This window comes from Streptomyces sp. NPDC091649, assembly GCF_044756785.1.
In the GTDB taxonomy this organism is placed as follows: Bacteria; Actinomycetota; Actinomycetes; order Streptomycetales; family Streptomycetaceae; genus Streptomyces.
In genome coordinates this window covers 58,622-116,292 of sequence record NZ_JBIVTR010000013.1, presented here as the reverse complement: position 1 = coordinate 116,292, position 57,671 = coordinate 58,622, and the positions used below count along the sequence as shown (strand labels likewise).

Sequence of the window (57,671 nt, the reverse complement as noted above, 5' to 3'; positions counted from 1 at the left end):
CCCCGCGCCCGTTCGCCGGGCGGCGCCTCGTCACCGGCCGCGTTCGGGGCCCACCCGGTGCAGCAGCCAGCCGAAGTCGCCGAGGCCGCCGCGGGCGGTCAGCTCCGCCGCCTCGCCCGCCGCCGCCAGGGCCCGTACGTAGCCCGCCGGATCGGTGGCGGCCAGGCTGAGCGGCGGCCGGTCGCCACTGACCCCCAGCCGGTGCAGCGCCGCCCGCTGGCCGGTCAGGTCCGTGCGCCCCTCCGCGCCGGGCCCGGTCCCCGCCACCGCCGCCGCGCAGGCGTCCAGCGCCACATGCGCGGTCAGGTCGCAGGAGCCGTCCGGCACCGGGCGCACCTCCCGCCCGCCCTGGAAGCCCGTCAGCGTCCCGAAGGGCGGCCGGGCGCCCCGTACGTGGGCGTAGTCCACCGCCACCGCGAGCCCGGCGGCCAGGGAGCCGGCCGCCCGCGCCCAGGCAGCGTCGCGGGTCCGGCCGATCTCGGCCCGCTCGCCCGGTGCGGACAGCGGCCACCAGCGCTCCAGCCACGCCGCGTCCGCCCCGCCCACCACATCGCCCAGCCGCTCCGCACCGTCCGAGGTCCGCACCTGTACGTACCGGGGGACGCCGTCCGCGTCGGCCTCCGCGACCTCGGCCGGAACGTTGTCCAGCCACTCGTTGGCGAACAGCAGCCCGGTGACTCCCGCGGGCGGCTCCGCGCACCACTCGATCCGGGGGTCCAGCCCCGCGGGCCGGGCGGCGACCTCGACGGCGTACGCGGTCACCTCCAGCTCCTTGGGCAGTGCGGCCAGCACTCCGGTCAGCAGCTCGCCCCGCCCCGCCCCGACGTCGACCAGCGCGACCGTGCCGGTGTCCAGTTCCCGCGCGGTCCGGGCCAGCAGCCGGGCCACGGCCGCCGCGAAGAGGGGCGAGGCGTGGACCGACGTACGGAAGTGGCCCGCCGGCCCCTCCGGGCTCCGCAGCGGGCTGCGATAAAAGCCCTCATCTCCGTACAGAGCGGTCTGAGCCGCCTCCCGCCACCCACGCCACTCGTCCATCACGTAGGCAAGTCTCCACCTTGGGGAGTACGGTCCCAGGACCTGGATCGGCCCTTCGGTTGACCCGGGCACCGATCCGCTGTCCCTACGCTGGGTAACGTGCAGCGCCTCTACGATTTCATCCGCAGACACCCGACGGGCGTCGACGTCTTCTGGGCCGTCTTCCTCCTCGGGCTCTCCGGCATGTCGATGGTGTCGGGCATGTACGACGCGGGGCGCGAGGAGATCGTGGCCGTTCCGGTCGCGCTGGGCCTGTCCACCGTGGTGGCGCTGCGCCGCAGGGCCCCGGAGAAGATGCTGCTGCTCGCCATCCTGGTGGGCGTCGCGCAGCTGGCGTTCGACGTCCGTCCGGGCGTCGGGAACTTCGCGATGCTGGTGATCACCTACACAGTCGCCACGGTCGGGGAGCGCTGGGCGTCCCGGCTGGCCCTGGTCTGCAGCCTGAGCGCGGCGGCCCTGTCCCAGCTGCGGTGGGAGGCCGAGCCCGGGGCGTCCTGGCCCCAGGTGGTCTTCGTGACGATCATCATGACCGTGCCGTTCGTGCTGGCCTGGGTGCTCGGGGACTCGCTGCGGACCCGGCGCGCCTACTTCGACCAGCTGGAGGAGCGCGCCGCCCGCCTGGAGCGGGAGCGCGAGGCGCAGTCGAAGGTCGCCGTCGCCGCCGAGCGGGCCCGGATCGCCCGCGAGCTGCACGACGTCGTCGCGCACAACGTGTCCGTGATGGTCGTCCAGGCCGACGGCGCCGCCTACGTCATGGACGCCGCTCCCGACCAGGCCCGCCAGGCCCTGGAGACCATCTCCGGCACCGGCCGACAGGCGCTCGCGGAGATGCGCCGACTGCTCGGGGTGCTGCGGACCGGTGACGCCCCGGAGGGCGGGGAGTACGTCCCCCAGCCCGACGTGGAGCAGATCGAGGACCTGGTCGAGCAGGTGCGGCAGACCGGCCTGGAGGTCGACTTCAAGGTCGAGGGCACCCCCCGCCCGCTGCCCAGCGGCGTGGAGCTGACCGCGTACCGCGTCGTGCAGGAGGCTTTGACGAACACCCGCAAGCACGGCGGACCCGACGCCGGGGCCAGCGTCCGGCTGGTCTACTTCGACGACGGTCTCGGGCTGCTGATCGAGGACGACGGCCGGGGCGCGGCGCACGAGCTGTACGAGGACGGCGGCGCGGACGGCGCCGGGCACGGGATGATCGGGATGCGGGAGAGGGTCGGCATGGTCGGAGGCACCCTCGACGCCGGGCCCCGGCCCGGCGGCGGTTTCCGGATCAGCGCCCTGCTGCCGCTCAAGCCCCCGGGCTGACCCGCCCCCGCCGTGTACGACCCCACGACCGACCCAGGAACAGGACACGAATCCCATGACCCCGGCCATCCGCGTGATGCTCGTCGACGACCAGGTTCTGCTGCGGACCGGCTTCCGCATGGTGCTGGCCGCCCAGCCCGACATGGAAGTCGTGGCCGAAGCCGGGGACGGGGCGGAGGCGATCGAGATTCTGCGGACCACCGCCGTCGACGTGGTCCTGATGGACGTCCGTATGCCCCGGCTGGACGGCGTCGAGGCGACCCGCCGCATCTGCGCGCAGCAGGACCCGCCGAAGGTGCTCATCCTGACCACCTTCGACCTCGACGAGTACGCCTTCTCCGGCCTCAAGGCGGGGGCCAGCGGCTTCATGCTCAAGGACGTGCCGCCCGCCGAGCTGCTGGCCGCGATCCGTTCGGTGCACAGCGGCGACGCGGTCGTCGCCCCGTCCACCACCCGCCGACTGCTGGACCGGTTCTCACCGATGCTGCCCAGCGGCACGAAGGAGCCGAAGAACAAGCACGTCAGCAAGCTCACCGAGCGCGAGCGGGAAGTCATGCTCCTGGTCGCCCAGGGCCTGTCGAACGGGGAGATCGCGGCCCGCCTGGTGCTCTCCGAGGCCACGGTCAAGACGCACGTCGGCCGCATCCTCACCAAGCTGAACCTCCGCGACCGGGTCCAGGTCGTCGTCCTCGCCTACGAGACCGGCCTGGTCCGGGCCGGCGGCAGCCCGGGCTGAGGATCGGTTCAGCGCAGGACGCCTTCGAGGAAGTCGCTGCCGAGCCGGGCCACGACCGTCAGGTCCAGTTGGTGCAGGACATAACGGCCGCGGCGGCGCGTCGTGACCAGGCCGGCCTTCTTGAGCACGGACAGGTGGCGGGAGACCTCGGGCGAGGTGATGCCGTGGGAGTCGGCCAGCTCGCCGGTGGTGTACGGGGAACGGGCCAGGTTGCGGCAGAGCCGCATCCGCATCGGGTGGGCCAGCGCCTCCAGGCGCAGCTGGAGCAGCTCCACGGAGGCGGGCGCCGGCAGGTCGGGCAGGTGGACCGGGTAGTGGATCACCGGCCGCCAGCCCGGGGCGTGCAGGACCATCAGGTGCGGCCAGCCGAAGCTGGTGGGGACGAGCGTGAGGCCCCTGCCGACGCCCGGGTCGACGGCGGTGGTCCGGCCCTCGGACAGTTTGTCGACGTTGATGCGCCCAGCGGCCTCGTCCAGCGTGACGGCGGCCGACACCGCGCCGATCGCTTCGGCCAGCCCCTTGCGCCGCAGCAGATCCGTCTTGTGCCGGGCGTCGGCGACCAGCTGAACGGAGACCCGGCGCCAGGTGTCGGCGAAGAACGCCTGGTCGCAGTCCTCGAAGAGGCGCCGGACCCAGCCGCGTACCGAGGCGGGGTCGGCCAGCAGCCGCTGGGTGAAGTCCATCTGCCGCGGTCCGCGTGCCGCAGCCAGGTCCAGGGCGCGGGCGCGCATCGCCGCGTCGCCCAGCGGTGAGGGCGCCCCGGCGCCGTAGTGGCTGGCGCAGGTGAACTCCAGGGCGGAGGCGACGAACCGCTCGTCGTCCAGCTTGTCCAGCAGGTCCAGGTCCTCCGCGAGCGTCGCCCCGGTCCTGCCGTCGCCGCCCCGGATTCCGGAGAACGGCATGAACACGTCGGAGAAGGTGTTCCGCCAGAGGAACTCCGCCTCCAGCATCCGGTCCGCGAGATCGGGCTCCAGGGCACTCGCGGTCGCGGTGGCCCAGCCGTTTATCCCCGGATGGTGGCCGGGCTCGGACAGCGCATGCAGGGCGAGGCCCAGTTCGGCCAGGGGCGACGTCGCGAAAACGACGCTGTCGGCGGGCAGGCCCGCGATGTCTATGTGCACGCTCACCCCTCCATAGTGGGGGTGCGCGCGGGGGCCGTCGTCCCATTTGACGGGGGCCGTCAATCAACGCGCGCCGCCGCCGCGACCTGCGCAGGCTGGGTCGTATGGACGCCATCCAGCAGCACATGCTCGACACGTACCGCGCGGCCCGGCTGTCGGAGCCCGCGCCCCCGCCGCCGGGCCGGCACGACCGCTCCGTCCTGCGCGGCCTGTACCGGCACTGGTTCGCCCACCCGCCGGCGGGCCGCCCCGGCACAGCCCGCCCGTCCGGCGTCTGAGGCCGGCCCCCGGGCGCCCGAGGACGGGCCGCCGCCCGGCAGGGCCCTCGACGCGGGCAGCCCCGCTCCCCCGGCAGGCGGCCCGGGCCTACCGCGCCAGAGACACGCGGCCCAGGGCCTGCCGCTCCTCGGCAGGCGGCCCGGGCCTACCGCTCCTTTCGGCCCGCGGCCCGGGCCTACCGCGCCAGATGGCCGACGAACTCCGCCACCGCCTCCCGTACGTCCTCGGCCGTCCACTCCAGTCCGTCCGCCGCCACCGTCACCTCGGTGAACGAGACCCCGGGCGGCGCGGCCGCACTCGTGGACCACCGCTTGAAGAGCGTCACGCCGCTCTCCTCGGCCTGCCGCACCGACGCCTCGTCCAGCACCTCGGCGTCGTACGGCAGCCAGACCTGGAACTGGTGCGTGTGCGGCGGCTCCGGACGCACCCGGAACCACGGCACCCCCGACGCCGCGAACCCCTCCGCCAGCGCCCCGGCCACCACCTTCGCGTGCGCCACGAACGCGGGCAGCCTCGGCAGCTCCCGCTGGAGGCCCAGCAGCGCCGACAGCGCCGCCGGATACTGCTGGAAGACCTGGCCCCCGTACCGGTGGCGCCACACCCGGGCCTCCTCCACGAGTGTCGACGGGCCTGCCAGCACCGCCCCGGACAGCCCGCCCAGGGACTTGTAGAACGACACGTACACGCTGTCCGCCAGGGCGGCGATCTCCGACAGCTCCCGCCCGAAGTGCGGGCCGCATTCCCACAGCCGCGCCCCGTCGAAGTGGACCACCGCGTCCCGCTCCCGGGCCGCCTCCACCACCGCCGTCAGCTCCTCCCAGGACGGCAGCGCGAAACCGGCGTCCCGCAGCGGCAGCTCCAGCATCAGCGTGCCGAACGGCTCGGGGAACTCCCGGACCTCCGCCGCGCTCGGAAGTTCCGGCCCGGACGTCGGATGCACCGTCCGCAGCCCGCTCACCGCGCCCAGCGCACCGCCCTCGTGCAACTCCGGGTGCGACAGGGGGTGCAGCGCCACCGTCGCGTCGCCCGTCCGCCCCGCCCAGCACCGCAGTGCGACCTGCTGGGCCATCGTCCCGGTCGGGAAGAACGCCGCCGCCTCCATGCCCAGCAGATCGGCCGCCCGCCGCTCCAGATCGGCGACGACCCCGTCGCCGTACACATCGGGGCAGTCCTCGGGATCGTGTACGGAAGGGGCGTCGGCGGCCAGCGCCGCCAGCTGTTCGCCCAGCGTGCCGTCCGCGCCCGTCCGGGCCAGCACCCGTCGTGATCCCCGCCACGCGCGCAGCCTGCGCCGCCGCTGCTCCTGCTCGTCCATCGTCGCCATGGGACGATCATCACCCGGACCTCCGTCAGCACGCCCGCCGATTTCCGTCCTTCCGGGCTTCGGCTCGGAGCGCGGTCCGGGCCGCGGCGCGGAGTTCCGCCGGAGTCCGGTCCGAAAAGTTATCCACAGGCTGTGGGCGGTGGGGGAGCTCCGCCGAAACGCTGGCGTAGCATGCAGAGAAATCGTCCGGTACCCCCCGCGGACTGGAACGGAAGGCCATCGCCGCGTGAACGCATCAGTTTCGAAGGAACCCCTCGACGCGAGGGACCGCCCCGCCCGGCTCACGGTCGGCGTCGTCGGCGCGGGCCGGGTCGGCCCCGCCCTCGCCGCCTCCCTGAAGCTCGCCGGGCACCGCCCGGTCGCCGTGTCCGGCGTCTCCGCCGCCTCCCGGCGCCGCGCCGCCGAGCTGCTCCCCGACGTGCCCCTGGTGGAGCCCGCCGAGGTGCTGGCACGGGCTGAGCTGGTCCTGCTGACCGTCCCCGACGACGTGCTGCCCACACTGGTCGAGGGCCTCGTCGGGACCGGCGCCGTACGCCCGGGCCAGTTGCTCGTCCACACCTCCGGGCGGTACGGGACGAGGGTGCTCGACCCCGCCCTGCGGGCCGGAGCCCTGCCGCTGGCGCTGCATCCCGCGATGACGTTCACCGGCACCGCCGTCGACGTCCAGCGGCTCGCGGGCTGCTCCTTCGGTGTCACCGCCCCCGAGGAGCTGCGGCTGGCCGCCGAGGCCCTGGTCATCGAGATGGGCGGCGAGCCGGAGTGGATCGCCGAGGAGTCCCGCCCGCTGTACCACGCGGCCCTCGCCCTCGGCGCGAACCACCTGGTCACCCTGGTCGCCCAGTCGATGGAACTGCTGGCCAAGGCCGGGGTCACCGCCCCGGACCGGATGCTCGGCCCGCTGCTCGGCGCGGCTTTGGACAACGCCCTGCGCTCCGGCGACGCCGCCCTGACCGGCCCGGTCGCCCGGGGGGACGCGGGCACGGTCGCCGCCCACATCGGCGAACTGCGCGAGCACGCCCCGCAGGCGGTGGCCGGATATCTGGCGATGGCCCGTGCCACCGCCGACCGGGCCCTCGCCCACGGCCTGCTCAAGGCCGAGCTGGCCGAGGACCTGCTGGTCGCCCTGGCCGACCAGGAGCGCCGCCCCGGTGACCCCGGCCCGGGGAAGACGCCATGACGACCACCAGCCGTACGGGACCGGGAGTGACCCGATGACGACCATCAGCCGCACCGGGAAGGGGGGCCCCGCCGCCCCGGCCCCCGCCCTTCTGCGCACCGCCGCCGAGCTGGACGCGCTGCCCCGCCCCGCCGGGGCCGAGCGGGCCGTCGTCATGACGATGGGCGCGCTCCACGCGGGCCACGCCGCCCTCGTCCGTGCCGCCCGCGCGGCGGCCGGCCGGGACGGCCAGGTCGTGGTCACCGTCTTCGTGAACCCGCTCCAGTTCGGCGAGGCCGCCGACCTGGACCGCTATCCGCGCACCCTGGACGCCGACCTGGAGATCGCCGCGGCGGCCGGGGCGGACGCGGTCTTCGCCCCCGGCGTGGACGAGGTCTACCCCGGCGGCGAACCCCAGGTCCGCATCTCCGCGGGTCCCATGGGAGAACGCCTCGAAGGCGCGGCGCGCCCCGGACACTTCGACGGAATGCTCACCGTCGTCGCCAAACTCCTCCACCTCACCCGCCCCGACGAGGCGTTCTACGGGCAGAAGGACGCCCAGCAGCTCGCCCTGATCCGCCGCATGGTCCGCGACCTGAATTTCGGCGTCCGCGTCACCGGCGTCCCCATCGTCCGGGACGCGGACGGCCTCGCGCTCTCCAGCCGCAACCGCTTCCTGTCCGCCGAGGAGCGGCGCTCCGCGCTCGCTCTGCCCCGCGCCCTGTTCGCGGCCCGCGACCGGCTCGCCGCCCAGCAGGCCCTGCACGAGCGGGCCAGGGCCACCGCACCCGGCGGCGACCGGGCCGCCGGCCTCAACCGGCTCGGCGAGGCCCGCGCCGCCGCCGACGCCCAAGCCGTGGCGCTGGTTCGGCCGGGCGGGGCGCCCGCGGCCGTCAGGGCCGCCGCGCGATCGGTCCTGGACGAGGCCGCCGCCCGGAACAGGCCGCCGCTCGCCCTGGACTACCTGGCCCTGGTGGACCCGGCGGACTTCACCGAGATCCCGGACGACCGCGAGAGCGGGGAGGCGATCCTCGCCGTCGCGGCCCGGGTCGGAGACACCCGCCTCATCGACAACATCCCCCTCACCTTCGGAGCCCTGACGTGACCGGAATACGGCTGACCGCCCCCGCCCCCGGCTGGGCCATCGACGCGGACGTCGTGGTGGTCGGCTCCGGCGTCGCCGGACTCACCACGGCGCTGCGCTGCGCCGCCGCCGGCCTGGACACCGTCGTGGTCACCAAGGCCCGCCTCGACGACGGCTCGACCCGCTGGGCCCAGGGCGGCATCGCCGCCGCGCTCGGCGAGGGCGACACCCCCGAGCAGCACCTCGACGACACCCTCGTCGCGGGCGCGGGCCTCTGCGACGAGGAGGCCGTGCGCACCCTGGTCACCGAGGGCCCCGACGCCGTACGCCGGCTGATCAACACCGGCGCGCACTTCGACACCACGGACAGCGGCGACATCGCGCTGACCCGTGAGGGCGGTCACCACCGCCGCCGCATCGCCCACGCGGGCGGCGACGCGACCGGCGCGGAGATCTCCCGCGCCCTGGTCGGGGCGGTCCGCGGGGCCGCCCTGCACACCATCGAGAACGCCCTGGTCCTGGACCTGCTCACGGACTTCGAAGGCCGTACGGCGGGTGTCTCGCTGCACGTCATGGGCGAGGGCCAGCACGACGGCGTCGGCGCGGTCCGGGCCCCCTCGGTCGTCCTCGCCACCGGCGGCATGGGCCAGGTCTTCTCCGCCACCACCAACCCCTCCGTCTCCACCGGCGACGGGGTGGCGCTGGCGCTGCGGGCCGGGGCGGAGGTCTCCGACCTGGAGTTCGTCCAGTTCCACCCGACGGTCCTGTTCCTCGGCGCGGACTCCGAGGGCCAGCAGCCGCTGGTCTCCGAGGCCGTACGCGGCGAGGGCGCCCATCTCGTCGACGGCGACGGCGTCCGCTTCATGCTCGGGCAGCACGAGCTGGCCGAGCTGGCCCCCCGCGACATCGTCGCCAAGGCCATCACCCGCCGGATGCACGAGCACGGCGCCGAGCACATGTACCTGGACGCCCGGCACTTCGGGGCCAGCATGTGGGAGCAGCGCTTCCCCACCATTTTGGCCGCCTGCCGGGCCCACGGCATCGAGCCGGTCACCGAGCCGATCCCGGTCGCCCCGGCCGCGCACTACGCCTCCGGCGGCGTCCGCACCGACCTGCGGGGCCGCACCACGGTCCCCGGTCTGTACGCCTGCGGCGAGGTCGCGTGCACCGGTGTGCACGGGGCCAACCGCCTCGCGTCCAACTCCCTCCTGGAGGGCCTGGTCTTCGCCGAGCGCATCGCCGCCGACATCGCCGAGGTCCGCCCGCCCCGCACCGAACCGGCCGAGCGCCCCGCGGCCTCCGGCGACACCGCCGAAGGGCCCGTCGCACTGCTGGCCCCCGAGGCCCGTACGGCGATCCAGCGCACCATGACCCGGGGCGCCGGAGTCCTGCGCTCCGCCGACAGCCTGGCCGCCGCCGCCCGCGAGCTGGAGGGCCTGCACCGCGACGCCGCCGGAGCGGGCGGCGCCAAGGCGGTCGTCCCCGGGGTCGACGCCTGGGAGGCGACCAACCTGCTGCTGGTCTCCCGGGTCCTGGTCGCCGCCGCCCGGGAACGCGAGGAGACCCGCGGCTGCCACTGGCGCGAGGACCGGCCCGACCGCGACGACGCCCATGGCCGCAACCACCTGGTCGTCCGCATCGCCCCGGACCGCACCCCGGTCGTCGACCGCACGGAGTCCGCCGCATTCCCGCCCGTACGCGCCTCGCATTGAGCAGACTGCTGGAAGCAGCCGTACCGCCGGCCACCACCGGCGGCACCGGCACACCGGCCGTACGAGTCCGCACCAGCCGCAACCGCACCACCCGCCACGCCCCCGAGGAGCCGTCACCGTGAGCACGCCCGAAGAGAATCCGCGCCCCACGCCCGTGGACGTACCGCTGATCCGGGTCGGCGCGCCCGCACCGTCCGCACCCGACGAAGGCTGCGGCGACGCCTGCGGCTGCGGCGACGACGGATTCGACCCCGACGCCCTGGAGTGCGGCCTGGACCCCGCGCTCGCCCTGCTGCTGGCTCAGGCCGGGCTCGACCCCGTCCAGGTCGAGGACGTCGCCCATGTGGCGATCGAGGAGGACCTCGACGGCGGGGTGGACGTCACGACCGTGGCGACCGTCCCCGAGGACGCGGTGGTCACCGGTGACTTCACCGCCCGCGAGGCGGGCGTGGTCGCCGGGCTCCGGGTCGCGGAGGCGGTCCTGTCGATCGTCTGCACCGAGGAGTTCGAGGTCGAGCGGCACGTCGAGGACGGCGACCGGATCGTCCCCGGACAGAAGCTGCTGACCGTCACCACCCGCACCCGCGACCTGCTGACCGGCGAGCGCAGCGCGCTGAACCTGCTCTGCCGCCTCTCGGGCATCGCGACCGCCACCCGCGCCTGGGCGGACGTGCTGGAGGGGTCCGGGGCCAAGGTCCGCGACACCCGCAAGACGACGGCGGGCCTGCGCGCGCTGGAGAAGTACGCGGTGCGCTGCGGCGGCGGCGTCAACCACCGGATGTCGCTCTCCGACGCGGCCCTGGTCAAGGACAACCACGTCATCGCCGCGGGCGGCGTCGCGGAGGCGTTCCGGCGGGTCCGCGAGGAGTTCCCCGAGCTTCCCGTCGAGGTCGAGGTCGACACGATGGAGCAGGTCCGCGAGGTGCTGGACGCGGGCGTCGACCTGATCCTGCTGGACAACTTCACCCCGGCCGAGACCGCCGAGGCCGTCGCCCTGGTCGCCGGCCGGGCGGTTCTGGAGTCCTCCGGCCGTCTCACCCTCGACTCGGCCCGCGCCTACGCCGACGCGGGCGTCGACTACCTCGCGGTCGGGGCGCTCACCCACTCCTCGCCGATCCTCGACATCGGCCTGGACTTCCGCGACGCGTCCATCACCGACGGAGCCGACGCCTGATGCTGCTCACCATCGACGTCGGCAACACGCACACGGTCCTCGGCCTCTTCGACGGCGAGGAGATCGTCGAGCACTGGCGGATCTCCACCGACGCCCGCCGCACCGCCGACGAGCTGGCCGTCCTGCTCCAGGGTCTGATGGGCATGCACCCGCTGCTCGGCATGGAGCTGGGCGACGGCATCGAGGGCATCGCGATCTGCGCCACCGTCCCCTCGGTCCTGCACGAACTGCGCGAGGTCACCCGCCGCTACTACGGCGACGTCCCCGCCGTGCTGGTGGAGCCCGGGGTCAGGACGGGCGTGCCGATCCTCATGGACAACCCCAAGGAGGTCGGCGCGGACCGCATCATCAACGCGGTCGCCGCCGTCGAGCTGTACGGGGGCCCGGCGATCGTCGTCGACTTCGGCACCGCCACCACGTTCGACGCGGTCTCCCCGCGCGGCGAGTACGCGGGCGGGGTGATCGCCCCGGGCATCGAGATCTCGGTCGAGGCACTCGGCGTCAGGGGCGCCCAGCTCCGCAAGATCGAGCTGGCCCGGCCGCGCAGTGTGATCGGCAAGAACACCGTCGAGGCCATGCAGTCCGGCATCGTCTACGGCTTCGCGGGCCAGGTCGACGGGGTGGTGGCCCGGATGAAGAAGGAGCTGGCCGCCGACCCGGACGACGTCACCGTCATCGCGACGGGCGGCCTTGCTCCGATGGTGTTGGGGGAGTCCTCGGTCATCGACGAGCACGAGCCGTGGCTGACGCTCATCGGGCTGCGCCTGGTGTACGAGCGGAACGCGCCCCGGTCGTAGGGAGGGACGGGCCGGAGCCCGGTGTACCTGCGGAAACGGCCGGGGCCGGAGCCAGGGGCGATGCCGGGGTGCGCCGCGCCACCGACGACCAGTTAAGCGGATTTTGTCCATTTAGCACGTATTGTCGCGTTATGCCCACGCCCTACGGTTCACGAGGCGGCATGGCGTTCAGCGCGGACGAGCTGCGGGTGCTCCGACGTGCCCTCGCCATCGCCCTCCATCCCATGCCCCTGTCCGACGAGGACGTCCAGGACTGCCTGCGGCTCGCCGGCTCCGTGGACGAGGCGGCCGGCGAGGCGGGTCGGCTGCGAGCGTTCCTCCTCGCCGACCTCGCCCGCTACCGCAACGCCCTCCCCGGTTCCACCACCGGCTACCTGGAGCTGCTCCAGGATGCCCTGGCGGCCGGTTACGACCCCCGCCCCGACGATCTGTCCGCCCTGCGCGCCCTGCGCGGCAGGCCGGCGGCGGCGGCCCTCCTGGAGCGCTGCCAGGTGCTCGCCGAGCGTTCCGTGCGGGCCCGGCTCGCCGGCCGCTCCGCCGGGCTCACGGCCCCCGGTCCCCGCAGTCGGCTGCTCGCGCTGCCCGGCGGGCGCGCGGCCGGCCGGGAGCCGGACCGGCCCCGGACTCCGGCCGCCCCGAACCCCCCGCGCAAGCCCGGCGAGCGCCCGATGCCCAAGCCCTCCGAGGCGTTCCCGCCGCGCCGCCGCCCCGCGCCGCCCCCCTCCGAGGAGCGGGCGGCCGGCTGAGCCGCCCCCGAACGTCCGACGCGGCGGCCTCCACCGGGAGGTCGCCGCGTCGGACGGTTCGGGGCTCGCTACTCTGGACGGCATGGACTATGTATCCGCGCTCGTGCCCCCCGTGGTGATGGCCGTCTTCTTCATCGCTCTGATCGTGATCATCGTCAAGAGCCAGGGCGGTCCGAACAAGACCAAGGAGGACGGCGTGGTGGACGCGACGCTCGCCCGCGCGGAATCCGCAAAGCAGACCGCTCGTCCGGAGAATGCCTGACCGCTGGAGCGGCCCGCACGCCCCGCTTCTCCCCGACGCGTGCAACCGGAGCGCACGACCCATCAGGGCCGTGCGCTCTTTCGCTGTGTAAATACCAGGACATTCAGGGCATCTGACACTAAAGTGATCCCGTGCCCCGTCAATTGGGAGATCTCGAAGACGCCGTGATGACGCGCGTCTGGCAATGGAACCGACCGGTCACGGTGCGGGAAGTCCTTGAGGACCTTCAGCGGGAACGGTCCATCGCGTACACGACCGTGATGACGGTAATGGACAATCTCCATCAGAAGGGCTGGGTGCGCAGGGAAGTCGACGGCCGGGCCTATCGATATACGGCCGTCTCCACCAGGGCCGCCTACTCGGCCGCACTGATGAACGAAGCCTGGTCACGCAGTGACAACCCCGCCGCCGCGCTTGTCGCGTTCTTCGGCATGATGTCCGCCGAGCAGCGCGAAGCGCTGCAGGACGCTGTTCGCATGGTTTCCCCCAACCCTGCCGAAAACGCCCCCGGTGACCTCGCGGAACCGACCGCCGGGACCACCGGAGAGGACACCCCGGCCGATGCCGCGGCTCCGGAGAGCGGGCGATAGCGTCGGGGCATGTCCTCAGACCAGCCGCAAAGTGATCCCGATACCGAACTCCATACCGACCCGTCGGTAAATAGGCTCGCCATCACCGTCCGGCGAGCCAGGACGAGTGATGTCGCGGCCGTGCGCCGACTCCTCGACGGGTACGTCTCCGGTGGCATCCTGCTCGACAAAGCGACCGTCACCCTTTACGAGGACATCCAGGAGTTCTGGGTCGCGGAACGCGACGAGGACGCGACGGTCATCGGGTGCGGCGCACTTCATGTCATGTGGGAAGACCTGGCGGAAGTGCGGACCCTTGCGGTCGACCCCCGGATCAAGGGCGCCGGAGTCGGACACCACGTACTGGACAAGCTCTTGCGGACCGCGCGATGGCTCGGTGTCCGCAGGGTTTTCTGTCTCACCTTCGAAGTGGACTTCTTCGCGAAGCACGGCTTCGTCGAGATCGGGGAGACGCCTGTTGACACCGATGTCTACAGCGAGCTGCTGCGTTCCTACGACGAGGGCGTAGCGGAGTTCCTCGGTCTCGAACGAGTGAAGCCGAACACCTTGGGCAACAGCCGGATGCTTCTGCACCTGTGATCTGCAGAAGGACCTGCAACCCTATGTCCGAATCGCGCACGTTTCCCGTCTTCTCCGAGTGCTGAACCTCTCCGGGGGGTTTGTGTTTTCGGTGGAAAAGCGGTTTCCTTTCCGCGTACTCCATTTTCGATGAAAGGAAATCCCGTGGCACAGAAGGTTCAGGTCCTTCTTGTCGATGACCTCGACGGAGTCGAGGCCGACGAGACCGTCACGTTCGCGCTTGACGGCAAGACGTACGAGATCGACCTCACCACGGCCAACGCGGACAAGCTTCGCGGACTTCTCGAGCCCTACACCAAGGGCGGACGTCGCACCGGCGGCCGTGCCGCCGCCGGCCGGGGCAAGGGCCGCGCCGTGGCCGGAGGCAACAAGGACACCGCGGAAATCCGCCGGTGGGCGCGGGAGAACGGCCACAACGTGAATGACCGCGGCCGCGTTCCCGCCGAGATCCGCGAGGCTTACGAGAAGGCCAACGGCTGATCTGTCGCGCCCCTTGTCAGCACCCCGGAACGGGCGCGTGACAACCGGACCCGATGGCATTCGGTGGCCGCGGCGTCCACCAGGCGTACGAGATCGGGGGCATCCCCACCGCTGCTCCCGAAGCCCGCGAGGGCCGGCAGCGCCGGCTCGGGCGCACGCCTCGGCTCTGGGGGCCGCAGCCACACAGCGGCCCCCGGCGAGTCTCCCGGGGCGCCGGGGAGAGGCGGGGCCGCGACGCGGCCCCCCGCACCCACGGCGGTCAGCTCCAGCGCGAGAGGGCCCCACTCCAGCCAGTCGAGCAGTCCCGGCAGCTCATCGGCGCCGCCCGCGGCGATCAGCAGTCCCATCCGCGCACCGGACAGCAGCACGGGACCGGTGCGCAGGCCGCGCCGCAGCACCGCGTGCCCGGCCTCGGCGGGGAGCTCCAGCACGTCGAAGCGCACTCCCGTGAGCAGCCGCAGGGGAGCGTGTCCCACGGTGGCCCAGCCGAGCTCTCCGGCATACCGCCGGGCGAGGGCGGCGTCGGCGGAACCCGGTGCGGCATCGGGGGAGAATCGGGGCTGCGGGACGGTGGGGGTCATGTCGGATGAACCGCCGAACCACCTCCGGGGTTACGCACGGTCCGCGCGGCATCACGTTCCGTCCCGTCCACAGGGGCGCGCGAGCGCGTTCAGCAGCGCAAGGATGTTCGCCCGTAGCGGAGGGAACCGGGGCGCGCCGCATGGACTGTCAGTGATTGCGGGTAAGACTTTCCTAGTGGGAAGGGGCGACACGCTGGCCGAGGCGTCTCACGTTCGCCATCGGCGTACTGGCGATAGGGGTATCTGCCTGGCCTGCGGGAACATCGTCTCGCACCATCGGGTTGGAGCAGTTGTCAGCTGTTCGGCAGTAAGAATCCCCGCCCGGCGCGGGGTGATCCGGACGGATGTCGGCAGTTGGAATGAGCTGTCCCGTCCTGCGGGACTAGCATGCGGAAGGACTGGGAGGGGACCGACCCCTCACTGACCGACCGCTCTGAGGAGCGATTAACGATGTTCGAGAGGTTCACCGACCGCGCGCGGCGGGTTGTCGTCCTGGCTCAGGAAGAAGCCCGGATGCTCAACCACAACTACATCGGCACCGAGCACATCCTCCTGGGCCTGATCCATGAGGGTGAGGGTGTCGCCGCTAAGGCCCTGGAGAGCCTCGGGATTTCGCTCGAGGCGGTCCGCCAGCAGGTGGAGGAGATCATCGGGCAGGGGCAGCAGGCCCCTTCCGGACACATCCCCTTCACCCCGCGAGCCAAGAAGGTCCTGGAGCTGTCGCTCCGCGAGGCCCTTCAGCTGGGCCACAACTACATCGGCACCGAGCACATCCTGCTCGGCCTGATCCGCGAGGGCGAGGGCGTCGCCGCCCAGGTCCTCGTGAAGCTGGGCGCCGACCTGAACCGGGTCCGGCAGCAGGTCATCCAGCTGCTTTCCGGCTATTCGGGAGGCAAGGAGGCGGCGACCGCGGGCGGTCCCGCCGAGGGCACGCCCTCCACGTCCCTGGTGCTCGACCAGTTCGGCCGGAATCTCACCCAGGCCGCTCGTGAGTCCAAGCTCGACCCGGTCATCGGGCGCGAGAAGGAGATCGAGCGGGTCATGCAGGTGCTGTCCCGCCGGACCAAGAACAACCCGGTCCTCATCGGCGAGCCCGGCGTCGGCAAGACGGCGGTCGTCGAGGGCCTGGCCCAGGCGATCGTCAAGGGCGAGGTGCCCGAGACCCTCAAGGACAAGCACCTCTACACCCTGGACCTCGGCGCCCTGGTCGCCGGCTCCCGGTATCGGGGTGACTTCGAGGAGCGCCTGAAGAAGGTCCTCAAGGAGATCCGCACCCGCGGCGACATCATCCTGTTCATCGACGAGCTTCACACGCTGGTCGGTGCGGGTGCCGCGGAAGGCGCCATCGACGCGGCTTCGATCCTGAAGCCCATGCTGGCGCGCGGTGAGCTCCAGACCATCGGCGCCACCACGCTCGACGAGTACCGCAAGCACCTGGAGAAGGACGCCGCTCTCGAGCGCCGCTTCCAGCCCATCCAGGTGGCGGAGCCGTCGCTGCCGCACACCATCGAGATCCTCAAGGGTCTGCGCGACCGTTACGAGGCCCACCACCGGGTCTCCATCACGGACGAGGCCCTCGTCCAGGCCGCGACCCTGGCCGACCGGTACATCTCGGACCGCTTCCTGCCGGACAAGGCGATCGACCTGATCGACGAGGCCGGTTCCCGGATGCGCATCCGCCGGATGACCGCGCCGCCGGACCTCCGCGAGTTCGACGAGAAGATCGCGGGCGTCCGCCGCGACAAGGAGTCGGCCATCGACTCCCAGGACTTCGAGAAGGCGGCTTCCCTCCGTGACAAGGAGAAGCAGCTGCTGGCGGCGAAGGCCAAGCGGGAGAAGGAGTGGAAGGCCGGCGACATGGACGTCGTCGCCGAGGTCGACGGCGAGCTCATCGCCGAAGTCCTGGCCACGGCCACCGGAATCCCGGTCTTCAAGCTGACGGAGGAGGAGTCCTCCCGTCTGCTGCGCATGGAGGACGAGCTCCACAAGCGCGTCATCGGGCAGAAGGACGCCATCAAGGCCCTTTCGCAGGCGATCCGCCGTACGCGAGCGGGTCTGAAGGACCCGAAGCGCCCCGGTGGCTCGTTCATCTTCGCCGGCCCGTCCGGCGTCGGTAAGACCGAGCTCTCCAAGACGCTCGCCGAATTCCTCTTCGGCGACGAGGACGCGCTGATCTCCCTCGACATGTCGGAGTTCAGCGAGAAGCACACGGTTTCCCGCCTCTTCGGTTCGCCCCCCGGTTACGTGGGGTACGAAGAGGGCGGCCAGCTCACCGAGAAGGTGCGCCGCAAGCCGTTCTCCGTCGTCCTCTTCGACGAGGTCGAGAAGGCCCACCCCGACATCTTCAACTCCCTGCTCCAGATTCTGGAGGACGGTCGCCTGACCGACTCCCAGGGTCGGGTCGTGGACTTCAAGAACACGGTCATCATCATGACGACCAACCTCGGGACCCGGGACATCTCGAAGGGCTTCAACCTGGGCTTCGCCGCCCAGGGCGACGTCAAGACGAACTACGAGCGGATGAAGACGAAGGTCAACGAAGAGCTCAAGCAGCACTTCCGGCCGGAATTCCTCAACCGTGTCGACGACACGGTCGTCTTCCACCAGCTGACCGAGGAAGACATCATCCAGATCGTCGACCTCATGCTCGCCAAGGTGGACGAGCGGCTCAGGGACCGCGACATGGGCATCGAGCTCAGCTCCGAGGCCAAGTCGCTCCTGGCGAAGAAGGGCTACGACCCCGTGATGGGCGCCCGGCCGCTGCGCCGGACGATCCAGCGGCAGATCGAGGACATCCTCTCCGAGAAGATCCTCTTCGGCGAGCTGCGTCCCGGTCACATCGTGGTCGTGGGAACCGAGGGCGAGGGTGACGCGCAGACGTTCACCTTCCGCGGCGAGGAGAAGTCGGCTCTGCCCGACGTCCCGCCGATCGAGCAGGCGGCAGGCGGCGCCGGCCCGAACCTCACGAAGGACGCGTGACGCCCGCGTAGGGCACACCTGAGGGGCTGCCCCGGAACCGGTTCTCATCACCGGTCCGGGGCAGCCCCTTTTCGGCGGTTCAGTGGCGGGCTCCGGTGAGGCGGTCGCCCAGCGCGTCCGCTCCGAGAACCGGGCGGCGCTCCTGTCCGCGGAGGTCCACCGTCAGTCCCGGCCAGTCGTGGAGCGAGGTGAGGTCCAGCTTCCCGGTGTGGCCCGAGGCCCGCAGGGTGAGGTGGGAGACCTCTGGGAAGAGCGTACGGAGCGGGGACAGGTCCGCGCCGTCCGCCGGGGACGGCACCGTCAGACTGTCGATGGACGGAACGGGCGGCGCGTCACCGGCTCCCCCGGGCCAGGAAGTGAACTCGATCTCGTTGATCCCGGGGTGCGCGCGGAGTCCGGCGAGCGCCTCCTCGAAGTTCGCGAGTCCGGACACCTTCAGCGACACCAGCGACGACCAGTCAGCGAGCCCGTCCAGAGAGAACGGGCGCTCACCCGACAGACCGAGGTGGGTGACCCCGGGGTGAGCGGGGATGAGGCTCAGCCCGCCCGCCGGGAGGTTCCGCAGGTCCAGCAGGGCCAGGCGGCCGGGCAGGGCGGCGACCTGCTCCCAGTGCGCGGGCGGCACCGGCCCGATGTCCAGGAACAGGGTGTGCAGCGCGGTGAACCCGGTGAGCGGTCGCAGGTCCCTGATGCCGGAGCACTTCTCGACGGACAGCTCACCCAGCCGGTCGCGTACGGGAAAGAGGCAGGAGAGACCGTTGAGCCCCTGGTGGTCCCGGACGGAGAGGCTCTCCAGCTCCTGCTTCCCCTCCAGTGCCGCGCTGATCTCCGGCTCCGGCAGATCGCCGCTCAGGGCCAGGCCGCGAACGTGGGGGAGACGGCGGAGGGCCCTGAGCCGTTCGCGATCGCCGACCGGCAGGAGGGCGGCGGAGAGGTCGCAGTGCGCCAGGACCTCGGTGGCGTACGCCTCGGGAGGGAAGTTCCGCCAGCTGTGGGCGAACGCGTGGGCGGCCCGGGGGTGGGCGAGGGCCCAGGCGCGGGCGTGGGGCACGGCCTCGCTCCCGCCGATCTCGGTGACCAGATTCACCAGATGCCTGACCGACGGGTCGTCGTGCGCCAGGCTCTCCGGCGCGGGCAGTCCGGCCAGCGCCGCCGGTCCCAGTCGTGCCACCGCCTTGACCTGGTCGTGGTCCCGTAACGGGGGCAACGCAGCCGTGCTCCGGCGGACCCGCTCCCGCACCCCCTCGTCCAGCCATGCCGCGTGCTGCGCGCACAGGGCGGCCAGGACGTGGAGGTCGAGGCGTTCCCTCGCCCCGTCCCCGTGCTCCAGGCCCGCGTCCAGCAAGCCTTCCACCAGCACGGCCAGCTCCCGCCGTCCGCAGTGGCCCGCCGCCAGCAGGATCACGTCCTGCCAGGGCTCCTCGTCCGCGTGGCGCAGCAGCTCGTTGAGGTGGTCGTCCTCGACGAGTTCCTTCGCGGCCAGATAGTCCTGGAAGGTGCGGTGGACGAACTGGTAGGCGGAGTCCGCGCGCTCCTGGAGCAGGCCGCTGCGGTTGAGGAGGTGGGTGAGGATCTTCTCGGGCGGGCCCTGCGCGCTCACCCGTTCCATCCCCGCCAGCGCACGGCCGAGCTGGCGCAGTGCCTGGTCCCGGGTGAACTCCGACTGGCCCTCGCGGACCAGCCAGACGGCGATCCGCTGGAGGAGCTGGGTGGATTCCTCGATGTCGAGTCCGATGCCCTCGGGGGCCCCGATCCTCCGGCGGCGGTCGCGGTGGCCGAGGAGCATTTCCAGGGCCGAGCGGTACAGCTTCCAGCGGGTCTCCGGGAGGAAGCCGTCGCGGCGGCGGTGCAGGGCGCAGATCACCGCGCAGAGCAGCGGGGTACGGGCCAGGTCGCGGAGCGCGGCGTTCTGGCCGAACTGGCGGGACAGGTCGTGTTCGAGCTCGTCCAGCCGCTCGTGTCCGTCCTCGGAGAGCCGCGCCGCCCGGTGCCAGGAGGCCGCGAACGCCTGGACGTCCTCGTCCCGCATCGGCAGCAGTCGCAGTTCCCCGAAGCCCTCGGAGCGCAGCCAGTCCGGCTCGACGGCGAGCGGGCGTACGGTCGCGACGCACCGGAGGTCCGGATAGCGGCTCACGAGCCGGCCGAGCCAGGAGTGCGCCTGCTCGCGTTCTTCCGGCGATACCTCGTCGAGGCCGTCCACCAGCAACAACGCCCGGCCGGACTCCAGGACCCGGCCGGCCCAGCCCTCCGGGGCCGCGTCGATCACCAGCCCGGCCGCGCCCGACAGCTCCGCCGGGCCCGGGAACGTACCGCCGCGGGCCCGCAGGGTGCGCAGCGGCACGACGAAGGGCACCAGGCCGTTCAGCGGGGCCAGTGCGTCGCCCAGGGTGCCTGCCGAGGCGTGCGCGGCCAGCCACCACAGCAGCGTCGTCTTGCCCGCGCCCGCCTCGCCGCGCAGCAGGACCCGGGGGCGGTCGGCGAGGAGGGCGTCGATGCGCTGGGGGAGGGGCGGCGCGGCGGCGGCGGCGCCGGGAGCGACCCGGTCGCTTCGCGGGTCCTGGGCCTCCAGGCTGAGGTAGGCGGTGTCCAGGTCCCACTCGGCGTCGTGCCGGCTCAGCTCGTCCAGGCCGAAGATCTTCGTACGGCGGTACGCGGCGCCGAGCGCCTGGGCGTACTCCGCCTCGTACCGCAGGTCTCTCGGGAAGCTGCCGTGGACGCGTTCCTGGCGCAGGCCGGACCCGGTCCGCTGATAGACGAGGCGGAAGGGCTTCGCCGCCAGGACCGGGGTGAGCGGGACGCACTCGACCCGGCGGCCGCCGCGCTGCCGGGGGACCTGCCGGGCGATGCCCAGCAGTACGTCCCCCATGAAGACGGGACCGCCGGAGAGCCCGGACAGGAGGGCCGGCTCGTCGTCCGGCCCCGTGGCGGGCGGGCCGTCGAGGTCGCAGACCAGCAGGTCGCGGACCCGGCCCGCCATGGGCAGCACGGTCGCCGTGTACTGGTCCGCCTCCAGCCGCCGGTCGCGACCGTAGCGCTGCACGCGGGGGAAGCCGGTGATCTCGCACCCGGGCATCGCCTGGCGGGTGTCGACCACGCCGAACCGCACGGGAGGGACCGGCCGCACCGGTTCGACGGCCTGGAGGAGGGCCGCGTCCAGCTGGTGGTCGATCCAGGCGACGGTGGCCCGTACCGGATCCGGGAGGGCGGGGTGGGCGACGCGGACGGCCCCGGACTTGACCACATGGGCGCAGGTCAGGATCAGCTGGTCGGTGAGCAGGACGCCGCTGCCCTGGCGGATCGCCGTCACGACCACCGTGCGGTCGGCGGGCTGGGTGACGGTCGTGCTCATGTACGGGTGGCTCCGTCACCGAACCCCGCCGTGGAGCCGTCGTCCCGGGTCCCGATCTCCCACGCCTCGCCCGTCGCGGCGTCGCGCGGGGTCAGGGTGAAGGCCACCTTGTGCGTGCGTCCCGCGGTCCGTGCGGCGTCCGCGCCCGCCTCGACCACCCAGGCTTTCACCTTGCCGCCCGCCCTGGCCTCCCGGCGCAGTTCGAGGGTGAACTCCATCTGGATGTCGCCGACCGCGAAGGAGACCGGGTGGCCGGTGGCCCGGGTCGCCGCGTCGATGAGCTGGTTGCGGATGGACGCGACGGCGTCGGCCAGCTCGATGCCGTCCAGCGCGTGGGTGTTCTGGGCTGTCATGGGTCCCCCGGGGTGCGGTGCCGTTTCCCGCCAGCGTAGTGAAGCGGCGCGCCGAAGGTCCCGAATCGGAAGGACCAAGGCCCCACCGGCGGTGACAAGGCGCACAGCCCGAAACAGCCCTACTAACCGCGCTAGGACAAGGGGCCGTGATCCGTCGCGGGACCTTCGGCCCGGTGCCGGGAGGTCCTTTCGAAGGTGTGGGCGATACAGCCCTTTCGCGGCTCCATGTCCGGAAACACCCCCATCGAGCAGGCGCTAAACGTCATCGCGCAAAGGATCTCCGGGCCCTCGCTGCCCACCCGTACGGGGACAACCGCGACGAATTCCCCCAGTCCTCTCTACGGCTTTTCTTCGTAGATGGGGTGTTTGAGCACCGGCGGGGGTGCGGGTTACCAAGGTGGAGCAAGCCCGGACAGCACGCCGGGTCCACTCACCTTCGGAGGACTTCCTCGTATGAAGCGCGCAACGAACCAGCACACCATCCGCCCGTCCGTCTCCCGCGTCCGTGGCGCCGTCCTGGCCGCCGGCCTGGGGGCGTCCGTGGTGCTGGGTGCCGGAACGGCGTTCGCCTCCAGCGGCGCCGACGCTGCCGCCGCTCCCCTCGCCGCGAGCTCGGCCGCCGACGCGGTCGCCCAGCAGGCGACCGCGCAGGGCAAGGCCGCCGCGGAGAAGGCGTCCGCCGCGAAGAAGAAGGCCGAGGACAAGAAGAAGGCCGCGAAGAAGAACGCGGCCTCCTGGAAGGCCCCGGTCAAGAAGTACACGCTGAGCGCCAGCTACGGCACCGGCGGAGCCCGCTGGGCCGCCAAGCACTCCGGGCAGGACTTCGCCGTGCCGGTCGGCACCGACGTCGTGGCCGCCCACAAGGGCACCGTCGTGAAGGCCGGCCCGAACGGCGCCGGCGACGGCCCCGCGTACGGCAACGCCGTCGTGATCAAGCACTCCAACGGCAAGTACTCGCAGTACGCGCACCTGTCGAAGGTCAACGTGAAGATCGGCCAGACCGTGAAGACGGGCCAGAAGATCGCCCTGTCCGGCAACACCGGGAACTCCAGCGGCCCGCACCTGCACTTCGAGATCCGCACCAGCCCGAACTACGGCTCGGCGCTCAACCCGGCCGCGTTCCTCCGCTCGGTGCACGTCTCCATCTGATCCGGCCGGCCCGGGGCGGGCCCGGCCGGACAGGGCCGGGCACCCCCGACCGCGCAGAACCGCCGGCATCCGGCGGGCGCGCAGCACAACCGAAAAGAGCAGTGGACCCGTTACACCCCGGTACCCGGGGCGTGCGCCCGGGTCACCCGACCGGCGGCGACGCCGAGGACAGCCTCGCGGCTCACTCCTCGGGGTCGCCGTCGGCGTTCCACCGCGCCCCGCGCCCCGCGCCCCGCGCCCCGCGCCCCGCGCACCGCGCCCCGCGCACCGCGCCCCGCGCACCGCGCCCCGCGCCCCGCGCCCCGCGCCCCGCGCCCCGCGCCCCGCGCCCCGCACACCGTGCCCCGGGTTCGCGGGCCGAGTGCGACGGACGACGGGCGCGACGGCGGGTGGGCCCGCGGGGGTACCGGACCCCAGCGGGGCCGGACCGGCAGTCGTCGGCCGGTGCGGGGGTCAGTCCGACGGCTGCCGCTGGTCCGCCATCCGCAGCACCGGGAAGCTCCCCGTCACCGTCGGCGCGTGCTCCGGCAGCCACAGCACCGCGATCGCCCCGCCCGTGCCCTCCGCCGCCCCCGCCGGCGCCGCGTTGCGGAAGGTCAGCCGGGCCCCCAGCACCCTCGCCTGTCCCGCCGCGATCGTCAGGCCCAGCCCGTGCCCGTGCCCGGCCCGGTCCACGCTCCCGGTACGGAACCGGCTCGGCCCGTCCCGCAACAGCTCCTCCGGGAACCCGGGGCCGTGGTCACGGACCCGCACCACCCGGCCCTCGACCGTGACCTCCACCGGGGTGGAGCCGTGCTTGGCGGCGTTCCCCAGCAGATTGCCCAGGATGCGCTCCAGCCGGCGCGGATCGGTGGAGACCCACGACTCGTGCACCACCCGCACGGTCACACCGGGATCCAGCAGCCCGATCCGGCGGTTGACGAACTCGCCGAGCGGCAGCTCCTGGAGCTCCGCCCGCTCCGACGCGCTGTCCAGGCGGGCCACCTCCAGCACGTCCTCCACCAGGGTGCGCATCGCCTGGGCCCGGTCCCGTACCAGCTCGGTGGGGCGGCCCGGCGGCAGCAGCTCGGCCGCCGTGAGCAGCCCGGTCACCGGGGTACGCAGCTCATGGGCGATGTCCGCGGTGACCCGGCGCTCCGCCTCGATCCGCTCGTTCAGCGCGTCGGTGAGCGCGTCGACCGCCCCGGCCAGCTCATCGGTCTCGTCGCGGACGACACCGCCGACGGCCTCCCTGACCCGTACGTCCGTGTGCCCCTGGGCGACCCGGCCCGCCGCGGCCGCCGCCTTGCGCAGCCGGCGCGAGAGCTGGCCGCCGATGAGGACCCCGAGCGCGCAGCCGCCGAAGACCACCGAGACCGAACCGATGATGAGGGCCCGGTCCAGGTCGTCCATGATCGTGGCGGAGCGGTCCGCGAACCGCGTGTGCAACGAGAGCATGTCCCCGTTCGCCAGCGGGACCGCCGCCCAGACGTGGGGGATACCGTCGGGGCCTTCGGTCACATGGGTGGCCCGGCGGTTCTTGCGGACCTCCTCGCGCAGGCTCGGCGGCATCGTCGGGTCGTTGAGCTTGGCCCCGAACTTCGGGCCGCCCTTCTGCATGGTGGTCGCCTCGTAGAACCGCTGGGCGCCCAGCAGCCGCTCCAACTGCACCTCGCGGGCGTTCTCGATCATCGAGACGCGGGCCGCGTTGTGCACCACGAGGCTCAGCGCCACCGCGACGAGCGCGCCGACCGCCGCGATGGCGATGCTGATCTTCCAGCGGACACCGGTCCGCAGGGCCGGTCGCCTCATCCGCGCCTCACCAGCCGCCTCATCCGCGCACCACCGGTCGTGTCATCCCCGCCTCATCCGCGCAGCTTGTAGCCGAAGCCGCGGACCGTGTCGATCCGGTCCTGGCCGATCTTGGTGCGCAGCCGCTGGACGTGGACGTCCACGACCCGGGTGTCACCGCCCCAGCCGTAGTCCCAGACCCGCTCCAGGAGCTTGTCGCGGGACAGGACGGTGCCCGGCGCGGACGAGAACTCCAGCAGCAGCCGCATCTCGGTGGGCGTCAGCGCCACCTGCTCACCGGCGCGCCGCACCTCCATGCCGTCCGTGTCGACCTCAAGATCGCCGAAGACCAGCACGCCGCCGAGCGCCTCGGCGTCCCCCTCCGCCCCGCCGCCCCGGCCCGGGCCGTCCGGTCCGGCCGCGTGGCCGAAGCGGCGCAGCACCGCGCGGATGCGGGCGACCAGGACCGCGCCGTCGAAGGGCTTGGTGACGTAGTCGTCGGCCCCGGCCTCCAGGCCGAGCACCACGTCGATCGAGTCGGCCCGCGCGGAGAGCATGATCACCGGGACGGTGGACTCGTCCCGGATGCGGCGGCACAGGCTCACTCCGTCCAGGCCCGGCACCATCACGTCGAGCAGGGCGATGTCCGGCCGGTCGGCGCGGAACGCCTCCAGCCCGGAGAGCCCGTCGGGCATCGCCGTGACCGCGAAGCCGACCCGTTCCAGGGCGAGCTGGGTGGCCTCGCGGATGACGTCGTCGTCCTCGACGAAGAGGACGTGGGTCTCGGCCATGGGGTGCTTCTCGCTTTCCGTTCCTGCCCGGTTCCACCGGTACGACGTCGTTGACGCCCGGTCCACCGCTACGACGTCGGCATCCGGTCCACCGGTACGCGCCGTCGACGCCCGGTCTCAGTTCCCGCCCGGTTCCGCCGGTTCCTCCGTCGGAACAGGTTCCACCGGCTCCGACTGCACGGGCAGGTCGCCGTCCGTGCCCTCGACGGCCCGGCTGAAGTCGTTGTGCACCCGGTCGTGCTCGGTGAAGCGGTCGCTCGCCCAACGGTAGGTGACCACCTCCGAGCCGGACGGGTACGCCAGCGGATCCTTCGATCCGTAGACCTGGGTCGTCACCACCAGGTCCCCCCGGTCGATCGTTCCGTAGACGGCGGGGACCTCGGCCGCGAAGACGTTCTCGTACGAGCCGTCGTCGTCCGCCCGGTACACATACGTTCCGACGCCCACCGAGTCGGCGCAGCTCATCACGTTGACCACCACGTCGGCGGTCCGGCCGCCGGTCATCGACCCGTAGGAGGTGTCGATCGGATACGCCCTGCCCGCGCAGGGCCGCAGCTCCTCCCTGACCTGCTCGCCCACCTCGGGGTCGTCCTTGAGGAGCCGCACGGCGTCGACCCGCCTGACGGGCGGCGTCGTGCCGGAGGGGCTGGCCCGCGGGCTGATCTGGGCGACCGGCTGACTGCCGGCGGGGCCCTCGTCCCGGGTGCCGGTGCCGCCCGTGGTGCAGCCGGCGCCGAACAGTCCGAAGGCGACGAGTCCGGCCAAGGCCGTGCCACTCGCCGCCCTGCCGCCCCGGAGGCTCCGGGCCCGGCCCGGTCTCCCCGGGGCGTCGCCCCCGTCCGGCCCTCCGGGACCGTCCACGGAGGAAACGCCCGCCTCGGCGCCGCCCGGGGAACCGTCCCCGGGGCCGCCCCCGACGCCGCTGCTGCCGCTCAGGCCGCGCACCGCTCCATCCCCCGCTCGTCGTGACGCCCGTGCCGCTGCGCCGGTGTGTGTGCCCTCGCCCCCGGCACCACCGTCGTGACCGGCGACCGCTGGGCGGGGACACGGGCGGAGGCGACCGGCGCCGCGCTCCGGGGGCCGCCGGTCTCCCGGGCGACCGCCTCGCGGCTGGTCAGCTCACGGCTCTCCAGTTCCTGACGCAGTCGCGCCAGGGCCCGGTGCAGCGTGCTCTTGACCGTACCGGCCGACATGCCGAGCGCCGCGGCCGTCTCCTCCGTGCTCATCTGCTCCCAGTGTCGCAGCACGACGACGCTCCGCTGCTTGGGAGCCAGAATGCCCAGAATGTCCATCAGCAGGGCGCGGTCGGCGCGCTGCTCGCTGCCGTCCTCGACGCTCGCGTCGGGCAGCTGCTCGGTCGGGACCTCTTCGAGCTTGCGCGCCCGCCACCACTCCGTACGGGTGTTGATCATGACGCGGCGCAGATAGGCGTCGGCCAGGGACTTGTCGGCGATGCCGTCCCAGCGGCCGTAGGTGCGCACCAGGGCGGTCTGCAGCAGGTCCTGGGCGTCCACCGGGTCGGGGACCAGACGGCGCGCGCTGCGCAGCAGCGCCTCCTGCCGTGTGCGTACGTAGTCCTCGAACGCGAGCGCCTCGCCCTGCGCCATGACAACCGCCTCCGTCCCCGACATCCCCGTGCAACGCCGGGCCGCGGGTGTTCCGCGGTCCGGCCGTCCTGCTGTCGGAGACGCTACGGAGGCGTTGTCACGGCGATGTGCGGAGCAGCCGTAGGCCGGTGCACGGCTGTCCATCGGTTGTGTAACGGCGTGGGGCCGCGGGCGCCCGGGGCGCCCGGGGCGCCGGGGAGTCAGCTCAGCGGCAGCCGGTAGCGGCCGTCCGCCAGCGGCTCGACCAGCCCGTCGGCCACCAGCCCGTCCAGCGCACGGGCCCGCTGCACCGGCTCCTCCCACACCGCGTCCAGCGCGCTCTGCGGTACGGGGTTCACCGCGTCCCGCAGCACCGCCAGCAGCCGCCCGCGCACCTGGCGGTCGGTCCCGGCGTACGTCTGGCCCTTGCGCGGCGGCCCCTGGTGCGCGGGCTTGCCGGCCAGCCGCCAGGCACACCGCGAGGCGATCGGGCACCGGTCGCAGTCCTCGTTGCGCGCGGTGCACACGAGGGCGCCCAGCTCCATCGTGGCCGCCGCCCAGCGCGCCGCCCGCTCGTCCTCCTCGGGCAGCAGCGCCCGCGCGAGCTTGCGCTCGGCGGCGGTGGTGGCGTTCGGCGGGTACTGGACCCCGGACGCGGCGCGGGCGAACACCCGGCGGACGTTCGTGTCGAGCACCGCGTGCCGCTGCCCGTACGCGAACGAGGCCACGGCCGCCGCCGTGTACTCGCCGATCCCGGGCAGGGCCAGCAGCTGGGCGTGCTCGCTCGGCACATCGCCGCCGTGCCGTTCCGCTATCGCCTGCGCGGCCCCGTGCAGGCGCAGCGCACGGCGCGGGTAGCCGAGCCGGCCCCAGGCGCGGACCGCCTCCCCGGGCGCCTCGGCGGCCAGGTCGGCGGGGCGGGGCCAGCGGGCGAGCCACTGTTCGTACACCGGGAGGACCCGGCTCACCGGGGTCTGCTGGAGCATGAACTCGCTGACCATCACTCCCCAGGCGCCCGCTTCGGGGCGGCGCCAGGGCAGATCGCGGGCATGCTGCTCGAACCACCCGATGACGGGGGCGTGGAGGGAGGCGGCGGGGGGCGTCTGTGTCGAAGTCATGGCAGTCATCGCACTGACGATCCTGGCACGGAAGAGGGAGCGGCGGTCACGGGCGCGGGGGTGTCGGCCCGCGCGGCGGCCCAGGAGACGGCAACGCCACCCGTTCTGTCCCCTGTGACCGGATCCCCGTGATGATGATCGGCAAAACTTGCGGCCGGAGCGGCGGGTGGGGCCCGAGCCGGTCCGGATCTCTCGTAGAGTTCGGACCGTGGGATCTATGCGCAATCCGGTCGGTCCGCTTCCCTCCAGCATCTACTGGCGACGAAGGGCGGTAGCGGGACTTCTGGTTGCGCTGCTCGCCGTGCTGGTCGCCTGGGCGATGACGTCCGGAGGCGGCGGCGGGAGCCGGAACGACGGCAAGTCCGGCGGCTCCGACCCGGCCAGGTCGATCGACCCCGGCCCCTCGGGCACCGGCCCGGCGATCAGCCAACAGCCGGGCGGCCGCGACGAGTCGGACGAGGACGGCGGTTCCGGGGGCTCCGGGGGACCGGGCGGCTCCGACGGCGGCTCCGGCGCGTCCTCGGGCGGCGCGAGCGACGGCGCCTCGTCCGACGGGGCGTCAACGTCCGGCGCCGGCACGGCCGGTACGGGGGCCGACGGCGGCGGAACGGCGGGCCGTCAGGTCCCGGCCGGCTCCCCGCTTCCCGAATGCGAGCCCGCCGCGGTGGGGTTGAGCGTGCGGACGAAGGTCAGTTACGGCCCCGACGACAAGCCGGAGTTCGAACTGATCGTGAAGAACACCTCGTCGGCCACGTGCAAGGCCGACCTCGGGCCGAAGAACGCGGTCCTCACGGTCACCGAGGCCGGGGGCGAGGACGACGACCCGGTCTGGTCCTCCAAGGACTGCCCCGCCGCGGCCGGCCCGCTGTTCCTGCGGGTCCCGGCGGGTGCGACGGTGATCCACACGGTGGACTGGAACCGCGCCCTGTCCGCCCCCGGCTGCGCGACCCCGTCGGCGGGCGAGGCCGGCCCGGGGACGTACCTCCTGGAGGCGAAGGCCCCCGGCGAACCGGTCCAGCGGGCATCCTTCGTCCTCGCGAAGGACTGACCGGGCCCCCGCCTTCGGCCCGTGTCCCGCCGGGCGGCACGCGGAAGAGGGCGCCCACCTGGACGCCCTCACCCGCGGCCGAACCTCAGACGTACCGCTCCAGGATCGACGACTCCGCCAGCCGCGACAGGCCCTCCCGCACGCTGCGCGCCCGCGCCTCGCCGACGCCGTCCACCGTCTGGAGGTCGTCCACGCTCGCCGCCAGCAGCTTCTGGAGCCCGCCGAAGTGCTCCACCAGGCGCTCGATGATCGCCCCCGGCAGCCGCGGCACCTTCGCCAGCAGCCGGAAGCCCCGGGGGGACACCGCCGAGTCGAGCGTCTCGGGCGAGCCGCTGTAACCCAGCGCGCGCGCCACCACCGGCAGCTCCAGCAGCTCCGTGTGGCTCAGCGCGTCCAGCTCGGTCAGCGCCTCGGCCACCGTGCGCGACCGCTTCGCCGTCGGCTCGGGGACGTAGTCGCGGACGACCAGCTCCCGCTCGGGCTCGACCCCGGCGATCAGCTCGTCCAGCTGGAGGGAGAGCAGGCGTCCGTCGGTGCCGAGCTCGACCACGTACTCCGCGATCTCCGTGGCGATCCGCCGCACCATCTCCAGCCGCTGGGCCACCGCCGTCACGTCCCGGACGGTGACCAGGTCCTCGATCTCCAGCGCGGAGAGCGTGCCCGCGACCTCGTCGAGGCGCAGCTTGTAGCGCTCCAGCGTGGCGAGCGCCTGATTGGCCCGGGACAGGATCGCGGAGGACTCCTCCAGGACCCGTCGCTCACCGTCCACGTACAGCGCGATCAGGCGCATCGACTGGGAGACCGAGACGACGGGGAAGCCGCACGCCTTGGAGACCCGGTCCGCCGTGCGGTGACGGGTGCCCGTCTCCTCCGTGTGGATCGAGGCGTCCGGGACCAGCTGCACGCCGGCCCGCAGGATCTTGGTCATGTCCTTGTCGAGGATCAGCGCCCCGTCGAGCTTGCAGAGCTCGCGCAGGCGCGTCGCCGTGAACTCCACGTTCAGCACGAATCCGCCGGTGCACATCGACTCGACGGTCTTGTCCATGCCCAGCACGATCAGCCCGCCGGTATTGCCGCGGAGAATGCGCTCCAGGCCGTCCCGCAGGGCCATACCGGGCGCGACCGCGCTCAGCGAGGCGCGCATCAGCGCCTCGTTGCCGGTGCCTTGGCCGGACTTTCCGGGCGTCGTCGCCCGGTCGTTGGCTGCCACTGCACTCCTCCGGTCACAGGTTTGCGGTGCCCTTGCGTCCACCATGCCGTGTCCACGGGCGGGCGAGACCAGGGCAAAGTCTACCGGCGCGCGTTGTCTTCCTGACGAGGCTGCGGCGCCTCCTGGCGAGACCGGCGCGGGAGGACCCGCAGAGCGTCCCCGATGTCGGCGACTTCCGTGACCTTCATACCGGCCGGGACCCTCCCGGGGTCCGTCGGAACGAGGGCGTGGGTGAAGCCCAGGCGGTGTGCCTCGGACAGCCTGCGCTGCACCCCGGTGATCCTTCTGACCTCGCCCGCGAGCCCCACCTCACCGATCGCGACCAGGTTCTTCGGGAGCGGGGTGTCGCTGGCCGCGCTGGCCAGCGCGAGGGCGATGGCCAGGTCGGCGGCGGGCTCGGTGAGCTTCACGCCGCCCACCGTCGCGCTGTAGATGTCCCGCTTGCCGAGCGCGCTGATCCGGCCGCGCTGCTCCAGCACGGCGAGCATCATCGAGACCCGGGACGTCTCCAGGCCGGAGGTCGTGCGCCGGGGCGAGGGGATCTGCGAGTCGACGGTGAGCGCCTGCACCTCGGCGACCAGGGGGCGCTTGCCCTCCAGCGTCACCGTCAGGCAGGTGCCCGGAACCGCCACGTCGCGACGGGTGAGGAAGAGGCCCGAGGGGTCGGCGAGGCCGGTGATGCCCTCGTCGTGCAGCTCGAAGCAGCCGACCTCGTCGGTCGCCCCGTACCGGTTCTTGACACCCCGCACCAGCCGCAGCCGGGCATGGCGGTCGCCCTCGAAGGACAGCACCACATCGACCAGGTGCTCCAGCAGCCGGGGCCCGGCGATCGCGCCGTCCTTCGTGACGTGGCCGACGAGCAGCGTGGCCATCCCGCGCTCCTTGGAGGCCCGGATCAGCGCCCCGGCGACCTCCCGGACCTGCGCCATTCCGCCGGGCGCGCCGTCGATCTCGGGCGAGGCGACCGTCTGCACCGAGTCCAGGACGAGCAGCGAGGGCTTCACCGCGTCCAGGTGGCCGAGCACCGCGGACAGATCCGTCTCCGCCGCGAGGTAGAGGTGGTCGTTGATCGCCCGGATGCGGTCGGCCCGCATCCGGACCTGGCTCGCGGACTCCTCGGCGGTCACATAGAGCGTGCGGTGGTCGTCGCTCGCCGCCTTGGCCGCGACGTCCAGCAGCAGCGTCGACTTGCCGACCCCCGGCTCGCCCGCCAGCAGCACGACCGCACCCGGGACCAGCCCGCCGCCGAGGACCCGGTCCAGCTCGCCGACGCCCGTCGAACGGGCCGTCGCCTGCCGGCTGTCGACCTCTCCGATCGGCACGGCCGCCGTGGAGACCCGTCCGGCGGCGGTGGTGCGCACGGCGGGGGTGCCGCCGAACTCCTCGACCGTCCCCCACGCCTGGCACTCGGGGCAGCGGCCGAGCCACTTCGCGGTGGTCCAGCCGCATTCGGTACAGCGGTAGGACGGCCGGTCCTTCGCGGATTTCGTACGGGCAGCCATGGCGTCACCGTATAGGTGGGGTGTGACAACGCCGCCCGCACGGTCGGGTGCGGGCCGTCCGCACCCCTCGGCGTGACCTCCGCCCGGTCGGCGTGCGCGGGCCGTCCGCGCGCAGGGCGCGCGGCGGGTGCTCCTGAGCGCTCTCGTGCGTATGCGCGTTCTCTGTCCTCTTTCGAGGGATACATTCACCCGTAAGGATTAAATGCGCTCAAGGGGCACTTGGGGCGTGTGCTCGTTTGCCTACGGTCGCCGGGTGATGAGCAGCAGGCTGGAGATCCCCACGCACACCACCGGCGCACACCGGGCGCACCGCCGAGTGCCCAACGCCCCGGCCCAGCGACCGCCCGTGCGGTACGAGCCGTATCTCGACGGACTCTTCACCTACTGCCTCTCCGTGCTCTGCGATCACGACGCGGCCACCGACGCGCTGGGCGCCGTCCTGTCGATCGCGGACCGGCAGGACGCCCGGGAGCCCACGGCCGAGGAGGAACGTCAATCCTGGCTGTACGCGCTGGCCCGGTGGACGTGCCGGCGCGTCCTCACCGAGCGCCTGTGCGGCCGTCAGGCGCACCGCCGGCCCTCCGGGACGGCGAAGCCGCCCCGCACGGTCAAAGCCTCCGCGCCGCCCCGCCGCCCGGGGGCGCACACCGACCGGCGCACGCCGGAGCACACCGCCCCCGTCACCCCGGAGGACGCCGTCCTGCCCGCCCCCGCGGAGTCGCCGGCCGCCGAAGCCCGCCGCCGGGAGCTCGCCACGCTCGCCTGGCCCGAGGCCGCGGGCACCACCCCGGAGCAGCGCGAAGCGCTCGAACTTGCCGTACGCCACCGGCTCGCACCCACCGCCGTCGCGGCCGTGCTCGGTCTGGAGCCGGCCACCGCCCGGGAGCTGCTGGCCGGCGCCGCCTGCGAGGTGGAGCGCACCCGCGCCGCGCTCGCCGCCGTGGAGGCCGGCGGCTGCCCCACCGTCGCCCGGCCCACCGGCGACCGGCGGGTGCGCCTCTCGGCCGCCCTGTGCCGCGAGCTCGTCCGGCACGTGGACGACTGCCCCCGCTGCCGTCGCGCCGCCGAGCGGGCGAACGCCGCCGGACCCTGGCCCGGAGCGGCGCTCACGCCGGTCGCCGCCCTGCCCGTCGTCGAGGCCCCACGGCCCTCCGTGTACGTCGCGATGGCCCAGGCCCGGCGCTCCCGCGCCGCCGGCCCGCGCCTCGACCGGGCCGGGTACCCGCTCGACCCCAAGGACCAGGCGGCCCGCCGGGACCGCCTGCGCGCCCGGGTCGTGACGACCACGGTGGTCGCGACGGTGGTCGCCGCCCCCGTGATCGCCCTCTGGGCCGCCTACCGGGGGGCGCCGCAGACCGGCGAGGGCCACGACGGCTCCTCGGTCAGCGCCCCGGAGGTGGACGGCGCCGGAGGCACGAGCGGCGCCCCGTACGCCCCTTACGAGAACACCGGCAACGGCCGCCCCGGCGACCGCCTCGGCGCCCGCGTCCCCGACGTCACGGCCGAGGTCGTCAGCACCGGCGGCGCACGGCGTGGCGAAGGCCGGCTGACGGTGAGGGCCCGGACCTCCGGAGCCGTCACGACGCTCACGCTCACAGCGTCCGGCCGGGGGCCGGTCAGCTGGTCGGCGGTGACGGACGCCCCCTGGCTGCGCCTGAGCCGTACGTCCGGCACGCTCGCGGCCGGGCAGGGCACCACGATCGCCGTCTCGGTGATCCGGGACCAGCAGCCGGGCGGGCCGTGGCGGGCCCGGATCTCGCTGACCCCCTCGGGTTCGGCCGTGCTCATCGACGGTCACGGGGCCACCTTCCCGACCACGGGCGGCCCGCGCCCCACGCGCCCCGGAACGGACGCTCCCCGCCCCACGGACCCCGGCACCACGGACCCCGGCCCGACCGGTCCGGCCCCGACCGACCCGGGCCCCGGTCCCACCGGTCCGGACCCCACCGGCCCCGGACCGGACCCGACCGGTCCCACCGGCCCGCCGGACGCGACCGACCCGCCCGGCCCTGACCCCACGGACCCGACGCCGGGCCCGACCGGCCCGGACCCCACCGACCCCGCGCCGACCGGCCCGGGCCCCTCCGACCCGGCCCCCGCGGACTGACGCGCGCCCGCGGACGACGGCGCGGACCCGCGGTGGACGCGGGCGCCCGGGCCGGACGGCCGACGCGGCGCCGCGAGGGCCCCCGGCGCGCGCCCCGCTCAGGCCCGGCTCCCTCAGCGCCTCTTCGGCGCGGGAAGCGGGTCCGCCGGGTGCGGGGCCATCGGCAGCAGCGAGGACAGCCGCTCCTCGCACAGCTCGACCAGCCGGTCGTAGCCCTCCTGGCCCATCAGCTCGACCAGCTCCGGGCGGTAGGACACGTACACCGGGTCACCGGCGCCGTGCGCCGAGGTGGCCGAGGTGCACCACCAGTGCAGGTCGTGGCCGCCCGGACCCCAGCCCCGGCGGTCGTACTCCCCGATCGTCACCTGGAGGACCCGGGTGTCGTCGGGCCGGTCGATCCAGTCGTACGTCCTTCGCACCGGCAGCTGCCAGCACACGTCCGGCTTCGTCTCCAGGGGCTCCTTGCCCTCCCGCAGCGCCAGGATGTGCAGCGAGCAGCCCGCCCCGGCGGCGAACCCCGGCCGGTTCTGGAAGATGCAGGAGCCCTCCCAGCGGCGCGTCTGGCGCTCCCCGTCCTCGTCGACGCCGACCCAGCCCGTCTCCGTGCCGACGTCGTGGAACTGCCACAGATCCGGAGTGAGCCGGGCCACGTGCCCCGCGACCCGCTTCTCGTCGTCCTCGTCGGAGAAGTGCGCCCCCAGCGTGCAGCAGCCGTCGTCCGCGCGGCCCGCCTGGATGCCCTGGCAGCCGCTGCCGAAGATGCAGGTCCACCGGGAGGTCAGCCAGGTCAGATCGCAGCGGAAGACCTGCTCGTCGTCCGCCGGGTCCGGGAACTCCACCCAGGCCCGCGCGAAGTCGATGCCCTTCTCGTCGGACGGGACCGGCCCGCTCGCCCCCGCCTGCGCTGCCTGCTCGTTCGACTTCTGCTTCTTCGCGGCTTTGTCCTGCTTAGCCTTTTTCGTCTTTGGCACGCGGACAGCGTAAGTCCGATGGCGCAGTAGCGTTCCCCCATGAGACTCGGAGTCCTCGACGTGGGATCGAACACGGTTCATCTGCTGGTGGTCGACGCCCACCCCGGCGCCCGCCCGCTGCCCGCGCACTCGCACAAGGCGGAGCTCCGGCTGGCCGAGCTCCTCGACGAGGGCGGCGCGATCGGCCCCCTGGGCGTGGACCGGCTGGTGGCGACGATCGCCGGCGCGGTCCAGGCGGCGGAGGACAAGGGGTGCGAGGACGTGCTCGCGTTCGCCACCTCGGCCGTGCGCGAGGCGACCAACGCGGACCTGGTGCTGGAGCGCGTACGGGTCGAGACGGGCGTCGACCTCGCGGTCCTCAGCGGCGAGGAGGAGGCCCGGCTGACCTTCCTGGCGGCCCGCCGCTGGTTCGGCTGGTCGGCGGGGAAGCTCCTCGTCCTGGACATCGGCGGCGGCTCCCTGGAGATCGCCTTCGGCATCGACGAGGAGCCGGACATCGCGGTGTCGCTGCCGCTCGGCGCGGGACGCCTCACCGGCGCCTGGCTGCCGGACGACCCGGCCGGCCCCGAGCAGGTCAAGGCGCTGCGCCGGCACGTACGGGCCAGCATCGCGCGCACCGTCGGCGAGTTCAGCCGGGCCGGCCGCCCCGACCACGTCGTCGCCACGTCCAAGACCTTCAAGCAGCTCGCCCGGATCGCCGGCGCCGCCCGCACGACCGAGGGCCTGTACGTCCAGCGCTCGCTGAGCGGCAAGGCGCTGGAGGAGTGGGTGCCCAAGCTGGCGGCGATGACGGTCGAGGAGCGCGCCCGGTTGCCCGGAGTCTCCGAGGGGCGGGCCGCCCAGCTGCTCGCCGGAGCGCTGGTGGCCGAGGGGGCGATGGACCTGTTCGGCGTCCAGGAGCTGGAGATCTGCCCCTGGGCCCTGCGCGAGGGCGTCATCCTGCGCCGCCTGGACCATCTCCCGGTGGAACGGGCCGCACTGCCGGGGTGACGTACGGTGACGGGTCCCATGGTCCTGATCACTTTCCGCCAGGAGACCTCGGCGTGGCGCACCGCTGCCCGTACGCTGTCCTGGTGGCAGAACCAGTGGTGCGCGTCCCGGATGCGAAGGTCGCCCTGTCAACGGCCTCGGTCTACCCCGAGTCCACCGCGACGGCCTTCGAGATCGCCGCGCGCCTGGGGTACGACGGCGTCGAGGTCATGGTCTGGACCGACCCCGTCAGCCAGGACATCGAGGCCCTGCGCCGGCTCTCGGACTACCACCGGGTCCCGATCCTCGCGGTGCACGCCCCCTGTCTCCTGATCACGCAGCGGGTCTGGTCCACCGACCCCTGGGTCAAGCTCCAGCGGGCCAGGGCCGCCGCCGAGAAGCTCGGCGCCTCCGCCGTCGTGGTGCACCCGCCGTTCCGGTGGCAGCGCAACTACGCCCGCGACTTCGTGACCGGGATCTGGCGGATGGCAGAGGAGACGGACGTCCGGTTCGCCGTGGAGAACATGTACCCGTGGCGCTACCGGGACCGGGAGATGCTCGCGTACGCCCCGGACTGGGACGTCACCAACGACGACTACCGGCACTTCACGGTCGACCTCTCGCACACCGCGACCGCCCGCACCGAGGCGCTCGCCATGGTGGACCGGATGGGCGACCGGCTCGCCCACGTCCACCTCGCCGACGGCAAGGGCTCGGCCAAGGACGAGCACCTGGTGCCCGGCCGGGGCGACCAGCCGTGCGCGGAACTGCTGGAACGCCTGGCCCGTACGGGCTTCGACGGCCATGTCGTCATCGAGGTCAACACCCGCCGCGCGATGTCGTCCGCCGAACGCGAGGCCGACCTCGCGGAGGCGCTGGCCTTCACCCGCCTCCACCTGGCGGCCTCCGCCCCGGCGGACCCGGCCGCCGAGCCCCGCCGCCCGTGAGCCCGGTCCTCCCGTGCCCCCAGGACGGCCCGTGACCGAGGACGCCGCCCCGCGCCGCCGGGGACGCCCCTCCCGCAAGGCCGCGTCCGAGGGGCCCGACGCCCGGACGCGCATCCTGGAGGCGGCCCGTACGGAGTTCGCCGAGCGCGGCTACGACAAGACGTCGGTCCGGGGCATCGCCAGGGCCGCCGGGGTCGACGCGGCCCTCGTCCACCACTACTTCGGCACGAAGGACGAGGTCTTCGCCGCCGCCGTCGAGGTCACCTTCGAGCCCGCCCTGGTCGTCCACACCGTGCTCGGCGGCCCGCCCGGCGGGCTGGGGGAGCGGCTGGCGCGCTTCTTCCTCTCGGTGTGGGAGGACCCGGCCACCCGTTCCCCCCTGCTGGCGGTCCTGCGCTCCGCGCTGACCCACGAAGCGGCGGCGAAGGTGCTGCGGGACTTCGTCCTGCGGCGGCTGCTGGAGCGGATCGCGGCGGAGCTGGACGTCCCGGACGCGACCTTCCGCGCCGAGCTGGCCGCCTCGCACATGATCGGCATCGCGATGCTGCGGTACGTGATCCGGACCGAACCGCTCGCCTCCGCCGACCCGGAGGACATCGTGGCGATGGTCGCCCCCGCGCTCCAGGGATACTTGGGCGAGCGCTGACCCCGTACGGCCGACGGGTACGGGGCCGGGTGGCCGGCCGGCCGTCGCCCACCGGTCGGCGCGTCCCGCATTCCGGACGGGCTGTCCGGATCGTGGATTCGGGGCGTACGCTCGAACGCAGTCTTTCCTGCCCGAATTCGGAAGGCAGTCTTCTCTGCCGAAGGAGCGAGCGACGATGCCGCAGCTGAGGTCCCGCACGGTCACCCACGGACGCAACATGGCGGGCGCGCGCGCCCTTATGCGCGCCTCGGGCGTAGCGAGCGCGGACATCGGCAAGCCGATCATCGCGGTCGCCAACTCGTTCACGGAGTTCGTCCCCGGCCACACCCACCTCGCCCCGGTGGGCCGGATCGTCTCCGAGGCGATCCTGGCGGCGGGCGCGGTCCCGCGCGAGTTCAACACCATCGCCGTGGACGACGGCATCGCGATGGGCCACGGCGGCATGCTCTACAGCCTGCCCTCCCGCGACCTGATCGCCGACTCCGTGGAGTACATGGTCGAGGCGCACTGCGCGGACGCGCTGATCTGCATCTCCAACTGCGACAAGATCACCCCGGGCATGCTGATGGCCGCCATGCGCCTCAACATCCCGACCGTCTTCGTCTCCGGCGGCCCGATGGAGGCCGGCAAGGCCACCCTCGTCGACGGCACGGTCCGCAAGCTCGACCTGGTCAACGCGATCAGCGACGCGGTCGACGAGTCCGTCTCCGACGAGGACATACTCCGTATCGAGGAGAACGCCTGCCCCACCTGCGGCAGCTGTTCCGGCATGTTCACCGCCAACTCGATGAACTGCCTGACCGAGGTCCTCGGCCTCTCCCTCCCCGGCAACGGCTCCGTCCTCGCCACGCACACCGCCCGCAGGGCGCTGTACGAGCAGGCCGGCCGCACGGTGGTCGACATCACCCGGCGCTACTACGAGCAGGACGACGAGACGGTCCTGCCGCGCGCCATCGGCACCCGCGCCGCCTTCGACAACGCGATGGCGCTGGACATCGCCATGGGCGGCTCGACCAACACGATCCTGCACCTGCTGGCCGCCGCCGAGGAGGCGGAGCTGGCCTACGACCTGGACGACATCAACGAGGTCTCCCGGCGGGTCCCGTGCCTCTCCAAGGTCGCGCCCAACGTCGCCCCCGGCGGCACGTACTACATGGAGGACGTCCACCGGGCCGGCGGCATCCCCGCCCTCCTCGGCGAGCTCCACCGCGGCGGTCTGCTGAACGAGGACGTGCACGCGGTGCACTCCGACACCCTCGCCGAGTGGCTGAAGAACTGGGACGTCCGCGGCGGCTCCCCGTCCCCCGAGGCCGTCGAGATGTGGCACGCCGCCCCCGGCTGCGTCCGCTCCGCGACAGCCTTCTCGCAGTCCGAGCGCTGGGACACCCTCGACCTGGACGCGGCGGGCGGCTGCATCCGCGACGTCGAGCACGCCTACTCCGAGGACGGCGGCCTCGCCGTCCTCAAGGGCAACCTCGCCGTGGACGGCTGCGTCGTGAAGACGGCCGGCGTCGACGAGTCGATCTGGACCTTCGAGGGCCCGGCCGTCGTCTGCGAGTCGCAGGAGGAGGCCGTCGACAAGATCCTCCGCAAGGAGATCTCGGCGGGCGACGTCGTCGTCATCCGCTACGAGGGCCCGCGCGGCGGCCCCGGTATGCAGGAGATGCTCTACCCCACCTCCTTCCTCAAGGGGCGGGGCCTGGGCAAGGTCTGCGCGCTGGTCACCGACGGCCGCTTCTCCGGCGGCACGTCGGGCCTCTCCATCGGCCACGCCTCACCCGAGGCGGCCTCCGGCGGCACCATCGCGCTCGTGGAGCACGGCGACCGGATCCGGATCGACATCCCGAACCGCTCCATCGAGCTGCTCGTCGACGACGCGGAACTGGCCACCCGCCGCGCGGCGCTGAACGGCGTGTACGCGCCGAAGAACCGCGACCGCAAGGTCTCGGCCGCGCTGCGCGCCTACGCGGCGATGGCGACGAGCGCGGACCGCGGCGCGGTGCGCGACGTCACCAAGCTGGGCTGACCCCCCGGCCCCCGAGCGCCGGACCCCCCGGGCCCGGCCCCGGGCCGCCGGGCCCTCGGCCCCTACGCCCCGGCCAGCGGTACGCGGACCCGGCTCGCTCACCAGGCGCCCGGGTCCGCGCCGTCCAGGGTGAAGACCGAACCGTCCGGCGTCCCGATCTACTGCCAGAAGCCGGGGGAGCGGGTCACGGGCCCGTACGGCACGTCGAACCTCTGGGACGACATCGCCAACGGGCAGTTCGTGTCCGGCGCCTACGTCCGCACGGGGCGTGACGGCTGCATCGCACCGCGTTGCGACTGACCGGTCCGCGCACGGCCGGGGGCAGCGGGGATAATCGACCCCGTGAGCGAGAACAGCGCAGCCCCCGGCACCCCGCCCGGCGGAGGAGTTTCCTCCGCCGGCGCCCCCACGGCCCCGGGCCCGCGGCCCGAGCCCATCCGTTTCTTCGGTACGACGTGGGTCGGCCACGACGGCGGCTACGGCCTCCGGCGCGTCGGCGTCGCGGCCGGCTCGCTGGCCGCCGCCGCGGCCGCCTGCCTCGTCCTGCGCTTCGCCTACCAGGGACTGGAGATCGCGGAGGTCGGAGGCTTCGTCGGGGTGCTGGTGATCGCGATGTTCTCGATCTGCAGCGCCATCGCGTTCCGCAAGACCTGGGAGGGCTTCGGCGCCCGCCCGAAGGACCCGGCCCGCGAGGACAACCTGCGCGGACTGAAGTCGATCGGGTTCATCGGCTCGCTCCTCGCCTACTTCGTCCGGTCGCTGACCGAGGCCCCGGGCGAGAAGCTGCGCCGCGCCGAGTACGAGCGGGCCCGCGTGCAGTTCGAGAGGCGCCGCTCCACGCGCACCGGCAACCCGGCGGCCCGCAGGACGTCCGGCCGCAAGCGCCCGAAGCGCGGCTGAGCCCGGCCCAGGGACGGGGGAGACCCTGGGCCGGGAGACTGTGGGTCAGCGGCCCGGGCCGCTCTGTGCCGCGTCGATGCGGGCCTGCTCCTCGATGTGCCGCTTGGCGTCCTCCCAGGTGATGGGCAGCTGGGCCACCGGCACCTCCCAGAAGGTGAACGTCGACGCGCCCATCACGGAGCGCAGCCCGGTCATGACGCTCTTGTGGGGTTCGGTCCGCGCGTAGGTGTAGAGCGCGTCCTTGTCCTCCCAGGCGGAGAGCGTGTAGAAGACGCCCTTCAGCAGCTGGGCCTCCAGGGAGGCTCCGAGGGCGCCCGGCGCCTTGCGCACCTGACCCCAGGCGGAGAGCGACTTCAGGAAGAACCGCGGGGTGTGCTTGCCGGATTTCACCTCCAGGCGTGAGGCCATGACAAAGGCGGTGGTGTCGGGCCGGGCCGGGTTCGGCGTCGTCCAGGGAAGAGTCGGCACGGTATCCTCGCAACACAGTTGGTGAGTGGCGGTATCTATATTAGACAGTGGTACTGCCTAACCGCCAGTGGGAGCTGAATCCGCGTGAGAATTTCCGAGCTGAGCCGTCGCAGTGGTGTGGCCACCGCGACGATCAAGTACTACCTGCGGGAAGGGCTGCTGCCGCCCGGGCGGGCCACCGCCGCGACTCAGGCGGAGTACGGCGAGGTGCATGTGCGCCGGCTGCGGCTGATCCGGGCACTCATAGGGGTGCGGGGGCTGACCGTGAGCGCGGCCAAGGACGTGCTGGACGTCTTCAACGAGGGCAGGGCCGACACGCACGAGCTGCTCGGACTGGTCTTCGGCATCCGGCCGCCCGCCGAGGAGGACGCGAACGCCGCGGAGGGCGCTGCGCCGGACGAGGACGCCTCCGGGGTGGACGGCCTGATCGCGGAGATGGGATGGACCGTCTCCGAGCACAATCCCGCCCGGGAGACCATCACCCGGACCCTGCACACCCTCAACTCCCTGGGAATGGATTACGGCTGGCGCTCCCTCCTGCCCTACGCGGCACTGGCCGAGCAGACGGCCACGCTCGACCTGGACCAGCTCCAGGAGCCGGACGACCCGCTGGAGAAGGCGGAACGCGCCGTCCTGCTGACCGTCCTGCTGGAGCCCGCACTGCTGGCCCTGCGCCGGCTCGCGCAGGAAGCCGAGTCGACGGTCCGGCACCGCCGCTGACGCCCCGGCGGGCGTGCTCCGGACAGCCGCGGAGCCTCGGCCCCATGCCAGCACGGCGACGGGGCCCGGCGCCTGAGTGGCCGGTACTCACCTCTCTTCCGCGATCCCCTCCGCTCCGCCGGGCGCGGACCGTGTGATCCGCGGGTGAAGTGAGTGGCTGTCCCTCACGTTTCTCCGTGCGCCCGAATGGTCTTCTCACGTGTGAATGCACACGGCGGACGTCATTCACCGCATGTGGGGAGGCATGGGTATGCAGTTCAGAATTCTGGGCCCGCCCGATCTTTTCGACGAGGAGTGCCGCCTTCGGACGCCGCTGACCAGCCCCAAACAGAATCGGCTGCTCGGAGCACTGCTGTCCCGGCCGAATTCCCTCGTCCCGAGGGAGGAACTGGTGCGCGAACTCTGGGCCGGACGGGCGCCGAAACAGGCGCGCAGCGCCCTCAACGCCCATGTCTCGGGACTGCGGAAGAGCGTGGCGACGGCGGAGGGGACGAGGGGCGCGCGGGCGCGCCTGGTCACCGGGGCCGGCGGCCTCACCCTGCGGGTGTCGCCGACGGACACGGACGGCGGGCGCTTCTGCCTGGCCGTCTCCCGGGCCCGGAGCCGCTGCCGGACGGCCCCGGAGGACGCCTACGGCATCCTGCGGGAGGCCCTCTCGCTGTGGCGCGGCGCCGTCCTGGAGGGCGTCGGTCCGCACGGGCCCCTCGGCGCCGTCCTGGCCGACCGGCTCCAGGACGTGCGACGGCAGGCGCTGGAGCTGCTCTTCGACGCGGCCCTGAGTACCGGCCGGCACGCGGACGTCCTCTCCGAACTGCGGGAAGCCACCGTCACCCACCCGCTGTGCGAGCGGTTCCACGACCAGCTGATGCTGGCCCTGTGCCGCTCCGGCCGGGGCGGGGAGGCGATCGGCGTCTACACCGAGGCCCGGTGCCGGCTCACCGCGGCCCACGGCCACACCCCGCTGCTGCGCGCCCGCCTCGAACAGATCGGCGCGCAGTCCCCCGAGCTGTCCGCGGCGGGGGCGCGGACGCCGGCCGCCTTCCCGCCGCCCCGGGCGCCGGCCCGCCGCGGGGAGGCCCGGCCCCACCGGTTCATGGTCCGGCACATCGAGCGGGAGGACGGGCCGGCGGAACGCTCGGCCCTCGGGTTCCTGACCGACCTCCTCAGTGGCCGGGAGCTGCACACCGGCGGAGTGTGAGGGGCCACGAAAAGCGTCCCGGAGAATCCGACCAGGATTCTCCGGGACGCTTTTGTGCGACCGCTCAGAGTTCGCTGATGATCCGGGCCGCGACATCCATTCCGGAGGAGTATCCGGCCTCGTGCGAACCTATCTGGTCCACACCGTGGCGCTTGGCGTGGAAATAGGAACCGCACAGCTTCACACGCGTGCCGTCATTGACGTCGTAGATGTCCTTCTGCATGTCGCGGACGGCCACGTCGATGATGGGGTGGGTGTAGGGGAATTCGGCGATGACGGTCGCCGGATCCACCTCGCCCGGGTAGTCGAGGGTGACGAAGTAGTCCTTCTCGGCGGTGAATCCGTGCAGCTTGTTCATGTAATAGGCGACGTAGGTCTTCGGCTGCCCGTCGACCTCGACCTTGCCGTAGTTCCACGCCTCCCAGCGCTCCCGGTCCGCCGGCACCACGGACGGGTCGGTGTGCAGGATGACCGACGAGCCGTTGTACGTCACCGTGGAGAGCACCTCGGTCTGCCGCTCGGAGGGGTTGTCCAGCAGCGCGAGCGCCTCGTCGGCGTGCGCGCCGACGACCACGTAGTCGAACCGCTCGGTTCCCCGCGCGGTGGTCACGGTGGCCCCGTCGCCGTCCTGGTGGATCGCGGTCACCGGCTCACCGGACCGGATCTCCGGGCCGATCGCGGCCAGCGCCTTGCGTACGTAGGAGATGGAACCGCCCCCGACCGTACGCCAGTCCACCTCACGGCCGCCGAGCCCGCCCTCGTCGTGGCCCATGAAGAACGCGATGGCGGTGCTGGCGGGCATCTGCCAGATCAGCTCGGCGGGGATCGACCAGACGGCCGAACACAGCAGGATCACGTACGAGTGGCGGAACGCCTGGCTGTAGCCGCCCCGGTCCAGGTACTCGCCGAGGGGGATGTCGGCCTTCTTGCGGACGAAGTCCTTGCGCCCCTCGGTGTGGAAGCGCCGCGCCTCCCGCCAGATGGTGAGGAACTCCTCGGAGTAGCGGGCGGACACCTCCTCCTCGCTCATGTCGAGTTCCTTGGTCCCGTACTCCAGCCCGCTGTCCAGGTCGAAGAAGTTGAAGGCGCCGCGGTGCTCGACGGCGTCGACGCCCAACTCCTCGAAGAACTCGCACAGGTTGGTGTAGGCGGGGCGGTTGAACACGACGAAGGCGGTGTCGATGCCGAGGGTGCGGCCGTTCTCCTCCACCTCGACCGTGTTGGCGTGACCGCCCAGGCGGTCCTCCCGCTCGAAGATCGTGATCCGGGCGCTGTCGCGCAGGTGATAGGCGGCCGAGAGTCCGGAGACACCGGCTCCGACGATGGCCACGCGCGGGCGGGTGGGCTGTGACATGGAAGTGTCCTTCGTGGTCGGTCTCAGACGGACGTCAGGTCCGTGTGCGAGAGGTCCAGGGGCGCGTGGCCCACGTGTGCGGGGCCCCGGGGCGAGAGGTCCGGGGACGGGAGAGGGGCGAGGTCGACACGGCGGAGTCCGTGCGCGAGGCCGTCCTCGGTGGCGACGGCCACCAGGTAGCCGGGTGCGGGCCGGAGCAGGTCGAACCACCAGCGGGAGGCGGTGCCCGCCGGCCGCTGCCGGTCGTGGACCCGGATACGGCCGCCGCCGCGCGGGCCGAACGCGAAACCGGACAGGTCCCGGGTGAGCCCGGTGCCCAAAGCCTTGAGGTAGGACTCCTTGAGCACCCACAGCTCCCCGGCGACGGCGTCGCGCACGCCGGGAGCCGCGGCGGCCAGCTCGGCCCGCTCGGCGGGTGCGAGCCGGGGCTCCAGCCGCGACGTCAGCCCGGCGGGCGCGGGATCGGGGCCCACATCGACCCCGCACCCCCGCCCCCGGGTGACGACGCAGGCGATCAGCCCCTCGGTGTGCGAGAGGTTGAACCGGAGCCCCTCCCCGTCGGGCAGGGGCTCCGGCCGGCCGTGCTCGCCGGCCGTGAAACGCCAGTGCTCCAGGGGTCGGGGGACCCGTGAGCTGAGGGCGTAGCGGCACAGCAGCCGCGCACCCAGATAGCGCCGCCGCGCCCCCGGGGTCAGCCGTCGGCCGAGACCTGCCCGCTCCTCGGCGGTGAGCAGCCGGGTGCCGCCGAGCGCGGCGGCGAAGCGGTCCACCGCGTACTCGGGCAGCAGCCACAGGAAAGCGGCGTCGGACGGCATGGGCGGCGGCCTCCGGAATCTCAGCGGCGGGCGGCGGCGGGGACGCCGGACCGCTTGGCGAGCGAGAACTGCCAGTGCGAGAACAGCTTGTCCTCCCGGTGCAGCCGGCGCAGCACGGCCATCACCTCGTCGATGTCCGTCTGCTCCGTGATCTGCTCGACCGGGTGGATGTGGCGGCGCAGGCGCTCCAGCATCAGCAGCAGCAGCGCGCCGCTCGGCAGCGGGTCCTCGGTCGCCCCGTGCGAGTGCGTGAAGGTGAGCACACAGGCCGCCACCGCGTGCAACAGGCAGTACTCCTTGGACAGTTCGAACAGCTCCGCGGAATGCCCGTAGGCCCGCCCGAGCCGCGTCCTGAGCGCGGCGGCCCGGTCGGACAGGGCCGCCGTCCGGCCCAGCAGCTCCTCGGCCGTGTCGGCCGCCCGCTCCAGCCGCCGCCGCTCTGCCCCCTCGGCCGCCGCGGCGAACTCCCGCAGCCTGCGCACGCCGTCGGGGGCGGCGAGGAGCGCGTCGTCCGCGCCCCGGCTGAACAGCTCCTGCTTCCAGGGCTCGTAACGCGGGAGCTCCCGGTCCATGCCGAACAGCACTCCGGCGCGTTCGGAGGCCGCCGCACGGGTCTCGGCGGAGGCGTCGCGGACCGTGTTCAGCAGCCCGTCGAGCTGCTGGCCGAGGTTGCGGAGGTTCACCACGGTGTTGCCGTCGGCGATGTTGGCGACCAGCAGATCGCGCAGCATCTTCTGGTACGGGCCGTAGTGCGGGTGGTCGCGCAGGAAGAACCGGGCCCCCAGGACCGTGTTCAGCTGCGACATGCTCTTCTCCAGCAGGGTCGGCACGAGGTACTTCACCGCCGACGACCACACACTGATCTGCTCCGGCGCGGCCTGGAGGCAGCGCACCGCTCCCAGGCTCATGGCGTCGGCGATCATCAGGTCGGCGAACACCTCGGTCAGCTGCCGGCGGCTGTAGGGCACGTCGCTGACCGCGGTGCCGAAGATCACCCGTTCCTCGGTGAAGTCCAGGGTCAGCCGCAGCCCCGTGTCGACCGCCGAGAGCGGCAGGCTGCCGATCACGCTGCGCGCCACCTGCGTGGCCTTGAGCGCTATCTCCAGCCCCTGGCCCTCGGCCCCCAGCAGCGCGGTGTCCGGCACGAAGGCGCGCTCCAGGCGCAGCCCGCTGAGGTCGAGGGCCCGCAGTCCGTGCAGCTTCTCGACGGGCAGTTCCTCGACGGCCCCGGCCGCCAGCTGCCACTTGTCGACGACGAAGATGGAGTACGCGCCGGGGCCGTTGCGGCTGCCCGTCCGCGCGTACACCAGCATCGTGTCGGCGACGGTGGCGTTGCCGATCAGCCACTTCTCGCCGGTCAGTTCATAGCCGCCCTCGACCTTGACGGCGGTCATCTCGTTGGCGATCAGATCGCTGCCGTGTTCGCGCTCGGACAGCCCCCAGGACAGGCCGCCGCCCCGCTTCATCGCGGCGATGGCGGCGGCCTTCTGCTCGTCCGTGCCCGCGATCCACAGCGGCATGAAGCTGAGGTTGGTGATCACCAGGCAGGTGGCGGTGGTGCAGTCCCGGCGGGCGACCAGGCGCATCAGGTTGAAGCCGGTCTCCACATTGCCGGCCCGGCCGCCCTGCTCCGCGGGCAGGGAGTACTCGTGCGTGCCCCAGCGGCGCAGTTGGCTGACGAAACCGAAGGGGTACTCCTCGTGCTCGTCGTGGTCCATCACCCGGCGGAAGGACATCCGGCTGCCGTCGTCGGAGGGGTCTCCGAGATACTGCTCCAACTCCGCCGCCAGCGCGGTGAGATCGGCCTTGGACATGAGGACTCCTATCGGGTCGACGCCAGCGTGACGGGCAGGGCGGAGAAGAGCTGTCCGGACTCCCGCAGTGCCTCGACGGCGTCCAGGGCGGGCAGCAGGGCGGCGCCGTGACGCCGGGGGTCCACGCCGTCGGCGCGGGCGAGCAGATAACCGAGCACGGCGCCCAGCCAGCCCGTGGAACCGGGCTTCGTGCCGTACAGCGAGCGGTCCCGGTTGGCGTGCCACAGATGGACGCAGGCCGCGGCGGCGTGCAGCCACGCGTACCGCTCGGCCGCGTCCACCAGGGCGTTGGGATCGGCGTCGCGCCGCTGGGCGTCGCGGATCAGCTCCCCGAGTCCGCCGACGGCGGCGGCCAGCCCGCACAGCAGCCCGCCCGTCACCTCGTCCTCCTCGGCCACGCTCCCGGTCGTCTCCGCGAGCACCGCCCCGAGGCCGGCGAGAACGGGGTCGGCGCCCCGGGCGAACATGTCGAGCCGGGACACCTCGTACGGGGGAAGCTCCGCGTCGAGATCGAAGACCGTGGCCGGCGCCCCGGCCTCGGACGAGGCGCCGGCCCCTGTCAGCGTCGGCAACTGACCGGCGTAGGAGCGCAGGTTGGCCAGGGTGCTGGAGTCGATGACCCGCACCACCCCCGAGTCCCGCTGGAGCTTCTGGAAGAGCCCGGTACCGCGCTCCCCCTCCCGCAGCACCGAGCGGGTCGCGAGAACCGTGCCGCAGCGGCGGATCAGCTCGTCGCAGGATTCGGCCACCACGTGCTTGGCGACCGGGGCCCAGACGCTGAACACCTCGGGCAGCACATGGACCCCGCGGGCCGCGCTCGTGGCCACCACGTCCGCCGCCAGCAGGGCCGCCGAGGCGACCGCCAGTTCGCGCCGGGGGTGGGGGGACTCGGTGAGCGGCCTCCGGCCGACCTTGCGGCCGGACGCGAAGTCCAGGGCGATGCGCACCGCGCTGTCGGCGATGCCGAGGCTGCCGGCCATGCTCATCAGCCGCACCGCCTGCTGCGCCTTCACCGCGGCCTCCAGACCCTCGCCGGTCCTGCCGACGAGCGCGTCCTCGGGCACCCGCAGCCCGGTGAAGCGCATCCGGGCCAGATCGATGCCGCGCATCCCGCCGGTGCGGACGGCCGGTACCCGTTCCAGTTGTCCGGGCTCCGCGGACGCCACGTCCAGCAGCACCGCCGAGAAGGCGGCCGGCCCCCGGCCTCCGATGCGGGCGACCACGTAGACCGCCTCGCAGCGCATCCCCAGGCCGACCATCCACTTCTCGCCGTCCAGCACCCCGTCGGCCAGCCGCACCTCGCCCGCCAGCAGGTCGCTGCCGTGCTCCGCCTCGGTGAGCGCGAAGGCAACCGCCCCGCCGCCGCGCAGGATGCGCGCCGCCCGCTCCCGCTGCGCGGGCGAGCCGTGCAGCTGGAGGCAGGTCGCGGCGATGATGCTGAACATCGTGCCCGGCATGACGTTGACGTCCCGCCGGGCCGCGCACCGCACCAGAGTGAGGCTGCGGTCGAACGACCGGAACGTGCCGCCCCACTCGGGGGGCAGGTAGTTGAGGTGGAATCCGGCGCCGATGAGCGCCTCGCACAGCGCGGTGGGGAACTCGTCGCGCTCGTCGCGGGCGACCGCCGCCGCGAACCCGTGCGGCAGGCTGTCGTCGCCCGGGTCGCCGAGCAGCTCCTCCAGCCGCTCCGGGGTCAGCTCCGCGTTCATCGCAGCCCTGCCGGGGTTCCGTCGGCCGGGGCCTCCAGCGGTACGGGACGGTAGTCGCCGACACCCGCCGGAATCCGCACGCCGAGGCTGCGCAGCTGGGCGAGGCGGGTGTGGAAGGCCGCGCCCAGCATCAGGTGGTGGGCCACGTCGGCGACCCGCCGGTTGCCCGGCGTCTTCAGATAGCTGCCGGTCACCCAGTCGTTGAAGCTGCCCATCGCCGGGCCGCACCAGACCTGGTAGTCCATCGTCCGGTCGGGGTCGCCGGTGACCGCCCAGCGCGAGGACATCCCCAGGTACCACCGGAAGACGAGCGCCATCCGCCGCTTGGGGCTGCCCGCAGCACGGGCGAGCTGCTCCGGGTCGCGTCGCTCGAAGTAGCCCACGCACTCCTGCCAGACGTCCTCCAGCGGGCGCCGGAAGACCTGCTGCTCCAGCTTCGCGCGCTCGGCGGCCGGGATGGCCTCGATGCTGTCGTGCGCCTGGTAGAGCTGGTAGAGCTTCTTGGCCCGCATCGGGAAGAGCGTGCCCTTCTTCAGGACCTGGAGCTCCACCCCCATCTCGAACATGTCGGCCGCGGGAGCCATGTCGCAGTCGGCGATCCCCGCCTCCGCGAGCATCGCCTTGGACGCCGTGGATGCGCCCGACTCCAGGCACGACTGGTTCACCGAGCCGGTCACCACGTAGGCGGCCCCCATGGCGAAGGCGGCCGAGACCGCGACGGGGGTGCCGAGTCCGCCGCCCGCGCCCACCCGGATCGGCACGGCGTAGCGGTGCTCGCGCTGCACGGTGTCGCGCAGCCGCAGGATCGTCGGCAGCAGCGCCGGCAGCGGGCGGCGGTCGGTGTGGCCGCCCGAGTCGGCCTCGACGGTGATGTCGTCGGCCAGCGGCACATGGTGGGCGAGCGCGGCCTGCTCCTGGGTGATCAGCCCCTGCTCCAGCAGCGAACTGACCAGGGTCGCGGGCGCGGGGCGCATGAAGCGCTCCGCGGTCTCGGTCCGGGAGATCTTCGCGATCAGCCGGTTGTCGGCGACGACGGAGCCGTCCGGCTCCCGGCGGAGCCCGGCCAGCCGGTAGCGGACCACGTGCGGGGTCAGGTTGAGGTAGGCGGACGCCTCGACGCAGCGCACGCCGTGCCGCAGGAAGAGCTCCACGGCCTCCCGCTCCAGCCGGTCCTCGCTGGGGCTGTGGATGAGGTTGACCGCGTACGGCAGGCCGGGGATCTCGACGGCGAACCTGCCGAGCGCCTTCTCGATCGTCCCGGGCAGCAGCCCGGCCGCCCCGTAGGAGGCGAGGAAGCCTTCCCGGGCGAGGGCGACGACCATGTCGGCCGACGCGATGCCGCCCGCCATGGCCCCGGCCATGTACGGGCTGCGCACGCCGTGCGCCGTGAGGAAGGCGGCCGACCCCAGCCGCTGCGGGGGCAGCGGCTGGGCGGCGCTGAGCAGCGGCCAGCCGCCGGCCTCGTCGTTGGAGACCACGGAGCCGCCGGAGACGGCGCCGATTCCCTCCGGGGTGGCGACGATGAAGCAGGGCTGGTCAAGGTCGGCGAGGGCGTTGTAGATCCCCGCCGCGTCCGTGCTGGGGTACCGCTCTCCGGACCACCGGAGAGGAGTGTCGTGAAGTGGCATGGCGAACGAAGCTCCTAGGGCTGAGCGCTGGTCGGGCCGTCAGGCGTCGGCGGAACGGACCTCGATGGCCACGTCGGTGAGTTCGTAGATGCGCAGCCCCGGCTTCGACAGGTCCGCGTCGGCGATGACCAGCAAGCGGCCCTCCTCGCGGCGCACCTCCTTGATGTGCACGTCGAACTGGAGCTCGCGGTCGTCGCGCAGAATCTGGCCGCGGTACTTCCAGGCGGTCTCGACCTCGGTGGCCATCGCGAAGCGGGGCCGCTCGATGCCCTCGGCGAGGTCCTGCTCCAGGACGAAGAGCCGCATCGCCTGGAGGATCGCCTCGACGCCGAGCGATCCGGGCATCACCGGGTCGCGGTGGAAGTGGCAGTCGAAGTACCACTCGTCCGGCCGGATGGCGCGGTAGCCGTGCAGGTAGCCCTGCCCGTGCCGACCGCCGTCGGTGACCAGGTCCACCCGGTCCACCAGGGCGAACCGGCCCCCCGGCAGGTGCAGGTGGCCGCCGGACGGGTCGCTGTAGGCGGGGGCGTCCGCGTCCAGCTCGATCCGGCGGACGCGGTCGGCGGACGGCTTCTCCGTCTCGATCCAGGGAGCTACGTACTTGCCGGCGTCCAGGCCCACCTGGTTGGCCAGGGCGGCGTCGCTGAAGTAGCCGAACAGCGACTCGCCGGTGTAGAACACCTCGCCGTCGGCGGAGAGTTCGTAGCTGAAGTTCTGGAGCACCGCACCGGATACCGCGCTCGTCATGAGGAGCTTGGAGTGGTGGCGGATCGTCTTGCCGCGCAGGTCGACGTCCTTGACGAGGGTCGCCCGGCCGTCGAGGTTGCGGATCGCGTACTGCTCCTCCGGCGACTCCAGCGTCGCGCCGAGGTAGTAGCCGAGGAAGATCGCGGCCTGGAGCGAGCTCTCCATGTAGACCGCGTTCGGCATGTGCGGGTGGGAGTTCTCCTCGTAGTACCAGGCGTCGTGCGGCGAGTCGTACTCGGTGACCATCTCCGAGCCGGGGCTGCGCAGGTCGCCCCGGGTGCCCTTGAGGGACATCACCCGGTCCACGAACTGGAAGTCGCCGTTCGGGATGTACGGTGCGCGGCTGTCGCGGTAGACCTCGAACTCCGGTCCCATGGCGACGTCCAGGAGGCCCTTGGCCGCGTGGGCCAGGTGCATCTCGTTGATCATCGCGGCCTCGCCGTCGCGGTTGCGGCGGCCGAGGAAACGGGGGACGCCGCCGGCCTCGGGACGGTAGGGCGTGCCCTCCTTCTCCCGGACCTGGAGACCGAGGCCCTTCATCCGGATGACCGGCAGGTCGCCCAGGTAGATGAGCACGTCGGCGATGACCGTGGCCCGCGGCAGGAGCGTGAGCTCCATGACCTCGACCTCGTACCGGATCTCCTGGTGCTCCTGGGTGATCTGGCCGCGGACCTGGACCTCGATCGGTACGTCGGTGACGCACTGGAACCGGGCGTCCGGCAGCGTGAGGTGCATGCCCTGGTGCATGAGGTAGATCTGGAGCAGCTGGACCGCTCCCTCGGCCACCAGCGAGCCCGCGAGCACGTGGTCGTCCGGGAAGTGGCAGGTGAAGTACCAGGCGTCCGGCTCCAGGCGCTTGACGGCGCTGAGGGTGCCGAGGCCGCGCGGGCCGCCCTTGCGGTCGATGACCACCTCGTCGATCATCCGGAGCTTGGCGTCGGGCAGCCGGATCGCCGGGTTGACGCCCGGGTCCTGGGCGTGGTCCGGGCCGAAGACGTCCCCGGGGCGGCCCTGGGACAGGGCCTCCAGGTCCTCGGGGGTGAGGTGGTTCCGGTCGGTGTACGCGAGGGGCTTGAAGTACCCCTTGGGCAGTGCCGCGCGGGCCGCCTTCTCCTTGTCGGTCATCACCACGCCGAGCGGTGTGGCGAGTTCTTCCTTGCTGAAGAACCCGGCGCAGGCGTCGTGCAGTTCGAGGATCAGCTCGCCGTCGGCGTAGCAGTGGTAGCTGAAGAAGAAGAGCGTCGTGTCGCCCTGGTGCACGAAGCGGTCGATGGAGATGTCGTACCGCAGGGTCTGACCGGTCCGGGGCAGGTTCCCGCGGAAGATCAGCGTGCTGTCCAGGAGGCGGTAGACCCGCTCGCCCTTGTTGCGGAAGTCGATGCCCAGATAGCTGACGAGCAGCAGGTCGCACTGGCCCGCCTCGACGGTGACGGCCGGCGGCACGCCGCCGTCCACGGCGTACCAGGCGTCCTCGGGGACGTCGTACTCGGTGGTGATCGTGGCGGGCTTGAACTCACCGGTGGTGCCGTCGAGCGCGGTGACGCGGGAGACGAAGTGGTAGGGCGGCGCGGGCAGCCGCACCCGCTTGTCGTACCCGTCGATGACGCCGAACTCGGGCCCGAAGACCTTGGCGACGGAGCCGACCGCGAACTCCAGGAGATCGTCCTCGTCCCAGATGACGCCCTCCTTGGCCGCTGGCCGCCCGGCCTCGGGCGTGGGAGCGGCGGCGGGTGCCGGGACTGGGGCGACGGGCGGTGCGGCCGGAGGCAGGGCGGCCGTGGGAGCGGCCGCGGGGAGCGGCGGCGCGGGCGCCGGGGCCGGCGCGACGGGGGCCGGGTCGGCCTGGGGCGCGCCGCCGTCCAGCAGCGCCTCGACGCGGGAGAGCGTCGCGCCCTGGAGGATGCGCTGGGTCTCCATCACGACGGAGTGCGTGGCGACCATCTGCTGGCGGATCTCCCGCACCAGGTCGGCGGCGGGGGCCGGTGAGCCGTCGGCCGGAGCGGCCGGGGCCTCGGCCGTACGGGCCGCCGAGGCGGGCGCGGCGGGCGCGGGGGGCGGGACGGCCGCCCCGGCGGGAGCCGGCGGGGCGACGTCCCCGTGCGGTGCGGGCGCCCAGGGGAGGAAGGAGATCGGGTCGCCGTCGAAGGTGATGACCTCCGCGTCGGCGAGAGTCGGATCGGCAGGCATGGCGGAGTCCTCCGGCGGTACGGACGGGACGGGGGCGGGCGGGACGGCTGGGCGGGGAGTTCCGGGGCCCGGGGCGGCTGGTGTGCCGGGGCCTCCCGCCGCGGACGCGGCGCCGGTGGCCGCCGGCCGGTGGCCGGCGGACGCTCCCGAGGCGGCGAGCGCGGCGGCGGGGACGGCTGGGACGGCGTCCGCGGCCGCACCCGCGGACGCCGTCGCGGCGATGCTCCGGGCCACGCGTGCCGGGACCGGGTCACCGCCGCCCACACGGAAGCGATGGGCGCGGGAGTTCCGCGCGGCGGTCGAGGGGGATTCCAGCAGCGCCGACAGGTCCAGTTCCAGACCGTTGCCGATCAGGCGGGCCACCAGCCGGGCCACCGACCTGGCCGTGGAGACGCCGCGCCGGTCCACGGACACCGCGGCGTGCGGGGCGTCCCCGAGCGTGTCGTGGATCCAGCGCGAGCAGGTCGCGCCGGGTCCGACCTCGATGAAGTAGCGGAAGCCGCGGTCGTGGGCGTCGCGCACCAGGCGGGCGAAGTCGATCGTCGAGCGCAGCGTCCAGGCGATACGGCGCGCGATCTCGCCCCGCTCCAGGACCGGCAGGGCCTCGTAGTCGTACGCGCTGAACAGCTCCAGGTCGCCGAACGAGCCCGTGGGGTAGTCGTTCAGTCCCGCGAGGCCCTCCAGCTCGGCGTCCACGGCCGGGCAGTGCATGACGACGTTGACGGGCGAGCGCGCCGCCGGGCAGCCCAGCTCCTTCACGAGCGCGCGGCACTGCTCCGGGTCGCCCGCGACGACCAGTTCCGCCGGGGTGTTGACGTGGGTGAGGTAGACCCGGTCGTAGCGGGGCAGCGCCGCGCGTACCGAGTCCGCGTCGGTGAGCAGCACATGGCTGGCCCACAGAGACGTGTCGGGGGCGGAGGCCGGCAGCTTCCACAGCTCGCGCACCGTGTGGCGCGGCCCGCACAGCCGGTCCTTGAAGATCGGGGTGTCGCTGATCAGGTCGTCGCGGCGACCGCCGGTCTGCCAGCCGCCGGTGGCGAAGAGCATGCTCGACTCACCGAGGCTGTAGCCGAACGCGCCGTGCGGCCGGACCTTGAGCACCTCGCGTACGAGGTCCGTGTACAGGATGGCGAAGTTGGTTCCGGTGGCGAGCATGAAGGGCACGTCGTCGCCGAGACCGGCCTCCAGCGCCATCAGCTCGCGGCGGCCCAGCGCACTTTGGCTGCGGGGGTAGAGCGAGGCGGCGCGCAGCTGGCGCTCGGGCTGCGTCGCGTCCTCCTCGAACCGGTCCAGCAGGCCGGGGAAGGCGCGGAAGAAGTCCTGGCCCAGCCCCGGGTAGGAGTTGAACGCCCCCGGGTAGACCAGCGCCACCTTGCCGTCGGGGCCGATGGGCCGTGCGGTGAAGTAGCTGCCCGCCGGGGTCGCCCACTCGCCGCCGCTCGCGTACACATCGCCGAGATCGCGTGCGGCCAGCCTGAGCTGGGCCAGCAGCTCGTCGCGGTCCTGGCCGACGAGCACCACCCGCAGCCTGCCGTCCGCCAGCTCCCGGGCGGCCTGCCGGGCGAGGTCGTACGGATCGGCGTCGGCGACCAGCTCCGCGTGCCGCTCGACCGCGCCGAGCAGCGCCTCGAACGAGTCCGCCGACAGCGGCAGCACGACCGGACCGCCGGCCCGCCGCCAGTCGGCCGGGGCGACCCGGCCCCGGGTGGCGTCGGCGGAGAGCACGAGGTGCCCGTGTGCCCCGGAGGGCCCGACGAAGTTGACGGCGGCGTACCTGCGCGCCCCCTTGCTCCGGCGCAGCCACGGCTGCGACGCGGTCGGGACGTACAGCGCGGACGCGCCGAAGTCGTCGGCCAGTTCGGCGGCGGGACGCGTCCAGTCGCCGGTGCCCGGGAGGTACCCGTGGTGCAGGCACAGCACGGACCGGATGAGCCCGGCCATGGTGGCCGCGCACCCGGCGTCGCCGACGAGGGACTTGGCGCTGCCGAGGGCCACTCCTTCGCCCCCGGCCGGGTAGATCCGGGCCAGGGCGGCGATCTCGGCCCGGTCCTGGGGGCCGGTGCCGCCCGCGTGGGCCTCCAGATAGCCGATGTCGTCCGCGGTGACGCCCGCGGTCGCGAACGCCTCCTCGGCCGCCGCCACGAGCGTCGCCGCGTCGGCCTCCGGCACCACGCCGTCCACCGGGGCGGCGTGGCGGATGGCGACCGCGTCGAGCCGGGCGTAGGCGGGGCGCTCCCGCTCGCCGGGCCGGGTGACGACGACCGCCCCCGCGCCCTCGCCGATGCGCCGGCCGCGCGAGCCCTCCCCGAAGGTCAGCCCGGCCTCGCCCACCACGTCCGGGCGGAGCAGCAGGTTCTCCGCCGACCCCGCCAGGTCGACCGCACCGACGAGGACCGCCTCGATGCTGGGGTCGAGCAGCAGCAGCCGGGCGACCTCCAGTGCCTCGGCGGTGCCCGAGCCGTCGGAGGAGACGGTGAAGGAGGGACCGGTGAGGTTCCAGAGGGAGGAGATGCGGCTGGCCATGACGTTGCCGATGAAGCTCAGCACCTCGTTGGCGACGATGGGGTCCACCACCGCGTCCCGGCCCGCCGCGCTCATGGCGGCGAGCTGCTCCTCGTCCACCGCGACCCCGGCCCGGGCGAACTCCTCGCGGACGAAGGCGCCCAGGTTGCGGCGGGTGAGCCGCAGGTGGGTCATCGGCTCGATCTCCATCCCGACCACCACCGCGATACGCCGGGGCTCGGGCGCGCTCCGGCCCGGGGCCGTCGCACGGCTGAACCCCGCGTCCCGCAGTGCCTCGTCGGCGACCTTCGTGACCAGGGCGTGCTGGAGGTTGTACGTCCGCAGGTCGGCCGGCGGGATCTTGAGGTCCACGGGGTCGATGCCGAGACCGTCGACGAACGCGCCGTTCGGCACGGTGCCGGGGGCGACGCCGGTGGCGGCCTCCAGCGAGCCGCCGCGGGTCTGGTCCAGGCCGCGCCAGCGGCGCTCGGGCAGCGGGATCAGCGCTCCGGCCCCCTGGTGGACCGATTCCTCGAAGGCGTCGAGGGAGTCGAGCGGGCCGAAGTGCGCGCCGAGACCGACGATGTCGAGCGTGGGCACGTCGGCCGGCTCCGCGGCCCCGGGCTCCGCGGCGGTGGCGGTGGCCGCCTCCGAGAGCACCACGTGGGCGTTGGTCCCGCCGAAGCCGAACGCGGACACCGCGGCCCGGCGGGGGCCCTCGCCCTCGGGCCAGGCGCGGCCGGTGCGGACGAGGGACGCCTCGCCGACCCGTCCGTCCTTCGAGGACACGGGCTCGGTCACGCCGATGGTCGGCGGGATGTGGCCGTTGCCCATGGCGAGCACGACCTTGAGGAGGCTGCTGAGGCCCGCCACGGTGAGCAGGTGGCCGATGTTGCCCTTCACCGAGCCGATGAGCGGCACCCGGCCCGCCCCGCCGAAGAACTCGGCGACGGAGTCCGCCTCGGTGGCGTCCCCGATGGGGGTTCCGGTGGCGTGGCACTCCAGGTAGTCCACGGTGGCCGGGTCGACACCGGCGTCGGCGTAGGCGTGCTCGTACGACTGGAGCTGCCCGCCGCCCTGCGGGACGAGGAGGTGCCGGCCACTGCCGTCGTTCGTCAGCCCGATGCCGTCCACGACGGCGTGGATGCGGTCTCCGTCGCGTACCGCGTCGGACAGCCGCTTCACCGCGACCATGCCGGCGCCCTGGCCGGTGAGGATGCCGCCGGACCGGCTGTCGAAGGGCTGGCTGAAGCCGTCGCGGGGGTACGCCTGGAGGTCGGAGAACGACAGGTGGATCAGGGTGGGGTCGGGTGCGCAGACACCGCCGGCGAGCACCATGTCGGCCTGGCCGGCCGCGAGGTGGTCGCACGCCAGCTTGAGCGCGTACAGCGCGGAGGAGCAGGCGGCGTCCAGGGCGTAGCGGGGGCCGCCCAGCCCGAGCGCGCTCGCGGCGACCGAGGCCGGCGACCCGCTCACCCGCAGATCCTCGGGACGCAGCCGGGACGGGTCGATCCGCCGGCTCTCGTCGGCCAGCGCGCCGAGCGGCGGGTGCCCGGCCTGTCGCAGTCCTTCGAGTACCGATTCCTGGACCAGGGGGACGCTGACGGCCGCGGAGGCCGGGGTGGGGAAGGAGTAGTTGCCGAGGATCAGAGCGGTGCGGTCCAGGGCGCCGGGGCGGTCCAGCTGCCCGCTGTCGCGCAGCGCCTCGCGGGCGACGTGCAGGGACCAGTGGAAGATCCGGTCGAGCCCGGAGAGGTGGCCGGGATCGAGGAGGAAGCCCTCCGGGTCGAAGGCGAATTCGGTGACGAACCCGCCGCGTGTGCAGTAGATGGCGTGCTGCGGATCCGCGTCCCTGGCGTCGAGGCCGGGCCCGAAGATCTGCTCGCCCCCTTCCCCGCGGTTGTCCGTCCCGGCGTGGAGGTTCTGCCAGAACTCGGCAGGGGACTCCGCACCTGGGAACAGGCAGGAGAGGCCAACGATGGCGTACTTGCTCATGAGAGCTTTACGGTCCCTTCTGAGGGGCGGGGCCGGGGCCGGCCGGGGGGGGGGGGGGCCCCCGGGGGGCCCCCCCCCGGGGCGGGGGGGGGGGGGGGCGGGGCGCCCCCCCCGGGAAAGGGCGCCACACACGGGCGGGGAGCACCCCCCCCACC

General features: G+C 73.2%; 46 protein-coding genes and 1 pseudogene. 26 read left to right on the top strand and 21 right to left on the bottom strand.

The features are described 5' to 3' along the window. Window positions 1–30: 30 nt before the first annotated feature. Window positions 31–1,038 (bottom strand): SAM-dependent methyltransferase, encoded by a 1,008-nt coding sequence (locus tag ACIQMU_RS22060; RefSeq protein WP_402689508.1) that lies wholly within the window; start codon window positions 1,036–1,038, stop codon window positions 31–33. Window positions 1,039–1,134: 96 nt separating this feature from the next. On the opposite strand from ACIQMU_RS22060, the gene ACIQMU_RS22055 reads away from it, so the two are divergent. Both ACIQMU_RS22055 and ACIQMU_RS22050 read left to right on the top strand, forming a co-directional pair. Then, on the top strand, window positions 1,135–2,337 hold the full coding sequence (locus tag ACIQMU_RS22055) for a sensor histidine kinase (RefSeq protein ID WP_402689507.1): 1,203 nt from the start codon (window positions 1,135–1,137) through the stop codon (window positions 2,335–2,337). A 55-nt stretch (window positions 2,338–2,392) separates the two neighbouring features. Then, a complete protein-coding gene (locus tag ACIQMU_RS22050) occupies window positions 2,393–3,073 on the top strand; it encodes a response regulator transcription factor (RefSeq protein WP_356726073.1) in 681 nt (226 codons plus the stop codon). Between the two features lie 8 nt (window positions 3,074–3,081). Here ACIQMU_RS22050 and ACIQMU_RS22045 read toward each other — a convergent pair whose 3' ends face one another. Next, window positions 3,082–4,194 carry a DUF5937 family protein gene (locus tag ACIQMU_RS22045; protein WP_352242838.1) on the bottom strand — a complete coding sequence of 371 codons (1,113 nt, stop codon included), beginning with the start codon at window positions 4,192–4,194 and terminating at the stop codon, window positions 3,082–3,084. A gap of 104 nt (window positions 4,195–4,298) precedes the next feature. On the opposite strand from ACIQMU_RS22045, the gene ACIQMU_RS22040 reads away from it, so the two are divergent. Further along, complete coding sequence (locus tag ACIQMU_RS22040; protein ID WP_352242776.1) at window positions 4,299–4,472, top strand: hypothetical protein; 174 nt, start codon at window positions 4,299–4,301, stop codon at window positions 4,470–4,472. A 176-nt stretch (window positions 4,473–4,648) separates the two neighbouring features. Here ACIQMU_RS22040 and ACIQMU_RS22035 read toward each other — a convergent pair whose 3' ends face one another. Next, window positions 4,649–5,797, bottom strand: coding sequence for a threonine aldolase family protein (locus tag ACIQMU_RS22035; protein WP_402689506.1), 1,149 nt, complete (start codon window positions 5,795–5,797; stop codon window positions 4,649–4,651). Window positions 5,798–6,023: 226 nt separating this feature from the next. Here ACIQMU_RS22035 and ACIQMU_RS22030 point away from each other — a divergent pair, with 226 nt between their 5' ends. The 11 genes from ACIQMU_RS22030 to ACIQMU_RS21980 all read left to right on the top strand — a co-directional run bounded on the left by ACIQMU_RS22030 (window position 6,024) and on the right by ACIQMU_RS21980 (window position 14,377). Then, window positions 6,024–6,974, top strand: coding sequence for a DUF2520 domain-containing protein (locus tag ACIQMU_RS22030; RefSeq protein WP_352242774.1), 951 nt, complete (start codon window positions 6,024–6,026; stop codon window positions 6,972–6,974). A 34-nt stretch (window positions 6,975–7,008) separates the two neighbouring features. Beyond that, on the top strand, window positions 7,009–8,058 hold the full coding sequence (gene panC / locus ACIQMU_RS22025; RefSeq protein WP_402689505.1) for a pantoate--beta-alanine ligase: 1,050 nt from the start codon (window positions 7,009–7,011) through the stop codon (window positions 8,056–8,058). Beyond that, complete coding sequence (locus tag ACIQMU_RS22020) at window positions 8,055–9,749, top strand: L-aspartate oxidase (RefSeq protein ID WP_352242772.1); 1,695 nt, start codon at window positions 8,055–8,057, stop codon at window positions 9,747–9,749. The genes panC and ACIQMU_RS22020 overlap by 4 nt, the downstream gene beginning before the upstream one ends. Continuing rightward, on the top strand, window positions 9,746–9,871 hold the full coding sequence (locus ACIQMU_RS22015; protein WP_352242771.1) for a hypothetical protein: 126 nt from the start codon (window positions 9,746–9,748) through the stop codon (window positions 9,869–9,871). The genes ACIQMU_RS22020 and ACIQMU_RS22015 overlap by 4 nt, the downstream gene beginning before the upstream one ends. Next, the gene (nadC, locus tag ACIQMU_RS22010; protein WP_352242770.1) at window positions 9,868–10,923 is read left to right on the top strand and encodes a carboxylating nicotinate-nucleotide diphosphorylase; all 1,056 of its coding nucleotides are present in this window, start codon (window positions 9,868–9,870) and stop codon (window positions 10,921–10,923) included. The genes ACIQMU_RS22015 and nadC overlap by 4 nt, the downstream gene beginning before the upstream one ends. Further along, window positions 10,923–11,720, top strand: a complete 798-nt coding sequence (locus tag ACIQMU_RS22005; protein WP_352242769.1) for a type III pantothenate kinase — start codon at window positions 10,923–10,925, stop codon at window positions 11,718–11,720. The genes nadC and ACIQMU_RS22005 overlap by 1 nt, the downstream gene beginning before the upstream one ends. A 161-nt stretch (window positions 11,721–11,881) precedes the next feature. Next, window positions 11,882–12,466: a hypothetical protein gene (locus tag ACIQMU_RS22000; protein ID WP_402689529.1), complete on the top strand. Its 585-nt coding sequence runs from the start codon at window positions 11,882–11,884 to the stop codon at window positions 12,464–12,466. 82 nt (window positions 12,467–12,548) lie between these two features. After that, window positions 12,549–12,728, top strand: a complete 180-nt coding sequence (locus ACIQMU_RS21995; protein WP_352242768.1) for a hypothetical protein — start codon at window positions 12,549–12,551, stop codon at window positions 12,726–12,728. A 131-nt stretch (window positions 12,729–12,859) separates the two neighbouring features. Further along, entirely contained in the window at window positions 12,860–13,318 is a 459-nt protein-coding gene (locus ACIQMU_RS21990; RefSeq protein WP_352242767.1) for a BlaI/MecI/CopY family transcriptional regulator, read from the top strand. Window positions 13,319–13,327: 9 nt separating this feature from the next. Continuing rightward, window positions 13,328–13,897, top strand: coding sequence for an amino-acid N-acetyltransferase (locus ACIQMU_RS21985; RefSeq protein ID WP_352242766.1), 570 nt, complete (start codon window positions 13,328–13,330; stop codon window positions 13,895–13,897). A gap of 144 nt (window positions 13,898–14,041) precedes the next feature. After that, window positions 14,042–14,377, top strand: coding sequence for an Lsr2 family protein (locus ACIQMU_RS21980; RefSeq protein ID WP_352242765.1), 336 nt, complete (start codon window positions 14,042–14,044; stop codon window positions 14,375–14,377). Here the strand turns inward: ACIQMU_RS21980 and ACIQMU_RS21975 are convergent. Beyond that, the gene (locus ACIQMU_RS21975) at window positions 14,356–14,958 is read right to left on the bottom strand and encodes an SCO3374 family protein (RefSeq protein WP_352242764.1); all 603 of its coding nucleotides are present in this window, start codon (window positions 14,956–14,958) and stop codon (window positions 14,356–14,358) included. The genes ACIQMU_RS21980 and ACIQMU_RS21975 overlap by 22 nt on opposite strands. A 450-nt stretch (window positions 14,959–15,408) precedes the next feature. Between ACIQMU_RS21975 and ACIQMU_RS21970 the strand changes: the two genes are divergently transcribed. Next, the gene (locus ACIQMU_RS21970; RefSeq protein WP_352242763.1) at window positions 15,409–17,937 is read left to right on the top strand and encodes an ATP-dependent Clp protease ATP-binding subunit; all 2,529 of its coding nucleotides are present in this window, start codon (window positions 15,409–15,411) and stop codon (window positions 17,935–17,937) included. Between the two features lie 79 nt (window positions 17,938–18,016). On the opposite strand, the gene ACIQMU_RS21965 is transcribed toward ACIQMU_RS21970, so the two are convergent. Next, on the bottom strand, window positions 18,017–21,286 hold the full coding sequence (locus tag ACIQMU_RS21965; protein ID WP_402689504.1) for an NACHT domain-containing protein: 3,270 nt from the start codon (window positions 21,284–21,286) through the stop codon (window positions 18,017–18,019). Beyond that, window positions 21,283–21,639 (bottom strand): trypco2 family protein, encoded by a 357-nt coding sequence (locus ACIQMU_RS21960; RefSeq protein WP_352242761.1) that lies wholly within the window; start codon window positions 21,637–21,639, stop codon window positions 21,283–21,285. Before ACIQMU_RS21960 ends, ACIQMU_RS21965 begins: the two co-directional genes overlap by 4 nt. A gap of 453 nt (window positions 21,640–22,092) precedes the next feature. Here ACIQMU_RS21960 and ACIQMU_RS21955 point away from each other — a divergent pair, with 453 nt between their 5' ends. After that, window positions 22,093–22,788, top strand: a complete 696-nt coding sequence (locus ACIQMU_RS21955; protein ID WP_402689503.1) for a M23 family metallopeptidase — start codon at window positions 22,093–22,095, stop codon at window positions 22,786–22,788. A gap of 453 nt (window positions 22,789–23,241) precedes the next feature. On the opposite strand, the gene cseC is transcribed toward ACIQMU_RS21955, so the two are convergent. The 5 genes from cseC to ACIQMU_RS21930 form a co-directional block, all read right to left on the bottom strand. Continuing rightward, window positions 23,242–24,579 (bottom strand): two-component system sensor histidine kinase CseC, encoded by a 1,338-nt coding sequence (cseC, locus tag ACIQMU_RS21950; protein ID WP_352242759.1) that lies wholly within the window; start codon window positions 24,577–24,579, stop codon window positions 23,242–23,244. Window positions 24,580–24,632: 53 nt separating this feature from the next. Then, window positions 24,633–25,349, bottom strand: coding sequence for a two-component system response regulator CseB (gene cseB / locus ACIQMU_RS21945; protein WP_352242758.1), 717 nt, complete (start codon window positions 25,347–25,349; stop codon window positions 24,633–24,635). A gap of 117 nt (window positions 25,350–25,466) precedes the next feature. Next, on the bottom strand, window positions 25,467–26,114 hold the full coding sequence (locus ACIQMU_RS21940; RefSeq protein WP_352242757.1) for a hypothetical protein: 648 nt from the start codon (window positions 26,112–26,114) through the stop codon (window positions 25,467–25,469). A 167-nt stretch (window positions 26,115–26,281) separates the two neighbouring features. Further along, window positions 26,282–26,956: a SigE family RNA polymerase sigma factor gene (locus ACIQMU_RS21935; RefSeq protein ID WP_402689502.1), complete on the bottom strand. Its 675-nt coding sequence runs from the start codon at window positions 26,954–26,956 to the stop codon at window positions 26,282–26,284. 200 nt (window positions 26,957–27,156) lie between these two features. After that, a complete protein-coding gene (locus tag ACIQMU_RS21930; protein WP_352242755.1) occupies window positions 27,157–28,062 on the bottom strand; it encodes an A/G-specific adenine glycosylase in 906 nt (301 codons plus the stop codon). A gap of 292 nt (window positions 28,063–28,354) precedes the next feature. Between ACIQMU_RS21930 and ACIQMU_RS21925 the strand changes: the two genes are divergently transcribed. Continuing rightward, window positions 28,355–29,101, top strand: a complete 747-nt coding sequence (locus ACIQMU_RS21925; RefSeq protein WP_402689528.1) for a hypothetical protein — start codon at window positions 28,355–28,357, stop codon at window positions 29,099–29,101. 85 nt (window positions 29,102–29,186) lie between these two features. Here the strand turns inward: ACIQMU_RS21925 and disA are convergent, their stop codons facing one another. Next, window positions 29,187–30,311, bottom strand: a complete 1,125-nt coding sequence (gene disA / locus ACIQMU_RS21920) for a DNA integrity scanning diadenylate cyclase DisA (RefSeq protein ID WP_352242754.1) — start codon at window positions 30,309–30,311, stop codon at window positions 29,187–29,189. A gap of 80 nt (window positions 30,312–30,391) precedes the next feature. Further along, window positions 30,392–31,813, bottom strand: coding sequence for a DNA repair protein RadA (gene radA / locus ACIQMU_RS21915; RefSeq protein ID WP_402689501.1), 1,422 nt, complete (start codon window positions 31,811–31,813; stop codon window positions 30,392–30,394). Window positions 31,814–32,069: 256 nt separating this feature from the next. On the opposite strand from radA, the gene ACIQMU_RS21910 reads away from it, so the two are divergent. Beyond that, the gene (locus ACIQMU_RS21910) at window positions 32,070–33,920 is read left to right on the top strand and encodes a hypothetical protein (protein ID WP_402689527.1); all 1,851 of its coding nucleotides are present in this window, start codon (window positions 32,070–32,072) and stop codon (window positions 33,918–33,920) included. Window positions 33,921–34,033: 113 nt separating this feature from the next. Here ACIQMU_RS21910 and ACIQMU_RS21905 read toward each other — a convergent pair whose 3' ends face one another. Further along, the gene (locus ACIQMU_RS21905) at window positions 34,034–34,891 is read right to left on the bottom strand and encodes a hypothetical protein (protein ID WP_402689500.1); all 858 of its coding nucleotides are present in this window, start codon (window positions 34,889–34,891) and stop codon (window positions 34,034–34,036) included. 39 nt (window positions 34,892–34,930) lie between these two features. Between ACIQMU_RS21905 and ACIQMU_RS21900 the strand changes: the two genes are divergently transcribed. The 6 genes and pseudogenes from ACIQMU_RS21900 (at window position 34,931) to ACIQMU_RS21875 (ending at window position 40,379) form a co-directional block, all read left to right on the top strand. Further along, window positions 34,931–35,881: a Ppx/GppA phosphatase family protein gene (locus ACIQMU_RS21900; RefSeq protein ID WP_352242750.1), complete on the top strand. Its 951-nt coding sequence runs from the start codon at window positions 34,931–34,933 to the stop codon at window positions 35,879–35,881. A gap of 95 nt (window positions 35,882–35,976) precedes the next feature. Next, complete coding sequence (locus ACIQMU_RS21895; RefSeq protein ID WP_352242835.1) at window positions 35,977–36,807, top strand: sugar phosphate isomerase/epimerase; 831 nt, start codon at window positions 35,977–35,979, stop codon at window positions 36,805–36,807. A 31-nt stretch (window positions 36,808–36,838) separates the two neighbouring features. Beyond that, window positions 36,839–37,453, top strand: a complete 615-nt coding sequence (locus ACIQMU_RS21890; RefSeq protein WP_356733160.1) for a TetR family transcriptional regulator — start codon at window positions 36,839–36,841, stop codon at window positions 37,451–37,453. A 175-nt stretch (window positions 37,454–37,628) separates the two neighbouring features. Continuing rightward, complete coding sequence (ilvD, locus tag ACIQMU_RS21885; RefSeq protein ID WP_352242748.1) at window positions 37,629–39,479, top strand: dihydroxy-acid dehydratase; 1,851 nt, start codon at window positions 37,629–37,631, stop codon at window positions 39,477–39,479. Between the two features lie 72 nt (window positions 39,480–39,551). After that, a pseudogene (locus ACIQMU_RS21880) lies at window positions 39,552–39,779 on the top strand (SH3 domain-containing protein); the annotation flags it as partial. A gap of 42 nt (window positions 39,780–39,821) precedes the next feature. After that, window positions 39,822–40,379 (top strand): hypothetical protein, encoded by a 558-nt coding sequence (locus ACIQMU_RS21875; RefSeq protein ID WP_402689499.1) that lies wholly within the window; start codon window positions 39,822–39,824, stop codon window positions 40,377–40,379. 45 nt (window positions 40,380–40,424) lie between these two features. Here the strand turns inward: ACIQMU_RS21875 and ACIQMU_RS21870 are convergent, their stop codons facing one another. Next, entirely contained in the window at window positions 40,425–40,847 is a 423-nt protein-coding gene (locus ACIQMU_RS21870; RefSeq protein WP_352242746.1) for a DUF3291 domain-containing protein, read from the bottom strand. A gap of 84 nt (window positions 40,848–40,931) precedes the next feature. Between ACIQMU_RS21870 and ACIQMU_RS21865 the strand changes: the two genes are divergently transcribed. After that, complete coding sequence (locus ACIQMU_RS21865) at window positions 40,932–41,567, top strand: MerR family transcriptional regulator (RefSeq protein WP_352242745.1); 636 nt, start codon at window positions 40,932–40,934, stop codon at window positions 41,565–41,567. A 250-nt stretch (window positions 41,568–41,817) separates the two neighbouring features. Continuing rightward, the gene (locus tag ACIQMU_RS21860; RefSeq protein WP_402689498.1) at window positions 41,818–42,765 is read left to right on the top strand and encodes a BTAD domain-containing putative transcriptional regulator; all 948 of its coding nucleotides are present in this window, start codon (window positions 41,818–41,820) and stop codon (window positions 42,763–42,765) included. Window positions 42,766–42,829: 64 nt separating this feature from the next. Here ACIQMU_RS21860 and ACIQMU_RS21855 read toward each other — a convergent pair whose 3' ends face one another. Genes ACIQMU_RS21855 through ACIQMU_RS21830 form a run of 6 tightly spaced genes read right to left on the bottom strand, consistent with a single transcriptional unit; the run spans window position 42,830 to window position 57,516 of the window. Beyond that, the gene (locus ACIQMU_RS21855) at window positions 42,830–44,119 is read right to left on the bottom strand and encodes an FAD-dependent oxidoreductase (protein ID WP_352242743.1); all 1,290 of its coding nucleotides are present in this window, start codon (window positions 44,117–44,119) and stop codon (window positions 42,830–42,832) included. A gap of 23 nt (window positions 44,120–44,142) precedes the next feature. Beyond that, a complete protein-coding gene (locus tag ACIQMU_RS21850; RefSeq protein ID WP_402689497.1) occupies window positions 44,143–44,934 on the bottom strand; it encodes a 4'-phosphopantetheinyl transferase superfamily protein in 792 nt (263 codons plus the stop codon). Between the two features lie 20 nt (window positions 44,935–44,954). Next, window positions 44,955–46,748, bottom strand: coding sequence for an acyl-CoA dehydrogenase family protein (locus ACIQMU_RS21845; protein ID WP_352242741.1), 1,794 nt, complete (start codon window positions 46,746–46,748; stop codon window positions 44,955–44,957). An 8-nt stretch (window positions 46,749–46,756) separates the two neighbouring features. After that, a complete protein-coding gene (locus ACIQMU_RS21840; protein WP_402689496.1) occupies window positions 46,757–48,457 on the bottom strand; it encodes an acyl-CoA dehydrogenase family protein in 1,701 nt (566 codons plus the stop codon). Further along, complete coding sequence (locus tag ACIQMU_RS21835; RefSeq protein WP_402689495.1) at window positions 48,454–50,085, bottom strand: PfaD family polyunsaturated fatty acid/polyketide biosynthesis protein; 1,632 nt, start codon at window positions 50,083–50,085, stop codon at window positions 48,454–48,456. The genes ACIQMU_RS21840 and ACIQMU_RS21835 overlap by 4 nt, the downstream gene beginning before the upstream one ends. Before the next feature lie 39 nt (window positions 50,086–50,124). After that, window positions 50,125–57,516 carry a beta-ketoacyl synthase N-terminal-like domain-containing protein gene (locus tag ACIQMU_RS21830; RefSeq protein ID WP_402689494.1) on the bottom strand — a complete coding sequence of 2,464 codons (7,392 nt, stop codon included), beginning with the start codon at window positions 57,514–57,516 and terminating at the stop codon, window positions 50,125–50,127. Window positions 57,517–57,671: the final 155 nt, after the last annotated feature.

Excerpts from the sequence above, each read along its gene's own strand:
- ACIQMU_RS22050 (WP_356726073.1), top strand. The coding sequence starts at position 2,393 with ATGACCCCGGCCATCCGCGTGATGCTCGTCGACGACCAGGTTCTGCTG.
- ACIQMU_RS22040 (WP_352242776.1), top strand. The coding sequence starts at position 4,299 with ATGGACGCCATCCAGCAGCACATGCTCGACACGTACCGCGCGGCCCGG.
- ACIQMU_RS22035 (WP_402689506.1), bottom strand. The coding sequence starts at position 5,797 with ATGGCGACGATGGACGAGCAGGAGCAGCGGCGGCGCAGGCTGCGCGCG.
- panC (WP_402689505.1), top strand. The coding sequence starts at position 7,009 with ATGACGACCATCAGCCGCACCGGGAAGGGGGGCCCCGCCGCCCCGGCC.
- ACIQMU_RS22005 (WP_352242769.1), top strand. The coding sequence starts at position 10,923 with ATGCTGCTCACCATCGACGTCGGCAACACGCACACGGTCCTCGGCCTC.
- ACIQMU_RS22000 (WP_402689529.1), top strand. The coding sequence starts at position 11,882 with ATGGCGTTCAGCGCGGACGAGCTGCGGGTGCTCCGACGTGCCCTCGCC.
- ACIQMU_RS21995 (WP_352242768.1), top strand. The coding sequence starts at position 12,549 with ATGGACTATGTATCCGCGCTCGTGCCCCCCGTGGTGATGGCCGTCTTC.
- ACIQMU_RS21985 (WP_352242766.1), top strand. The coding sequence starts at position 13,328 with ATGTCCTCAGACCAGCCGCAAAGTGATCCCGATACCGAACTCCATACC.
- ACIQMU_RS21975 (WP_352242764.1), bottom strand. The coding sequence starts at position 14,958 with ATGACCCCCACCGTCCCGCAGCCCCGATTCTCCCCCGATGCCGCACCG.
- ACIQMU_RS21970 (WP_352242763.1), top strand. The coding sequence starts at position 15,409 with ATGTTCGAGAGGTTCACCGACCGCGCGCGGCGGGTTGTCGTCCTGGCT.
- ACIQMU_RS21965 (WP_402689504.1), bottom strand. The coding sequence starts at position 21,286 with ATGAGCACGACCGTCACCCAGCCCGCCGACCGCACGGTGGTCGTGACG.
- ACIQMU_RS21960 (WP_352242761.1), bottom strand. The coding sequence starts at position 21,639 with ATGACAGCCCAGAACACCCACGCGCTGGACGGCATCGAGCTGGCCGAC.
- ACIQMU_RS21955 (WP_402689503.1), top strand. The coding sequence starts at position 22,093 with ATGAAGCGCGCAACGAACCAGCACACCATCCGCCCGTCCGTCTCCCGC.
- cseC (WP_352242759.1), bottom strand. The coding sequence starts at position 24,579 with ATGAGGCGACCGGCCCTGCGGACCGGTGTCCGCTGGAAGATCAGCATC.
- cseB (WP_352242758.1), bottom strand. The coding sequence starts at position 25,349 with ATGGCCGAGACCCACGTCCTCTTCGTCGAGGACGACGACGTCATCCGC.
- ACIQMU_RS21935 (WP_402689502.1), bottom strand. The coding sequence starts at position 26,956 with ATGGCGCAGGGCGAGGCGCTCGCGTTCGAGGACTACGTACGCACACGG.
- ACIQMU_RS21930 (WP_352242755.1), bottom strand. The coding sequence starts at position 28,062 with ATGACTGCCATGACTTCGACACAGACGCCCCCCGCCGCCTCCCTCCAC.
- radA (WP_402689501.1), bottom strand. The coding sequence starts at position 31,813 with ATGGCTGCCCGTACGAAATCCGCGAAGGACCGGCCGTCCTACCGCTGT.
- ACIQMU_RS21910 (WP_402689527.1), top strand. The coding sequence starts at position 32,070 with ATGAGCAGCAGGCTGGAGATCCCCACGCACACCACCGGCGCACACCGG.
- ACIQMU_RS21900 (WP_352242750.1), top strand. The coding sequence starts at position 34,931 with ATGAGACTCGGAGTCCTCGACGTGGGATCGAACACGGTTCATCTGCTG.
- ilvD (WP_352242748.1), top strand. The coding sequence starts at position 37,629 with ATGCCGCAGCTGAGGTCCCGCACGGTCACCCACGGACGCAACATGGCG.
- ACIQMU_RS21860 (WP_402689498.1), top strand. The coding sequence starts at position 41,818 with ATGCAGTTCAGAATTCTGGGCCCGCCCGATCTTTTCGACGAGGAGTGC.
- ACIQMU_RS21855 (WP_352242743.1), bottom strand. The coding sequence starts at position 44,119 with ATGTCACAGCCCACCCGCCCGCGCGTGGCCATCGTCGGAGCCGGTGTC.
- ACIQMU_RS21850 (WP_402689497.1), bottom strand. The coding sequence starts at position 44,934 with ATGCCGTCCGACGCCGCTTTCCTGTGGCTGCTGCCCGAGTACGCGGTG.
- ACIQMU_RS21845 (WP_352242741.1), bottom strand. The coding sequence starts at position 46,748 with ATGTCCAAGGCCGATCTCACCGCGCTGGCGGCGGAGTTGGAGCAGTAT.
- ACIQMU_RS21840 (WP_402689496.1), bottom strand. The coding sequence starts at position 48,457 with ATGAACGCGGAGCTGACCCCGGAGCGGCTGGAGGAGCTGCTCGGCGAC.
- ACIQMU_RS21835 (WP_402689495.1), bottom strand. The coding sequence starts at position 50,085 with ATGCCACTTCACGACACTCCTCTCCGGTGGTCCGGAGAGCGGTACCCC.
- ACIQMU_RS21830 (WP_402689494.1), bottom strand. The coding sequence starts at position 57,516 with ATGAGCAAGTACGCCATCGTTGGCCTCTCCTGCCTGTTCCCAGGTGCG.